Source organism: Microvirga antarctica, assembly GCF_017921815.1.
Classification (GTDB): domain Bacteria; phylum Pseudomonadota; class Alphaproteobacteria; order Rhizobiales; family Beijerinckiaceae; genus Microvirga; species Microvirga antarctica.
In genome coordinates this window covers 280423-337444 of sequence record NZ_JAGEMM010000005.1, presented here as the reverse complement: position 1 = coordinate 337444, position 57022 = coordinate 280423, and the positions used below count along the sequence as shown (strand labels likewise).

The following is a 57022-nucleotide window of genomic DNA, read 5'->3' as shown; positions in this document are numbered from 1 at the left end:
CACGCCCGCCCAGAGAAAGGCGAGCGCCAGGGCGATCGCCACCAGGGCGACGGCCGCGACGGCGACCGAGGTCTGCATCTCATAGCCGCCGAAGGTCACCAGGACGGTGCCGGGACGATCCGCGAGCCAGACGGCGCCGAAGGCGGCGACGCAGAGAAGACCGATGAAAACGAGAGCGCGCCACATGCTGGCTGTGTCCTTTTGCGTAGATCGTCCCGGACGGCCGCACGGGCCTGTCCAGATCGCTAACCCCAAGGGGCCGGATGTCGGTCCGGCCCGAAACGTCGTCCTATTGCGCCTGAGCGTTCAGCACGGCCAGCGCGTCGGTGGCAAGCGCCTGGGCACCCTGATCGGCCGTGGCCCTCGCGGTGGCGCGCGCGCCCCACTCGGCGGACAGCCTGCGGGATGGCTCGGGCAGGGCATTCCAGGCCGCAACCGCCGCCTGGACGTCCCCGCGATCGAGCGCCTGCCCGATGCGCGCCACGAGGCTCGGCACGTCGCTGGAACCCGGCTCATTGACCGGGCGAATGGTGACCACCCGGTCGGCCATGCGCAGGAGCCGGTCGGTCAGCGTGCCGGACGCCGCCCTATCATCCCGCAGAAGGGCGGCGCTCAAGGGCTCGAACGCCTGCCTGAGGGCGGCGGCGGTTGGCGCGCCCTGAGCCGCGGAGGGCTCAAGAGACTGGAGCCGTGCCGCTTCTGCGCCACTCCTGCGCAAGGCCTGCAGCGCTTCCGCATAGGGCTCGCCCGTGCGCAACGCCTCGCCGACCCGCTGGGCCAGCACGATTCGGATGGCGGCCTTGGTGCTGTCGTCCGGGCCTTGGCCGACCCGTTTTGAAAGGTCCACGACCTGTGTCTCGATGGCCTGCCGGGCGGACGCGGAGGCTTGCTGGGTGGATTGGATCTGCCCTTCAAGGCCGGTGAGGCGCTGGTTCAGCTCGCCCACAACCGCCTTGTCCTGTTCGGCCGGCACGGTGGCGGCAGCCCGGGTCAGCGCCTGCTGGGCCGAGGCCTGGGCGGCGCTCACCGCCTGCTCGGTGGCGGATTTGGCAGCCTCCAGGCTTTGAATGCGGGTGGCGAGCGCTTGAACGGCGGTCGCGGGAGCCCCGGGGGGCGGCAAAGCCCCGACCCTTTGCTCGAGGGCGCTCAGCCGCTGATCGCCGGACGTCGCCCGCATGGATTGCAGGCCGAACAGCAACGCCGCCCCGACGACGCCACCGAGGAGCGCAGCCGCCAGAAGCGGGAGGAAGGCCTTGTCGCGCGGCGCGCGCTCAGATGGGCCGGCGGAAGGACGGTCGTTCGCGAACACCCCCGCGACCGTATCCGAAGGCGGCGGAGGCGGAGGAAGATCGGGCGAGTCCGTCACGCGGTCCGGATTGGCGGGAGCTGCCATCTCGATGGCGACAGCCTCGCGAATTCGCTCGGCTTCGCCCGCGTCCGGCGGATCGACCGGACGGCTTTCATCGACCACGCGTGCCGGCAGATCGATGGTCGCGGGATCGCGACGCGGCTTCTTGCGCGGAATTTTCGGGGTTGAGGAATCGGTTGGGTCGGTCACGGGTCACTCTTGGGTATCAAAAGGGGGCAAGCTTGAGCGCAGCGTTTCGTTCCTGAATGTAGGCCGACTTTGCCAAAGAAGCGATGAACGCCTCAATCATCGAGAGAGGCCAGCAGGGAGCCCTCATCGGGCGCCGCTGCAACACGGACCTGAAAGCCGAGGCTTTTCAACGGCTCAGCCACATCGTCCGACAGGCAGAAATGGGGCAGCGCGCTGAGGCGCGACAGCACGTCCGCCCCGCCGGCAAGCTCCAGCAGGAGCCCGACGCTGCGTCGTGAATAATGGAGCGCGGCATCGATTCGTCCAGCTGCAAGCGCCTGTGTGGCCACGACGGGAAGCCTGTCGAGGGCCCGCGCCTCATAGGCCTCCCACGCCACGACCGTGAAGCCCGCGGCCGTGAGAGAGGCCGCAGGCTCGTCCTTCCGATGGCGCCCGGTCACATGGAGGAGGGCCGCGCCCGCGGGCGAATCGCGCTGCACGAGCCGTGCCAGCGCGGTGGCGTCCCCGGCAGCAACCCGGATATCGGAGAAACCGCTGGCTCGCGCTGCATCAGCTGAGCGCTCGCCGACCGCGAAAACCGGGACGGCCCGGTCCGCCAGGGTTTCCAGCGCGGGTGCCGCATGGGCGCTGGTGAGAAGAATCGCGTCCCATCCGCCCACCGGCGGTGGCAGATCCGTCAGGACGATGTCGGTCACGGAGGCGATCAGGGCCTCATGCCCGCGAGCGACGAGCCGGGAGGCCGTGCGGACCGCGTCGTCGGGCGCGCGCGTGACCAGCACCCGCATCAGACCTCCAGAAACCCGTCCGGCATCCGGGCGCGCAGATCAAGGCCTGCTTCCCGCCCCAGCGCAGCCGCGTCGTCCACATGGCCGTGGCGGACCACATCGAGGCTGTCGGCGCCGTTGGGGCGCAGGACGAGGCCGCGGATTTCGAGCGCATCGCCGACGATGCGGGCATGGCCCGCGATGGGCGTCCGGCACGAGCCGTCAAGGACCGTGAGGAACGACCGCTCGGCCGCGACCGCATGGCCGGTCTCCGGATCGAGAATGGGCTCGAGGGCCGTCCGCACGCGCTCGTCATCGGCCCGGATGGTGATGGCGATCGCGCCCTGGCCCACCGCGGGGAGAAAGTCGTTGGTATCGAGGATCGTCGTGACATGGTCGGTGAGGCCGAGGCGACGCAGGCCCGCCATCGCCAGCAGGGTGGCGTGAACCTCGCCGCGCTCGAGCTTGGCAAGCCTCGTCTGCACGTTGCCGCGCAGCAGCGTGACGGTGAGGTCGGGCCTGAGGCGACGCAGCTGCGCCTGGCGACGGAGCGACGCCGATCCCACGATCGCGCCTTCCGGAAGGTCGCCAATTCCCTTGTAATCCCGGCTGATGAAGGCATCGCGCACGTCTTCACGCGGCAGGTAGCCGGCGATCACGATGCCGTCGGGCAGGCCCGTGGGGAGGTCCTTGGCCGAATGGACGCCCAGATCGATGGCGCCCTCCAGAAGCGCGATATCGAGTTCCTTGGTGAACAACCCCTTGCCGCCGGCCTCGGAGAGCGCGCGATCCTGGATGGCGTCGCCGGTGGTCTTGATGGGTGCCAGCGGCAGGGTCTCGGCGGCCCAGCCATGGGCGATCATCAGACGGCTCTGGGTTTCGTGAGCCTGGGCCAGGGCGAGCGGGCTCGCGCGCGTGCCGATGACCAGGGGGGTAGGAACGACCATTCTGGCGGTAATCTCCGATGAAAAACAGGATCGGCGTTTGATCTCCGAGCGCGCGGCGGACTATAGGGGGAGGAGATGCGGGCCGTGAAGCCCGAAAGATCAGCCTCAAAAGGACGACCCAAGCCCCATGCGTATTCTCGGGATCGAGACCACCTGCGACGAGACGGCCGCTTCGGTGGTGAGCACCGGGTTCGACGGCCGCGGCGAGATCCTGTCCAACGAGGTGCTGAGCCAGATCGCCGAGCATGCGCGCTATGGCGGCGTCGTGCCCGAGATCGCCGCCCGCGCCCATGTGGAGGTGATCGACCGGCTCATCGCCCGGGCGCTGAAGAACGCCGACTGCACCATCAAGGATCTCGACGGCATCGCGGTCGCGGCCGGGCCCGGATTGATCGGCGGCGTGCTCGTGGGTCTGACGACCGCCAAGGCCATCTCGCTGGTGACCCGCAAGCCCCTGATGGCCGTCAACCATCTCGAAGCCCACGCGCTGACCGCGCGTCTCACCGACGGCATCGGCTTTCCCTATCTCCTGCTGCTCGCCTCCGGCGGCCACACCCAGCTCGTGGCGGTGCGCGGCGTCGGCGACTATGTGCGCATCGGCACCACCATTGACGATGCCATCGGCGAGGCCTTCGACAAGGTCGCCAAGCTGCTGGGCCTGCCCTATCCGGGCGGCCCGTACGTGGAAATCGAGGCCCGGAAGGGCAATCCGGAGCGCTTCGCCCTGCCCCGCCCGATGATGGGCCGGGCCGAGCCGAATTTCTCGCTCTCCGGCCTCAAGACCGCCTTGCGCCTGGAGGCCGAGAAGATTGCACCCCTGACGCCGAGCGACGTGGCCGACCTCTGCGCCAGCTTCCAGGCCGCCGTTGTCGACATGGTGGTGGACCGGGCGCGCGTCGGGCTGCGCGCCTTCCGCGACATTGCCGGCGACCCCAAGGCCATCGTCGTCGCAGGCGGCGTTGCGGCCAACCAGGCCCTGCGTGATGCCCTGCAGCGTTTCGCCGTCGAAACCGGCCTGCGGATGGTGGCCCCGCCGCTCGCCCTGTGCGGCGATAACGGTGCCATGATCGCCTGGGCCGGGCTGGAGCGCCTGCGGCTGGGTCTCGTGGACGACATCTCGGCGCCGGCGCGGGCCCGTTGGCCGCTCGATTCGACCCGCGACGAGGCCGGGGCCAAGGCCTGATGCCCGCTCCGATCGGCATTGCCGGCGCGGGAGAATGGGGCACTGCACTCGCCTGCGTGGCGGCTGCGGCCGGGCACGACGTGGTGCTCTGGATGCGCAGTCCCGAACAGGCTCAGGCGATCGCCAGCACCCGGACGAATGAGCGCTTTCTGCCAGGCGTCCGCCTGCCTGAGCGGGTCAGGCCAACGAGTACGCTTGCCGACCTCGCCGCTTGCACCGCGGTGCTTCTGGTGACGCCGGCCCAGACCACCCGCGCCCTGACGCAGGCCCTCGCCGGTGTACTGCCGGTCAGCACGCCGCTGGTGCTCTGCGCCAAGGGCATCGAGCGGGGCACCAACGCGTTCATGTCCGACGTCGTGACCGAGATGCGCCCCGGCGCGCCGGTCGCCGTCCTGTCGGGTCCGAGTTTTGCCACGGACGTGGCGCGCGGCTTGCCGACTGCCGTGACGCTGGCCTCGCAGGATGCGGCGCTTGCCGAGGCGCTCGCCACCGCCCTGTCGGGTCCGACGTTGCGCGTCTACCACCGCACGGACGTGCGCGGCGTCGAGATCGGCGGCGCGGCCAAGAACGTGCTGGCGATCGCCTGCGGGGCCGTGGCCGGACGGGGCCTGGGCGAGAGCGCCAAGGCGGCCCTCATCGCCCGGGGATTTGCCGAGCTCCTGCGCTTTGCGCGGGCGCACGGGGGCGAGGCCGAAACCCTGATGGGATTGTCGGGGCTGGGCGATCTGGTGCTGACTTGCTCGTCCGCCCAGTCGCGTAACTTCGCCTTCGGTCTTCGCCTCGGGCAGGGTCTTGCGGTCGCCGACGCTGCGGCCGGCAAACTCGTCGAGGGAGCGGCCAGCGCCCACGCGCTGGTGACGCTGGCGCGCGAGCGGGGCGTCGACATGCCGGTGGCCGAGGCCGTCGACCGGGTTCTGTCCGGCCTGTCGAGCGTCGACGAGGCCGTCGATCACCTCATGAACCGTCCCGTCAAATCCGAGCAGTGAGAGCGCCCATGGCCCATTGGCTGTACAAATCCGAACCGTCGACCTGGTCCTGGGACGACCAGGTGGCAGCGGGCAAGAAGGGCACGTTCTGGAGCGGGGTGCGCAATCACTCGGCCAAACTCAACCTGATGGCCATGCAGGTGGGCGACCGCGGCTTTTTCTACCATTCCAACGAGGGCAAGGCGATCGTCGGCATCGTCGAGGTGATCAAGCCGTATTACCCGGATCATACCGACCCGACGGGCCGGTTCGGAATGGTCGACATCAAGGCCGTCAAGGCGCTGAAGAAGCCCGTGACGCTCGAGGACATCAAGGCCGAACCGCACCTCAAGGCCATGATCCTCGTCAATAATTCGCGCCTGTCCGTGCAGCCGGTCACCGACGACGAATGGGACGTCGTGTGCCGGATGGGCGGCCTTTAGCGCCCGACCGACCCGCCCGCCGGCGGGCAAGCCCTCACGACGAAAGTCCGAGCCGCCGCCGTGCCGGCGGGCTCGCTCTTTCGGCAAAGCTGGAGCAAAGTTGATGAAACCGTCTGGGAGAAGCGCCATGGATGAAAAAGTATACGACGTTCCGCCGGAATGGAGCCGCAGCGCTTACCTCGATGCCGCCGGGTACAAGGCCAAATACGAGGCCTCGATCCGCGACCCGGACGCCTTCTGGGCCGAGGAAGCCAAGCGCATCCACTGGTTCAAACAGCCGACCATCATCAAGAACACGAATTTCGGTCCCGGCGAGGTCTCCATCCGCTGGTTCGAGGACGGCACCACCAACGCGGCCTATAATTGCATCGACCGGCATCTCGACACCCGGGGCGACCAGGTGGCCATCATCTGGGAAGGCGACGATCCGTCTGAGTCGAAGCACATCACCTATCGGGAACTGCATGACGAGGTCTGTCGCATGGCCAACGTCATGCGCAATCGCGGCGTCGGCAAGGGCGACCGCGTCACCATCTACATGCCGATGATTCCCGAGGCCGCTTACGCAATGCTCGCCTGCGCGCGCATCGGCGCCATTCATTCGGTGGTGTTCGGCGGCTTCTCGCCGGATTCGCTGGCGAGCCGCATCGCGGATGCCAAATCGGTGTTCATCGTCACGGCCGACGAGGGCCTGCGCGGCGGCCGGAAGGTGCCGCTCAAGGTCAATGTGGACGCGGCCATCGAACGGGTCGGCACCGTCGATCACGTGCTGGTGGTGCGCCGGACCGGCACGCCCGTCAACATGGTGCCGGGCCGCGACGTCTATTACGACGAAGCCGCCGCGATGGTGACCAGCGAATGTCCTGTCGAGGAAATGAACGCCGAGGACCCGCTGTTCCTGCTCTACACTTCCGGCTCGACCGGCCAGCCCAAGGGCGTGCTGCACACCACCGGCGGCTATCTGGTGCATACCTCGAGCACCCACCAATACGTGTTCGATTATCATGACGGCGACGTCTATTGGTGCACGGCCGATGTGGGCTGGGTCACCGGCCACTCCTACATCCTCTACGGGCCGCTCTCTAACGGCGCCACGACCCTCATGTTCGAAGGCGTGCCGACCTATCCGTCGATCTCCCGGTTCTGGGACGTCATCGACAAGCACGGCGTGAACACCTTCTACACCGCGCCGACCGCCATCCGCTCGCTCATGCAGGCCGGCGAAGAGCCGGTGAAGAAGACCTCGCGCAAGAGCCTGCGCCTGCTCGGCAGCGTCGGCGAGCCGATCAATCCGGAAGCGTGGGAATGGTATCACCGGGTGGTCGGCGACAGCCGCTGCCCCATCGTCGATACCTGGTGGCAGACGGAAACCGGCGGCATTCTCATCGCCCCATTGCCCGGCGCCACAAAGCTCAAGCCGGGTTCGGCCACGACGCCCTATTTCGGCGTCATTCCGCAGGTGGTCGATGCGGACGGCAAGGTGCTGGAGGGGGCGGCCGAGGGCAATCTCGTCATCGCCGATTCCTGGCCCGGCCAGATGCGCACGGTCTATGGCGACCACGACCGCTTCGTGCAGACCTATTTCTCCACCTATCCGGGCAAGTACTTCACCGGGGATGGCTGCCGGCGCGATGCCGATGGCTATTACTGGATCACCGGGCGCGTCGACGACGTGATCAACGTGTCGGGCCATCGCATGGGCACGGCAGAGGTCGAATCGGCACTGGTGGCCCACCCGAAGGTCTCGGAGGCTGCCGTCGTCGGCTACCCGCACGACATCAAGGGCCAGGGCATCTACGCCTATGTGACCCTGATGGCAGGCGAGGTTCCGTCCGAAGAGCTGCGCAAGGAACTGGTCGCCTGGGTGCGCAAGGAAATCGGCCCGATCGCGTCGCCCGACCTCGTGCAATTTGCCCCGGGCCTGCCCAAGACCCGGTCGGGCAAGATCATGCGGCGCATCCTGCGCAAGATTGCCGAGGACGAGTTCGGCAATCTGGGCGACACCTCGACGCTCGCCGACCCCGCGGTCGTCGACGACCTTGTGTCCAACCGCCAGAACAAGCGCGCCGGCGAGTCCTGATTCGCACAAGAGCGCCTCGCCTGGATTGCGGTCCGGCGAGGCGCTCTTCTAAAGACGTCTGACGGCCGACCGGGGCTGGACACCTGCCCCGGCCCGCTTTTCCTTGAGGCTTCGCGCCTCGGCCGGTACACTGGCGGGCAGAATGGAGGCCCCGATGTCCCTGAAAACGCTGTTCACCGAGCACCCCGACGCCGTTGGCGAATCCTATTTCGAGCATATGGGCGTGGCCCTGAGCTTCGCCGGACCGCTTCTCGCCGCGGGCCTTGCGGCGCTCGTCCACGCGTTCCTGCCCTTCCTGTGCGTGACCACCGCGAGCGTCACCGTGAAGCGGCTCTATGCCCGCATGACCAACCGGACGCCCCGGGTTGCGTCGCACGCACCGGTCGACCGGATGCTGGAATGGGACCCGGTGATCTGAGACTGACGCGTTTGCGCCCTCGGACGGAACCTTAGCGGTTCCAGTCGCGTCTCAATCCTCGGGAGGGTTGAGACCATGCAATCACGTCTGGCCTTGATGGCTGTCTGCCTCATTGGCGCGACCGGCACCGGCGCGCTTGCCCGCGACGTGGTGCCGTTCGAATCCGGCCTATCGGCCGGCACGGTGGTGATCCGCACCGCCGAGCGCCGGCTCTATTACGTGCGCGGTGACGGCACGGCGCTCCGCTACCGGATCGCGGTGGGCCGGCCCGGCAAGCAATGGTTTGGCGAAGCCCGCATCGACGGCAAATACGTCAAGCCCGCCTGGGCGCCGCCGGCCGAAGTGAAGCGCGACAACCCGCGACTTCCCGACGTCATTCCTGGCGGTGCGTCCAACAACCCGATGGGGGTCCGCGCGCTCACGCTCGACCGGGACGAATACGCCATCCACGGCACCAACCGGCCGGATTCCATCGGCACCTTCGCGTCCTATGGCTCTATCCGCATGCTGAACGCCGATATCCTCGACCTCTACGAGCAGGTCGCGGTGGGCACCCGGGTGGTGGTGGAGCGCTAGCGCCTACCCATAGAGATCCGCCCGCGATGGCGGCAGGCCTGCGGGGCCGCGTGAACGCTTGGACGCCAGGGTCTGGTTGACGCCGACCGCGCCGCGCTCGAAGGCGAGCGAGCAGCCGGCGAGATAGAGCAGCCACATGCGGGTCTTTTCCGGTCCCACCTCGGCCTCGGCCTCCTTGCGGCGGGCGTTGAGATTGTCCCACCACAGGCGCGTGGTGCGCTGGTAATGTTCGCGCCAGGCCTCGACATCGTGCACCTCGAAGCCGTAGCGCTCCAGATTGGAGACCGACATCCCCAGATGGTCGAGTTCGCCGCCGGGGAAGATGTAGCGGGTCAATGCGCGGTATTCGGGCTTCAGCTTGCGGAACGCCTTCTCGGACCGCTTGGCGCGGCGCGCGATGGTGTGATGCAGGTAGAGCCCGCGCGGCCGCAGCAGGCGATGCACGGCGCGGAAATAATCCGGGTAATTGCGGATCCCGACCTGCTCGAACATGCCGATGGACGAGATCTTGTCGAACTCGCCCTCCATCTGCGTGTAATCCTGCAGCACCACCTCCACCCGCTCCTGAAGGCCCAGCGACGCGATCTTTTCGCGCGCCAGCGCCGCCTGCTCTTCCGAGAGCGTGACGCCGGTGGCCTTGACGCCGTAATGCTGCGCCGCGTGGCAGATCAAAGCGCCCCAGCCGCAGCCGATGTCGAGAAAGCGGTCGCCGGGTTTGAGCCTGAGCTTGCGGCAGATCATGTCGAGTTTGTCGGTCTGCGCGCGGGCCAGATCGTCATGCCAGTCGGGCTGAAAATACGCGCAGGTATAGACCATCTCGGGGTCGAGGAAGAGCCGGTAGAAGGCATTCGACACGTCGTAATGGTAGGCGACGTTCTGCTTGTTGGTCTGGGGTTTCCCATCGCGGGCCGCCGCATTGTCCTTCACCCGGTCGAGGGGACGGGGCATGGTGGCGGGCGCAAGCCAGAAATGATACGCGGCCTTCAGCGCCTTGACCTTGCTGAGCGATTTCAACCGCCGTCCGATCTTGCCCTGCGGACGCTGCGACGCGAGGTCGAAGATGGTGCCGTTCTTGAGATCGAGCAGGCCCGCCACATGGGCGTTGATGAGCGTATCGAGATTGGGCCGTCGTACGAGAGCAGCGATCACGCTCTCGCGTTTGATGACGAGGCAGAGGGCGTAAGACGGCAGATCCCGCGGGACCGTTGAGCCGTCCCATAACTCGAAGCCAAAGGGCAGTTCGAGCGCGCGATGCGCCTCCTCCAGCAGATCGCGGAACAATTCCAGCCGTTTGACGCCACTCATGCCCCGCCCCCGTTTGGCCGAACACTAAGGGTGGCGGCATGCCAAAACAACATTCCGCAGGGGGTTTTCCGATGCTGATCGCGCGGGCCGATCCTAGAAGTCGGCGGCGATTCCCTTGATCTCCCAGTCCGTGTAGCGGACCGGCTCGAGACCGCCGCGGCCCTGATGCTCCGGGTTTCGGGCAAGATCGGCCGCCCGCGCATCGATCTGCCGGCGGCGCTCCACCGCTTCGGACAGAGCGCGCTGCGCCTCAGCGCTCAGGACTTTTCCCGGAGCAGCACCTTCGACCGGGAGGTCGTTTTCCGGTGCGGGGCTTGTATCGGGGGTGTCGTTCGTGCTCATGAAGCGCCTTCCGCCCATTCTGACGCTCTCCTGCGAATCCGACCGTGGCCCGGAGGCTGAAGGCAGATCTTGGGAGAGCGCGGGACCATGCCCACATAGATTGCGTGGCCCACATAGATCGCATGGCCCACATAGATCGGTTGTGGCCAAGGATTTCAAGGATCCAGAATGGATCCGCAACGAGGATGAGGTGGAGATCGCGATGAACACCGTCAAGACCGGAATGCTGCTGGCGGCGCTGACCGCCCTGTTCGGCGTTGTCGGCTACATGCTGGGCGGCGGCACCGGCATGCTGCTGGCGCTCGGGCTCGCGGTCGCCACCAACGCCTTCGCGTACTGGAACTCGGACCGGCTCGCCCTGTCGGCGCATGGCGCCACTGAGGTCGATGAACGCACCGCGCCCGATCTGGTCAGGATGGTGCATGGGCTTGCGGCCCGGGCAGGCCTTCCGCCGCCACGGGTCTATCTCATCGACAACCCGCAGCCGAACGCCTTTGCGACCGGCCGCAATCCGGAGAATGCTGCTGTGGCGGCAACGACGGGCCTGCTTTCCGTCCTGTCGCCGGACGAGGTTGCGGGCGTGATGGCCCATGAGCTCGCCCATATCAAGAATCGCGATACGCTGATCATGACCGTCAGCGCGACCGTTGCGGGCGCCATCGCGTCCCTGGCGCAGTTCGGTTTTCTGTTCGGCGGACGCGGCGGGGAACGACCCAACGCCATCGTGATGCTGCTCACAGCCATCATCGCGCCGCTCGCTGCCATGATCATTCAGATGGCGATCAGCCGCTCGCGCGAATACGACGCCGACCGCATGGGCGCCGAAATCGCCAACAACCCCATGGCGCTCGCCTCCGCGCTTGCCAAGATCGCGGGCGGCGTCTCCCACATTCCCAACGAGGACGCGGAACGGCATCCCGCCACCGCGCCCCTCTTCATCATCAACCCTCTGTCAGGGCGCGGCATGGACAATCTTTTCTCGACTCACCCGGCGACCGAAAACCGGATCGCCGCCTTGCAGGCGCTGGCCCAGCAGATGGGCGCGGCTGCGCCCGCGCCGAGCTTCACCCGGCCGCCCGCGAACGGACCCTGGAACACCCCCCGTCGTGGACCGTGGGGTTGAGCGCCGTGGAGCAGCCGGACACGCAGGCGGGTCTCGGCCCCCGCCGCCTCGCCTGGGAAGCCGTCTCGGAGACGCTGAAGCGGCGCGTGCCGCTCGACGACGTGCTCGACGAATTATCGCCGGCCGCCGGCCTTTCCGTGCGGGACGAGGCCTTGGCGCGGGCGATCGCCATCGTGACCTTCCGGCGGCTCGGCACCATCGGCAACGCCCTGCGCGAGCGGCTCGACAAGGGCCAGCGCGATGAACGCCTGCTGCATCTGTTGGCCATCGGCGCGGCCCAGATCCTGTTTCTCGATATTCCGGACCACGCCGCAGTCGATACGGCCGTGCAGCTCGCACAGGGCGACTACAAACTGAAATTCGCCGGCGGCCTCATCAACGCCGTGCTGCGCCGGGTCGCCCGCGAACGCGAGGCCATTCTCAAGTCGCCCGCAGCGTTCCTCGACACGCCGGATTGGCTCGAGGATCGCTGGGTGGCGCATTACGGCGAGGATGTCGCCCGCCAGATCGCCGAGGCCCATCGCGCTCCCGCATCCGTCGACCTGTCGGTCAAGGGTGACGCCGCCCTCTGGGCCGAACGGCTCGGCGGCGTGCTGCTGCCGACCGGCAGCGTGCGGCTGGTCGAGCGCGTGCCGATCCGCGAATTGCCCGGCTATGCCGAGGGCGAATGGTGGGTGCAGGACGCGGCAGCGGCCCTGCCGGCCCGCCTTCTCAAGCCCCAGCCCGGCCAGCGCCTGGCCGATCTGTGCGCCGCGCCCGGCGGCAAGACAGCCCAGCTCGCCGCTGCCGGAGCCGAGGTTGTGGCGGTCGACCGGTCGGCCAAACGGCTGGTGCGGCTGACCGAAAACCTCGCCCGGCTCGGCCTTTCAGTCGAGACCCGCGCCATCGCGGCCGAAAAACTCGAGGACGCGCCGTTCGATGGCATCCTGCTCGATGCGCCGTGCTCGGCCACCGGCACCATCCGGCGGCATCCGGACGTGACCTGGACGAAGGGCGAGGATGATCTGAGAAAGCTCGTCGCGCTGCAGAGCCGCCTGCTCGACAAGGCGGCGAGCCTCCTCAAGGTCGGCGGGCTTCTGGTCTATTGCACCTGCTCCCTCGAGGCGGATGAAGGCGAGCAGCAGGCCGATGCGTTTCTCGTCCGGCATCCGGATTTCACGCGGGAGCCCATCGCGGAGTCCGAGGTCCCCGGCCTGAGCGAGGCCCTGACGCCGAAGGGCGATCTGCGGACCTTGCCGTTTCATCTGGCAGCCTCGGAGCCGGTGCGCGGCGGCGTCGATGGATTCTTCGCGGCGCGGTTTGTCCGCACCGGATCGTAGCAAAAGCGGCGTTCGGTTACGCGATCTTAACCGGACCGCGAGCAGAGCTTCATAAGCTGCGACGGAATGTGGCAGAACAAAAGGAGCGCGACGCGTGAATTGGGGGCCGGACCGCTGGCGGTTGTATGGTCTCGCCCTGCGCGAGACTGGCCGCGCCATGCGCGAAAGCCTGTCCTGGGGCGCGTCCCGGGTTCTCATGGGCTCGCAGAGCCCGACCCGTCTTTTGTTCGCGCCGCAGGATCTGCGCACTGCCGATCCCACCATCGCCACCGACATCTATTCGGGCTTCTTCGCGTTTGCCGGGCGCTCGATCACCACGAGCGGTCGCTCGCCGTTCGGCTTCGTGCCGCCGAGCCGCGCCTGGGCTGAAATGCTCTATGGCTTCGGCTGGCTGCGGCACCTGCGCGCCGCCGGCACGGCACTGGCACAAGCCAATGCCCGCTCGCTCGTCGACGAATTCGTCAGCTCCCGTCTCGGGGACCGTTTCACCGCGCACGAAACGCAGATCGTCGCGCGGCGGCTGATCTCGTTCATCAGCCAGTCGCCCCTCATTCTCGAGGGCGCCGACCACGCCTTTTATCAACGGTTCCTGCGCATCATCGGCCACCTCGTGCGCGACCTCGAGCGGCACCTGCGCGCCGGCGCGCTGCCGCAGCAGCAGCTCATGGGCGCGGTGGCGCTATGCTATGCGGGTCTGTGCTGCGAAGGACTCGACAAGACCCTTCGCCGGGCCTCGCGGTTGCTGACGCGGGAACTCGACCGACAGATTCTCGCCGATGGCGGCCATGCCAGCCGTAATCCACGGGTCGTCGTCGACCTGTTATTCGACCTCCTGCCCCTGCGCCAGATGTTCGCCAGCCGCGAGGTCGACACGCCCGAAGCGCTGCTTCATGCCATCGACCGGATGCTGCCGATGGTGCGGCTGTTCCGTCATGGGGACGGCACCCTGTCCCATTTCAACGGCATGGGCGTCACCGCCGCCGATCATCTGGCGACGCTTCTCACCTACGACGACATGCGCAGCCAGCCGATCCATCACGCGCCCTATTCGGGCTACGAGCGGATCGAGGCCAGGCGATCCCTGCTGGTGGCCGATGTGGGCGCTTCCCCGCCGACAGCCTTGTCGAGCGAGGCCGGCGGCGGTTGTCTGTCATTCGAGTTCTCAAGCGGCCAGCAGCGCATCGTGGTGAATTGCGGCACGCCGCGCATCGCCAACGACGCCATCCTGCAGGCCTCGCGCTCGACGGTGGCCCATTCCACCGCGTCCATCAACGATGTGTCGTCGTGCCAGCTTGTCGCCATGAAAGGCCATTGGCTCGACCGGTCTGCCGCGCGCTGGCTGCTGGAGCGGATCGGCCCCGTCGTCGTCAGCGGACCGCAGAAAGTGGTGGCCGAGCGCGGTGAGCGCGATCATGTCCAGACCCTGAACGCCAGCCACGATGGCTATGTCCGCCGGTTTGGCCTGACCCACGAGCGGCGCTGGCAACTCACGGCGGATGGCGGGCGTCTGGAGGGCGAGGATCTGTTCTGGGGCGAGGGCTCGTCCAACCCTTCGAGCGAAGCCATCGTGCGATTCCATCTGGCGCCGGGCATCAAGGCAAGCCGGGCGCAGGGCGGCCGGGTGGTGATGCTGGTCCTTCCCAACCGCGAGGCCTGGCAGTTCACGGCAAGCCCCGGGGATGCTTTCGTCGAGGACAGCATTTTCCTCGCCACGCCGGACGGCATGCGCCGCACCGAGCAGATCGTGCTCGCCTTGCGGCCTCATGAAACCCCTTCCGTTCGCTGGCGCTTCGAACGCCTCGCGCGCAGCTTCAACCCCACCCTTCCGTCCGAGCCGGAACCGGAGCTGCTCTAGCGGCAGGTGTGCTTTGCAGCGAGGTTTCCATGCGGGGCCTGCCGTGCTATCGCGCGCGCTCCAAATCCTCCCCGAACGGAGCCGCCGCCATGCCGAGCGATCTCAAGCGCGTGACCCGCGCTCTTCTGTCCGTGTCCGACAAGACCGGCCTCGTGGACTTCGCGCGCGCGCTGACCGAACGGGGCGTCGAGCTGGTCTCGACCGGCGGGACGCAGAAGACCCTGGCAGAAGCCGGCCTGCCGGTGATGGATGTGAGCGACCTCACCGGGTTCCCCGAGATGATGGACGGGCGGGTCAAGACCCTGCACCCGGCGGTCCATGGCGGGCTCCTCGGCGTGCGGGCGAACCCCGAGCATCAGGCCGCGATGCTGGCCCACGGCATCGCGCAAATCGACCTCTTGGTCGTGAACCTCTATCCCTTCGAGGCGACGATTGCGGCCAACCGTCCGTATGACGATTGCATCGAGAACATCGATATCGGCGGTCCGGCGATGATCCGTGCGGCGGCCAAGAACCATGGCGACGTCGCGGTCGTCGTCGACGGCCAGGATTATGCGGCGGTGCTCGACGAACTCGCGACCCATGACGGCGCGCTGACCCGCACCCTGCGGCGCCGCCTTGCCCAGAAAGCCTATGCGCGCACCGCCGCCTACGATGCGGCGATCTCCAACTGGTTTGCGGCCGAACTGGCAGACCCCACGCCGCCCTTCCGGGCGCTCGGCGGCGCCATCGCCGAGGTGCTGCGCTATGGCGAGAACCCGCACCAGACGGCAGCCTTCTACCGCACGCCCGAACAGCGCCCCGGGGTGTCGACCGCCCGGCAGGTGCAGGGCAAGCAGCTCTCCTACAACAACATCAACGACACCGATGCCGCCTATGAGGCGGTGGCCGAATTCGCGCCCGAGAAGTCGGCCGCCATCGTTATCGTCAAGCACGCCAACCCGTGCGGCGTGGGTGAAGGCGCGACCTTGCGCGAGGCCTATGGCAAGGCCCTGCGTTGCGACCCGGTCTCGGCCTTTGGCGGGATCGTGGCCATGAACCGCACGCTCGATGCGGATGCCGCCAAGGCGATCGTCGAAGTGTTCACCGAGGTGATCATCGCGCCTGACGCCACCGATGAGGCCATCGCCATCGTGGCGGCCAAGAAGAACTTGCGCCTGCTGCTCGCCGGACGCCTGCCGGACCCACGCCAGGGCGGCTTGACCCTGCGCACGGTGGCGGGCGGTTTCCTCGCCCAGAGCCGCGACAATGCGGTGGTGGACGACATGGACCTGACGGTGGTGACGACGCGCGCGCCGACCGAGCGGGAACTGGCCGATCTGCGCTTCGCGTTCCGGGTCGCCAAGCATGTGAAATCGAACGCCATCGTGTACGTGAAGGACGGCGCCACCGTGGGCTTCGGCGCGGGCCAGATGAGCCGCGTCGATTCCTCCCGCATCGCCGCCTGGAAGGCAGCCGAAGCCGCCAAGGCGGCGGGTCTGCCCGAAACCCTCGCGAAGGGCTCGGTGGTCGCCTCCGATGCGTTCTTCCCCTTCGCCGACGGGTTGCTGGCGGCGGCCGACGCGGGCGCCACCGCGGTGATCCAGCCGGGCGGCTCCATGCGCGACGACGAGGTCATCAAGGCGGCCAACGAGGCGGGCCTTGCCATGGTGTTCACCGGCCATCGCCACTTCCGGCACTGAGGCGCGGGTCAGACCTTCTTGACGCCGCTAAGCAGAAGGCCACCGGCGCAGAAGAACACGATCAGCACCGCGGGCCCCGCGGCCTGGGTCTGGAACAGGCTGGTGGCAACCGCCACCGTCAGCGGCGCGAGAAACGACGTGACCTTGCCCGAAAGCGCCAGCAGGCCAAAATAGCGCCCGGCTTCCGCGGGCGGCACGAGCCGTGCAAGGAGGCTGCGGGACGAAGCCTGGAGCGGACCGGCGACCGCCCCGATGAACAGGCCGAGCGCGAGAAACAGCCGCTCGGGCGTGCTGTCATAGAGGCCGCCGGCGGGCGGCGCGGTCGGGATCACGAACAGCACGTGGTCGTTGCCGAGCGACAGGATGCCGAGGCTGACCAGCGCCAGCACGCTGATGGCGCCCAGGATGACGGGCTTCGCGCCGAAGCGGTCGTCGAGCGCGCCGCCGATGAGGGCCCCGAAGGTGCCGGTCACGGTCAGCATGATGCCGAAGATGCCCAGTTCCATGGCGCGCCAGCCGAAGACCCCTGCCCCATAGATGCCCCCGAAGGCGAACAACGCCACGAGCGCGTCCTGATAGACCATGTTGGCCAGCAGGAACCGGCCGACGCTGTGATGGCGGCGGGCATCCGCGATGGTGTTCTTGAGCTGCGACACACCGCGGCGGATGGCATCCCGCAGACTGAGCCCCGAGCGGGCGATGTCGGGCGTGAACAGGAACAGCGGCATGATGAAGACGAGGAACCACAGGGCGGAAAACGGCCCGGTGACGCGGTCGCCCTCCATGCTGGCCGGATCGAGCCCGAAGAGGGGCAGGAAGCCCACGATGGTCCGACCCGTGGTGGCGTCCGCCGCCAGAAACCCGAGCACGATCACCAGCGACACGAGACCGCCGAAATAGCCGATCGCCCAGCCGGTGCCCGAGAGCCTGCCGTAATATTGCGGCGGCACGAGCCGGGGAATCATCGCGTTGTTGAACACCGCAGCGACCTCCACCGCGATGGTGCCGACCGCAAAACCCGCCAGCGCAATGGGAATGGCGTAGGCCTGCCCCGGCGCCGCAAACCAGAGCGCGAACGAGGAGATGAACACCACGAGACCGCAGGTGGCGATCCACGGTTTCTTCGGCCCCGTTGCATCCGCCACCGCGCCCAGAACCGGCGACAGGAAGGCAAGGCACAGGCCTGCCGCAGCAGTGGCAAACCCCCACAGGCTCTGGCCGGTGACCGGATCGGGGGCGAGCGAAGCGGCAAAATAGGGGGCGAACACGAAGGTCGTCACCAGGGTGAAGAACGGCTGGCACGCCCAGTCGAACAGCAGCCAGCCGGCGATGGCCGGACGGGACGCCATGCGGGCGGGCGGATGATCCTCCACGCTCACCAGCGTCGGCGTGGTCGCGCCGATCGGCACCGCTTGCAGCATCTCTGATTCGGTCACCGGCTCTCCTTCGGGGCGCTGGGGGGCTGTCCCCGGGATCGTCCGTCACGCACGGGCGAGATCTCCGAGGAGGCTCGCCGCGACCGTGACCTTCGACAGGTTGAGGCCCGACAGCACGATGTTGTCGACCGCGCTGCGGATGCGCTCCACATCCGCCCCGCGCGCCTTGCTCCACCTTTCGACCCCGGCGACGCCGGACGAATCGGTGGCCGAGACTTCGGCGGTGAGATTGCGATGGGCGGTCGCGATGCTGTCGACGGCGCGATCTAGCGCGAGACGGTCGAAATAATCGCTGACTGGAATCTCACGCGCCGCGTTGGTGAGCGCGCCGAGACGGAAGGCCGCCTCGATGGCGAAATGGGTGCGGGCGATGTCCTCGACCGGCTTGCCGGTGCGTTGCGCGGTCAGCACGATGTCGGGCGCGGCCACCAGGTCCGGGATGGCCGCGATGCGGCGCGCGAGATCAGCCGGCACGCCCTGCTCGACCAACGCATTGGTGCGGGTATGCCACTGCCCGAGGGCATCCTCGGAGAGCGTGCGGGGCAGGCCGCGCTCCACCTCGGCGATGCCGTCCGCATAGGCGCCGATGATGTCCGCCAGCGACTGCTTGGTGAAATCGACGTTGCGGATGAACCAGACGATCCGGCTCATGAGCAGGTCCTGAAGGTCCGCATAGAGACCGAGCTGGACCCCGCCCGGCACCGTCCCGTCGAGCGCGTCGATGGCGAGATTCAGGTCGGCAAGACCGAAGGAATCGCGGGTCGCCGCATAGGCTGCCGCAATCGTGGGCCCATCGGCCCCGGTCTGGTCCACAAGGCGGGCCACCATGGTCGGGCCGCCCCGGTTGATGATGGCGTTGGCGAGCTGCGTGGCGATGATTTCGCGGCGCAGCCGGTGCCCCGCGATTGCTTCCGGGAAGCGCTCGCGCATGGCCTCGGGGAAGTAGCGCTCGAGTTCCTTGCCCAGATACGGATCATCCGGCACCGGGCTGTCGAGCAGCTCGTCGTGCAGGGACAATTTGGCGTAGGCGAGCAGCACCGCCAGTTCGGGCCTTGTCAGCGCTTCGCCACGACGGGCGCGCTCGGCGAGCGTCGCGTCGTCGGGCAGGAACTCCACATTGCGGTCGAGCCGACCCTGGGCCTCCAGCATGTGCATGAGCCGGCGGGCAAAACCCAGATCGCCGACGCCGCGACGTTCCGAGAGCGAGAGCGCGAGGGGCTGCAGGTAATTGTTGCGCAGGACCAGCTTGGCGACATCGTCCGTCATGTCGACGAGAAGGGCGTTGCGATCCTCTTCGCTGAGGCGACCGTCGCGCTCGGGCACCGCGAGCCCGATCTTGATGTTGACCTCCACGTCCGAGGTGTTGACGCCGGCCGAGTTGTCGATGGCGTCGGTGTTGAGGCGCACGCCGGCGCGGGCGGCCTCGATGCGGCCGCGCTGGGTCGCCCCGAGATTGGCGCCCTCACCCACGACCTTCGCGCGGATCTCGCCACCGGTGATGCGCACCGGGTCGTTGGCGCGGTCGCCGACCTCCTCGTCGCTCTCGGTGGAGGCCCGGATATAGGTGCCGATGCCGCCGAACCAGAGCAGGCCGACCGGCGCTCTCAGGATCGCGCCGATAACCTCCGCGGGCGTCGCCTCCGCTTTGTCGAAGCCCAGCACCGCCCGGATTTCCTCCGACAGGGGGATCGACTTGGCGCTGCGGGAGAACACGCCGCCGCCCTTCGAGATCAGGGCCTTGTCGTAATCCTGCCAGCTCGAACGCGGCAGGGCGAACAGCCGTTCGCGCTCGACGAAGGAGGCTTCCGTATCGGGCGTCGGGTCGAGGAAGATGTCGCGGTGGTCGAAGGCCGCCACGAGCTTGAGCTTGCGCGACAGCAGCATGCCGTTGCCGAACACGTCGCCCGACATGTCGCCGACGCCCGCCACCGTCACCGGATCGGACTGGATGTCGATGTCGATCTCGCGGAAATGGCGCTTCACCGCCTCCCAGGCGCCACGCGCCGTGATGCCCATCTTCTTGTGGTCGTAGCCCTGGCTGCCGCCGGACGCGAAGGCGTCGCCGAGCCAGTGGCCCTTTTCCTTCGACAGCTCGTTGGCGGTGTCGGAGAACGTCGCCGTGCCCTTGTCGGCCGCCACCACCAGATAGGGGTCGTCACCGTCATGCCGCACCGTATCGGGCGGTGGCACCACGTGATCGCCGACGATGTTGTCGGTCATCTGCAACAGGGTGCGCACGAAGATGCGGTAGCTTTCGGTGCCCTCGGCGATCCAGGCCTGCCGGTCGCCGGGCGGCGGCAGGAGCTTGGGCACGAAGCCGCCCTTGGCGCCCACCGGCACGATCACGGCGTTCTTGACCTGCTGGGCCTTGACGAGCCCCAAAACCTCGGTGCGGAAATCCTGCGGCCGGTCGGACCAGCGCAGGCCACCGCGCGCGACCTTGCCGAAGCGCATATGCACACCCTCGACACGCGGCGAGTAGACGAAGATTTCGTAGAGGGGCCGCGGCAAGGGGAGCCCGTCGACCTTCGCGCATTCGAACTTGAACGCGATGGTCTGGCGCGGCAATCCGTTGCTCTCGAGCTGGAAGTAGTTGGTGCGGATGGCGGCTTCCACGAGATTGATGAAGCGGCGCAGAATGCGGTCGTCGTCGAGACTGGTGACCTGCCGCAACAGCTCCTCGATCTCCGCCCGGACGTTAGTCTCGGCGGTGACGCGGCCTTCCTGATCCTCGATGCGCGGATCGAAACGGGCATAGAACAGCTCGACAAGCTTGACCGCGATGGCGCTGTGGCGCGCCAGGGTTTCGGCGAGATAATCCTGCGCATAGGGAATGCGGGTCTGGCGCAGGTAACGACCGAGCGCGCGGACCATCGCCACGTCGCGCCAGCCAAGGCCCGCCTCGAGCACGAGACGGTTGAACGCGTCCGATTCGGCGAGGCCCCGGAAAAGCGCCAGCAAGGCCGCCTCGATCAGCACCTGGGTGGCGTCGATGTCGATGGTGCCGCCTGAGGCGCGCTCCAGCGTCATGTCATGCAGCCACACCCGGTCCATACCCGACACGCCCGCCGAGGCGACCCGGTAGGTGCGCTCGTTGACGACCCGGAAGCCGAGATTTTCCAGCAGCGGCACGCGCTCCGACAACAGCAGCGACGAGCCGCGCGAGAACAGCTTGAGATGGACTCGCGTATCCTCATCGCCTTCGCGCCGGAACAGGTCGACGGCGCGCGGACGCGCCTCGGACAATTGCTCGAGGATGCCCACATCGACGATGGCCTCCTCGGTGCTGAACGCCTCGCGATAGGCGGCCGAGAATGCATCGGCGTAGCGCTTGGCGAGCGCGCGCGCGCGGGGTCCGCCGATCGAGACGTCCAGCGCGTCGCGCAGGGAATCGGCCCAGGTGCGCACGATGGTGGTGATGCCCTTCTCGAGCGTTTCGCGCGAGACCTCCGGCGTCTGGCCCTCGTCGCGCCCGATGATGTAGTGGGTGCGCGCCAGCGGTCCCTCGGGATAGGCCGGGTAGGCCGCCGAGACGCGACCGCCGAAAATGCCCGCCAGGAATTCACCGATCCGTCGCCGCGCATCGGTGTCGTAGCGCTCCTTCGGCACGAAGACGAGCACGGACACGAACCGGTCGAACTCGTCGGCCCGCACCAGCGCCCGCACCCGCGGCCGCTCGGACAGGTTCATGATCTCGAGGGCGAATTCGTAGAGCGTGTCATCGTCGATCTGGAACAGCTCGTCGCGCGGATAGCTCTCCAGCACGTTGCGCAAGCCGCGGCCCGCATAGCTTGACGGGTCGAAGCCGGCGCGCGCGATGATCTTCTCCACCTTGTGGCGCAGATAGGGCACTTCGCCGGTGGTGTTGGTATAGGCGCTCGCCGTGAAGAGGCCGACGATGCGCAGTTCGCCCTCGAGGTGTCCGGCGCCGTCGAACAGCTTCACGCCCACATAATCGAGATGCGCGCGGCGATGGACGCGCGACTTCACGTTGGCCTTGGTGATGATGAGGGCCTTGGGCAATTCGAGGAACGCGCGGATCTCCGGCGTCATCGCCACCAGTTCGCGGCCGCGCCGCAGCACGCTGACGGCCGGATCGCGCAGCAGGCCGAGGCCGGATCCGGCCACCGGATCGGCCGCGGTGTCGCCCGACAAGAGGCGGTATTCGCGCACGCCCAGGAACGTGAAGTTGTCGCGTTCCATCCAGTCGAGAAACGCCACCGCCTCGCTGACCTCATCGGCCGGCAAGGGCGGGGGATAGCGGCGATAGCTCTCCACGGTCTCGGCCACCCGCGCCCGCATGGCGGGGAAATCGTGAACCGCGACGGCCACGTCCTCATGGACGCGGCGCATGGCCTCGATGAGATGCTGGCGCTTCTCGCTGTCGTCGATCCGCGGCAGGTGAATATGGATGAAGCTCTCACGCTGAACGCCCGGCTCGGCGGGGCGCGAGGCTTTCAGTGCCTCGCCGAAGAAATGCACCAGCGCACCCTTCTGGTCCCGCTCGACGGCCAGGATGGGGTGCGCGACGAGCAGGGGCTCATAGCCCTCGTCGACGATCTCGGCGAGGGTGGAATCCAGCAGGAACGGCATGTTCTCGTTGACGACTTCGAGGACCGTCACGTCGCGGCTGCGGCCCTCGCGTTCCAGAGCCAGATCGAGGAGGCGGATATCCGCGCCGCCCGGCCGCGGCGATTGCAGGTGCTCGTAGGCAGCCGCCGCCAGGTCGGCCAGCGCCTGGGACGAGTACGGCGCCAGGTCCTCCGACGGCACCCGGCCAAACAGCACGGGCAGGAAACTGGAAGGGACTTTCTTGTGCCGGGTTTCCAGCACCGCAACGGCCTGCGCCGTGCGCTCGCTACCGCTGGTTGGCGTTTCCAGCTCCATGCGCGTAACCCTCGCTAAACGATCCTCGTCGAGCGTTGGCACAGGACCGGGGGGCGCGCAACTCTTGCCTGCGGCAAACACGCGAGAAGAGCGGAAATCGCTGGGCGACACGGTCGCGGCGGCAGTTCCTGTCGCGCCAGATACAAAAAAGCCGCCGAGGAGGTCTCCATCGGGCGGCTTTCATGTCAGGTCTCGAAAATGGGAATTGCCCCGACTTTGGTAACGTGGCCCGGCCCACCGAAACAACCGGGGGGGCTGGGGGGCTGACTTGTCCGGGAGGACGATGGGCCGGGCCGTCGAGGCAACGATCATTTCTCGCGCCGCAAAGGGGCTGCCGCACGGCACCATTACGGCAAGATTGCGGTGCGGTTGACGAAGCCGTGAGGAACCGGGGTTGGACGGGTTGCGTCGCGCCCGCGCCGGTCCCATCATCGGCTACGGGGTTCAGTGTTCGCAGGAGAGAGCATGAGCGAAGGTGACATCGCGGAGCCGCGACGCGGCAGCCCGCTGCAGGGGTCGGGCCCGTCGTCCGCGCCTGTGCTGCCGTTCCCCGCCACGCCCAAGCGCGTGTCGTTCGATCGCTCTGAACTCCAGACCATCCTGAACGTCTACGGGCGCAAGGTCGCCGAGGGGGAGTGGCGCGACTACGCGCTCGATTTTCTCGCCGACAAGGCGGTGTTCTCCATCTACCGGCGCACCTCGGAGGTGCCCCTGTACCGGGTCGAGAAGGACCCGCGGCTGGCGCGCAAGCAGGGCGCCTATTCGGTGGTGGTCGCGAGCGGGCTCATTCTCAAGCGGGGGAACGATCTCACGGCCGTCCTGCGGGTGATCGACAAGCCCTTGAAGGTGGTGTCGAACTAGATCCCGGCCTGTCCCCGAGGCGCCCGTCAGGCCAGGCTCCGGGTCGGCGCGACGGAGGCCCCCGGCCCCAGCGGGCGTTGCATGAGAACCGTTGAGAGCCAACGCCCGTGCTTGTAGCCGATCCCCGGCAGGGTCCCGACCATCTCGAAGCCGAGGCTGCGGTGCAGGCCGATCGAGCCATGCGATTGTGCGTCCCCGATCACCGCCACCATGAGGCGGAAATCCCGGGCTTCGCAAGCCTCGATCAGCCCGGCGAGGAGGAGCCGGCCGATTCCCGCACGCCGGGCATTCGGGCTCACATAGATCGAATCCTCCACCGTCGAACGGTAGGCGGCTCTGGGCCGATAGGGCCCCGCATAGGCATAGCCGAGAATTTCGCCTTCCCGGTCGGCCACCAGATAGGGAAAATCCCGCTCGACGAGGGCAGCCCGCCGCCGCGTCATCTCGGCGAGATCCGGCGGGTCGAGCTCGAAGGAGGCACTCCCGTGCGCGACCGCATCGGCATAGATCGCCGTGATGGCCGGCAGATCCGTCTCCAGGGAGGGGCGTAGGCTGAGGCTGAGGCTGAGGCTCATGGAAGGGCTCGTCAAATCGCGCCGCGCATGCGCGCAAGGCATCGCCAAACGAAAAGCCCCGGCCGTTGCGGGCCGGGGCTTGAGGCAGATCGACAGGTCGTTCGGCTTACTGGTTGCGGTTGCCGAACAGTGCGAGCAGGAACTGGAACATGTTGATGAAGTCCAGATACAAGGTCAGCGCACCGAAAACCGACACTTTCGCTGCGGTCTCCGTATCGTAATTGCCCGACAGGTACATCTCCTTGAGCTTCTGCGTATCGTAGGCGGTGAGGCCTGCGAAGATCAGAACGCCCAGCACCGAGATGCCGAACTGCAACATGCTCGAGGCCACGAAGATGTTGACGATCGAGGCGATGATCAGACCGACCACGCCCATGATCAGGAACGATCCCATGCCCGACAGGCTGCGGCTGGTGGTGTAGCCCCACAGCGACAGCGCGCCGAAGGACGCCGCCGTGATGAAGAAGACCTGCACGACGCTCGCGCCGGTGTAGCGGATCAGAAGCGTCGAGAGCGAGGCGCCCATCACCGCCGCAAAGGCGAAGAAGGTCATGCGCGCGGTTGCGGCCGACATCTTGTCCATGCGGAACGAGAACATGAAGATGAAGGCCAGCGGCGCGAGCGCCACCACCCACATCAACGGCGTGCCGTACAGCAAGCGACCGAATTCGGTCAGGCCGACGCCGCCGATTCGGGCCACAGCCTGTGACGGATCGTTGGTGACGGCGAGCATGTTGATGCCGAGCGCGACCATGGCCGAGATCGCAAGGCCAAGGACCATGTTGTTGTAAACGCCGAGCATGAAGGCGCGAAGCCCCTGATCGACCTGCGCCGCGGACCGGGCAAAGCCGGTTCCAGAGGCGTATTGATTCTGCTCATACGGTTGCATCGGAGCCCTTTCTCACGGTGTCCCGCTGTGTTCCCTCGAAAAGGCCGAGACATCAGCCTTCGGTTGCCACGTTTATGGCAACGCCCGGAATATGAGATGTCACGGAAGGTTCCGCAAGGGGTAAGGTCAAGCTTCAAGTCTTTGTGAGGCTTTTGTCGACTGCACTGTTCCAACCCGGCGAACAACTTGCGGTCAGCAGGTCATATCGTGGGTTGTCAAAGACTTCGAAGATATTGCGCCGGCTTTTGACTCAGGATTCGCCAGGTCCCGGCCAGTCCCAGAACAACGGTGACAATCACCGCGAGCGCCGCTGCCAACAAGGCGCCCGACAGATCCATCGCGAAGGTGAGGTTCATCACCTGGGTAATGATCAGAAAGGCCGCGAGCGTCCCCGCCAGCAGGCCGAACACGGCGCTGGCAATCCCGAGGATTCCGTATTCCAGCGCATAGGCGGATAGCAGTCTGGCCCGCGTGGCCCCCAGCGTCTTCAGCACCACCGCATCATAAAGCCGCGCCCGGTGACCGGCAGCAAGCGCGCCGGCAAGAACGAGAAGGCTCGCCACCAGCGCGATCGAGCTCGCGCCCCGGATCGCCATGACCAGTTGCGACACCACGTCGTTGACGGCCTCCAGCGCGTCCTTCACCCGCACGCTGGTGACCATCGGGAAGCTCTGCGCCGCCGCGCGCAGGATGCGTGCATCTGTCGCCGCATCCGAGCCGTCGGGAAACGCCACGGTGGCGAGATGCGTGTGGGGCGCGCCCGCGAAGGCATTGGGCGAGAACACCATGACGAAATTGATGCCGAGCGAGCGCCATTCCACCTGGCGCAGATTGGCGATGGTGGCCGTGATGTTGCGGCCCAGCACATTGACCGTGATGTCGTCGCCCACCGCCAGGCCCAGGCCCTCGGCGACCTTCGCCTCGAAGGACACCAGCGGCTTGCCGCGATAATCCGCGGGCCACCACGCGCCGGCGATGAGTTTGGAGCCTTCCGGCATGCCCGCCGCGTAGGTGATCCCACGATCGCCATCGAGCACCCAGGAGACCTCCTCATTGGCCTTGATCTCGGCCACCGGAACGCCCTTGAGGGTGACGAGCCGGCCCCGCATCATCGGGACGCGGTCCACATGGGCGTCCGGCGCGGCCTGTTTCAGGAACGCCGTGAAGTCGTCAGCCCGCGCATTGGGGATGTCGAGGAAGAAGAAACTCGGCGCCTTCTCCGGCAATGTCTGCTGGAGCTGGCGGGTGAGGTTGGAATCGATCACCGCCAGGGTGACCAGCAGGGTGATGCCGAGACCGAGCGAGAGAACCAGCGAAGGGGTCAGCGCCCCCGGCCGGTGCACGTTGGCGAGCGCCAGCCGGGGCCCGGTGCTGCGCGGGCGCGGCAACCTGCGGGCAATCGCCATGATGGCGAGCGCCACCAGCCGCAGCAGCACGAAAGAGGCAACCGCCGCGCCGACGAACATCAGGGCGATGCGGCGATCGTAGGCGGCAAACACCGCAAGGCCCACCAGGGCCCCGACCGACAGGGCGAGCGCCACCAGATAACGGGCGCGCGGCCAGGCGCGGCCAGGCTCGATCTGGTCCCGAAACAGGCCCGAGACTGGAATGTCGTGGGCGCGACCGAGCGGCGCGAGCGCGAAGGCGAGCGCTGTCAGAAGGCCGTAAAGAAGCGCGATCCCCAACTCGCTCCAGGCCAGCGTCGGCGCGATGGGAATCGGCAGGAGATGTCCGAACAGGGCCGTGACCGCAAACGGCAGGGCGGCCCCCACGGCGAGACCGATCACGATGCCCACAAAGGCAATCGCCATGACCTGCGTCAGGTAGAGGGCAACCACCTGACCGCCGGGCGCCCCGAGGCTCTTCAGGGTTGCGATCGAGGCGCGCTTGCGATCGACGAATCCGCGCACCGCATTGGCGACGCCGACGCCGCCGACGAGCAGGGCCGTGAGACCGACCAGGGTCAGGAACTGCGTGAAACGCTCGATATTCTTGGCAAATCGCGGGTCGGCATTGACCCGGGTGCGGATGTTCCAGCCGGCTTCCGGCAGGACGCGGTCGGCCTCGGCCTCGACCCGGGCGAGGCCCTCGTCGGTGGCGAGAGCCGGCGGCAGCAGGACCCGGTAGGTCCAGCGCACGAGGCTTCCCGGCTGCACGAGGCCGGTCGCCGCAAGCCCATCCTGAGACATCAGCAGGCGGGGCCCGAGGCCGATGCCGCTGGCGATCTTGTCGGGCTCGGAGGTGAGCGCCGCGCGCAATTCGACGGTCGCGTCGCCGACACTGACCCGGTCGCCGACCTTGAGGTCGAGGCGCGCCAGAAGCACCGGATCGGCCGCCGCCCCATAGGCGCCATTGCGAAAAGCCAACAGATCGGCCGGCGGCAGCTGGGGCTCAGTCTCGAGGACGCCCACCGCCGGATAGGACCCATCGACCGCCTTGACCTCGACCAAAGCGGAGCCCTTGTCGCCGGCGATCGCCATGGCGCGCAGGCCCGCGACCGTGCCGACCTGGCCCTTGCCGTCGAGAAACGCCCGCTCGGCCGGGCTCGCCTCCCGTTGCAGGAGGGAGAACGCCATGTCGCCGCCGAGGATACGACGGCCCTCGCGCCCGATCCCCTCGGTGAGAGAGCGCGACAGGGACGACACGCCCGCAATCGCTGCGACGCCCAGCGCGATGCAGGCGAGAAAAATCCCGAACCCACGCAGGCCGCCGCGCATTTCGCGCAAGGCGAGGCGCACGATCAGGGGCGTGGCGGGCACGCGCCGGGGACGGGGCGCAGGAGTGGCGATCGAGCCGTGCATGAAAACGCCTTACGCGGGAACGGAGGTCTGATCGACCTCGAGACGACCGGAGCGCAGACGAACCATGCGGTCGCAGAGCCGGGCGAGATTGAGGTCGTGGGTCACGAGCACCAGGGTGGCGCCGCGGTCGCGCTTGAGAGCGAACAGCAGGTCGATGATGGACTGGCCGGTCGCCTCGTCGAGATTGCCGGTCGGCTCATCGGCCACGAGGATCGCCGGGTTCGGCACGATGGCCCGGGCGATGGCCACACGCTGCTGCTCACCGCCCGAGAGCTGGGCGGGATAATGGTGAAGCCGGTGGCCGAGACCCACCGCGTGCAGCTCCGCCTCGGCACGCTCGAACGCATCGGCCTTGCCGGCAAGCTCGAGGGGAAGCGCGACGTTCTCGAGCGCCGTCATGGTCGGGACCAGATGGAACGACTGGAACACGATGCCAATCCGCCGGCCACGAAAGCGCGCCAGCGCATCCTCGTCGAGGGCCGCGAGATCGGTTCCCTCCACGACGATGCGGCCTTTGTCCGGACGCTCCAGGCCCGCCATGGTCATCAGCAGCGTCGATTTGCCCGATCCGGATGGTCCGACGAGGCCCACCGCCTCGCCCTTAACGATGTCGAGGGTCAAACCCTTGAGAATATGAACGCGGGCGGCCCCCCGTCCGAGGCTCAAATCGACATCGTGCAGCGCGATGGCCTTGTCCTGCATGCCCGGTCACCCGATCTTTCGTGGTCAGTTCGACAAAAGAAGTCCGGCAGAATCCCGCCGGCCCAGTCCGAAACATATGGGAAGCCATTCGATGAAGCGCCAATCGGGCCCTGTCATGACGATCATTTTTGCGTGTGCGGCGCTCCTCGCGTCCGGCACCACTGACTTGTTTCCGGCCTACGCGCAGACAAAGCCGGTGGCGCTCGTGGCCTTGGGAGACAGTCTCAGCGCGGGCTACGGACTGCCGGCGGAGGCAGCGTTCCCGGCCCAGCTTGAGAAGGCCTTGAGGGCCAAGGGGCACAATGTCACGGTCGCCAATGCCGGGGTCTCCGGCGACACCGCCTCGGCCGGGCTCGACCGTCTCGACTGGTCGGTGCCCGACGGCACCGATGGCGTCATCGTGGAGCTGGGCGCCAACGACATGCTGCGGGGGCTCGACCCGGCGGTGCCCCGCCAGGCCATCGACGCCGTGGTGCAGCGGCTGAAGGCGCGCGGCATCCCGGTCCTGCTCGCCGGCATGTATGCGTCCCGCAATCTGGGGGCTGATTACGCGAAGAAATTCGACAGCCTCTATCCGGAGATTGCGAAGAAGCACGACGTTGTGCTCTATCCGTTTTTCCTGGACGGAGTCGCGGGCGTCACCAGCCTCAACCTGCCTGACGGGATGCACCCGACGGCGAAGGGGGTCGAGGTGATCGTGGCGCGCATCCTGCCGACGGTCGAGGCCTTTCTCGCACGCCTTTCCAAACGCTGACATCCGTCGGCATCGCCGCCTCGGCTCTGCGGTCCGGAATCTGCGCGTCCGGCCGGGCTCCGGGGACTTGTTTTATCGCAGGATCACGGGCCAGACGGATCGGCCCGGTCTGATCGTGCACCAGCCGGAGCGCAGGGGCGTTGCCCTTTGCGAGGAGCCGTTTCGATGGAATATCGCCGCCTTGGCCGCACCGACCTGAACGTCAGCCTCATCTGCCTCGGCACGATGACCTGGGGCCAGCAGAACACCGAATCCGAGGGCCACGCCCAGATGGATTACGCCCTCGATCAGGGCATCAATTTCTTCGACACCTCGGAGATGTATTCGATCCCGCCGCGGCGCGAGACTCAAGGATCGACGGAGAAGATCATCGGCACCTGGTTCAAGGCCCGTGGCAACCGCGACAAGGTGATCCTGGCCTCCAAGGTCGTCGGCCGGACTCCCAATGACTGGCTGCGCGACGACGGCTCGCCCGCCGAACTCTCCCGCGCCCAGATCGAGGAAGCCATCGACAAGAGCCTCAAGCGGCTCCAGACCGACTATCTCGATCTCTACCAGATCCATTTTCCCGACCGGCCGATGCCCTGGGGTTCCAACCCCACCATCTTTCGGCACCAGGAAGCCGAGTCCCACCCCATCGAAGAGACCCTCCATGTGATGGGCGATCTCGTGAAGGCCGGCAAGATCCGCAATTTCGGCCTGTCGAATGAGAGCGCGTGGGGGACCATGACGTTCCTCAAGCACAGCGAGATCCGCAGCCTGCCGCGCGTGCAGTCGGTGCAGAACGCCTACAACCTTCTCAACCGCACCTACGAAGTGGGTCTGGCCGAGATCAGCATGCGCGAGCAGATCGGCCTGCTGGCCTATTCGCCACTGGCCCAAGGGTATCTCACCGGCAAGTATCTCAAGGGCGCCCGGCCCGCCGGCGCGCGCACCACCCTGTTCGACCGCGGCCAGCGCTACGAAAATCCCGTAGCGGAAGCTGCCGTCGAGAAGTATCTCGGGCTTGCGCGCGAATTCGGTCTCGACCCGGCCCAGATGGCGATCGCGTTCGTCAATACGCGCCCCTTCGTTGCCTCCAACATCATCGGCGCCACCTCGATGGAGCAGTTGAAGACCGATATCGCGGCGATCGATGTGACGATCTCGCCCGAGCTCGAGGCGCGGATCAACGAAATCCACCTCGCTTATTGCAACCCCTGCCCCTGACCTGACCCCGTCTCGCGGCTGCGCCCTTGCGGGCGCGGCCGTATCCCGCTCATCATCCGCCGTCCCTGCGTGCGGGAGAACCGGATGCCACGTCTGTTCACCGGGATTGAAATTCCCCCCGCCGTCGCCACCGGCCTGTCGGCCTGTCGCGGCGGTCTTCCCGGTGCGCGCTGGATCGACCCGGATTGCTACCACATCACCCTGCGGTTCATCGGCGACATCGATGACCGGGTCGCCCGGGAGGTCCACGCCGCCTTGAGCGAGGCCCGACCGCGACCGGAGATCCCCATCGCTGTCGATGGGCTCGACACCTTCGGCGGGGAGAAACCGCGCGCGGTCTTTGCGCGGATCGCCCCGACTCCGGGGCTTATCGACCTGCACGGCGAGCATGAGCGATTGATGCGCCACATCGGGCTCGCGCCCGAAGAGCGCAAATTCACTCCGCACGTGACGCTGGCGCGCCTGCGCGGCGCGTCCCCGCTCGCCGTGGCGGAGTATCTGGCGACGCGCGGGGATCTGCCTCAACATTCCTTCACGGCCACGCGGGTGGCGCTGTACTCGGCCACGGACTCGGTCGGCGGAGGCCCTTATATCGTCGAGGCCGCCTACCCGCTCGGCTGAACACCGCCCGGCCATTCGCCCCATCCGGAAAATCGCATGTCGATCATCATCTTTGTGACTCATCCCGAAGTCGTCATCGACCCCGCCAGGCCGGTTCCGGACTGGCCGCTCTCGGCAGTGGGGCAGGCCCGCATGAAGTCGTTCGCGACAGCCTTGCAGGGACACGGCGTGGAGTCCGTCTATGCGAGCAGCGAGCGCAAGGCGATGGACGGGGCCGCCATCGTGGCGGATGCCCTGGGCCTTCATTATGAGACCGATCCGCGCCTCGGCGAGAACGACCGCTCGTCGACCGGGTATATCGCGCCGCCGGAATTCTGGGAGGTCGTGGCGGCTTTCTTCGCCGAGCCCACCACGAGCGTACGCGGATGGGAGCGGGCGGCTGACGCACAGGCACGGATAGTGAAGGCGGTCGGCGACATTGCCCGCACGGCACCGGCCGGTGGGCCTGTCGTTATCGTGTCCCATGGGGGCGTGGGCTGCCTGCTCACCGCCCATCTGCAGGGCGTGCCGATCGGGCAGGAGACGCGGCCCTCGCATCCCGGCGGGGGGTGCTATCTGGTGCTCGACCGCGAACCGCTGGCGCTGAGGCGCGACTGGCGCGTGATCGAGGACGGTTTTGCCGCCTGAGGGCGGTTTTGCCGCCGTCGAGGCTTGCCTCGCCCCTGCCCCGGTGAGATGAGCAGGGGTGCCGATGGCCTGACAGGCCACGGCAGCACAGGGCGGGATCGATGAACACCACGCGGATCGCAGAGCTTGCTCCCGGGGTGGCCCTGTGCGGCGCCATCGCGGCCGCAGCCGTCGGCCTTCAGCATCTGGAAGAGCACTGGACCGGACGGCCCTATCTCGAGGCGCTCGTTCTCGCCATTCTGCTGGGGACCGTCGTGCGGACCGCCTGGACACCCGGCCGGCGCTGGGCGAGCGGCATCGGCTTTTCGGCCAAGATGCTGCTCGAGGTCGCCGTCATGCTGCTGGGCGCGTCGATCAGCTTCCAGGCGGTGATGCAGGCGGGCCCTGCCCTGATCCTCGGCATCGCGGCCGTGGTGGCGATTGCCATCGGGGCAAGCTACGGGCTCTGCCGCGTCCTCGGCCTGCCCAAGCGCATGGCGGTGCTCGTCGCCTGCGGCAATTCCATTTGCGGCAACTCGGCCATCGCGGCGGTCGCGCCGGTGATCGGCGCGAAAAGCGACGATGTCGCCTCCTCCATCGCCTTCACGGCGGTCCTTGGCGTCGCGGTCGTGCTCGGTCTCCCGCTGCTTGTCCCGCTGCTCGGGCTCTCCGACATCCAATACGGCGTGCTGGCGGGGTTGACCGTCTACGCGGTTCCCCAGGTGCTGGCCGCGACCCTGCCGGTCGGCCTCGTGAGCACGCAGATCGGCACGCTCGTCAAACTCGTCCGCGTGCTGATGCTGGGCCCAGTGGTTCTCGGCCTCTCGCTCGTGATGGGACGTTCCGCCCGCGATATGTCCTTCGGCCGCCTCGTGCCGTGGTTCATCGTCGGTTTCCTGATCCTGTCCGCGCTTCGGTCCCTCGGGGTCATTCCGGATGTGATCCTCGGGGCCATCCTGCCGGTTGCCACGATCCTGACCATCGTTGCCATGGCGGCGCTCGGGCTCGGCGTCGACCTCAAGGTCCTGGCCCGGGTCGGCGGGCGCGTCACCCTCGCGGTCACGTTGTCGCTGCTGGTGTTGTTGACCATCAGCCTGATGCTGATCAGGCTTCTCGGGATCGTGTGATCGGCCGTCACGACAGCCGCTGACGATCGGCCGAGCCTCTTCCAGAGGCCAGATCATATATGATTCATCCATGATCCCATATTTTTATTGATCTCTCCCCTGCGACCGGTATCCTTTCCGCAAGGATATCGCCGAGACATCGCGCCCGTCGGAGGGCGACGGGGTTGTCCGGGCTTCAGGATCGGAAATGGAGACCACGTGAGCGTGCTGGACCACCGCAAGAGCAAACCTGCCCGGACCGCGCTCGGCGCGCCCGTGCGGTTTGCCGGAATTTCGAAATCCTACGGCGGCGCGCTCGCGGTGAGCGGTGTCGATCTCGACATCGCGGCTGGTGAATTTCTGACGCTGCTGGGACCCTCCGGATCCGGCAAGACGACGACGCTGATGATGCTGGCGGGCTTCGAGACCCCCACCACCGGCAGCATCTTCGTCGGCGAGCGTCCGGTCACGTCGATCCCGCCGGCCCAGCGCAACATCGGCATGGTCTTCCAGAGCTACGCCCTGTTTCCGCACATGACCGTGTTCGAGAATGTCGCCTTCCCGTTGCGCATGCGCAAGAAGAGCGCCGCCGAGCAGGCGGCCCAGGTCAAGCGCGTCCTCGACATCGTCGATCTCGGCCCGCTCGGCGACCGCTATCCACGCCAGTTGTCGGGCGGCCAGCAGCAGCGCGTGGCGCTGGCCCGCGCCATCGTCTTCGAGCCCCCGGTCCTGTTGATGGACGAGCCGCTCAGCGCGCTCGACAAATATCTGCGCAGCCATCTCCAGACCGAGATCAAGCGCATCCAGCGCGATCTCGGCGTGACGGTCGTGTACGTCACGCACGACCAGGACGAGGCCATGACCATGTCCGACCGGATCTGCGTCATGCATCAGGGCAAGATCCGGCAGGTCGGCTCGCCTGAGGACCTGTACGAGCGCCCACTCGATGCATTCGTGGCGGGTTTCCTTGGGGAATCGAACATGTTGGACGCCACCATCGCGTCCACCGGCGACGGGGTGGCGATCCTGTCGCTCGGCGGCGACGGCGTCCCCGTTCCGGCGCGCAACGGCGTCGCGGGGGCAACCGTGAAGGTCTCGGTGCGGCCCGAGCACATCCATGTGGCGGCAGCACCGGATGGCGCTGGCGCCTGGTCGGCCGCGCAGGTGGTCGACACCACCTATGTGGGGGACCACCGCCGCTATACCCTGCGCCTGCCCGACGGGGCGACGCTGTCGGTCAAGCAGCAGATCGCCGCAACACCGCACCGCCACGCCACCGGCGAGACCGTGCATCTGCGCTGGCCCGGTGAGGCGATGCGCGTCTTCGCGCACGGCGTGTCGATCTCATGAGCGCGGCGCACTTCCTGCGTCGGCCGGAATGGCTGGTGGTGCCGCTCATCGCGTTCCTGGCGGTGTTCTATCTCATCCCCGTCATCCTGATGCTCGCCCGTTCGGCCGGAACGCAGACGGATTTCGCGCCGCTTCTGGAGGCTGTCTCGTCGGACATCGCCCGGACGATCTTCTGGAATACGTTGAAGATTGCCGTCGGCACGACGCTCGCCACCCTGGTGCTGGCCTACCCGCTGGCCTTCTTCATCGCCACGGCCAAGCCCTTCACCGCCAGCGTGTTTCTGGCGATCGTCATGGTGCCGTTCTGGACGAGCATCCTCATCCGCTCCTATGCGTGGATGGTGCTGCTGGGGCGGCAGGGCCTCATCAACGGCGTGCTGATCTGGCTCGGCGTGATCGATCAGCCGATCCGCCTGCTGAACACCAATTTCGCCGTCTATATCGGCATGATCCACGTGCTGCTGCCCTTCATGGTGCTGCCGATCTTCAGCTCGCTGAAGGCCATCGACGGGCGTCTCGTGGCGGCGGCTGAAAATCTCGGCGCCAATGCGTTCGCGACGTTCCGGCATGTGATCTTGCCGCTGTCGATGCCGGGAATCGTCGCCGGCTGCGTGCTCGTCTTCGTGCTGGCGCTGGGCTTCTACGTGACGCCGGCGCTCCTCGGCGGACCGTCGGACATGACGATCTCGATGCTGATCGCCCAGGAGGTCGACCTCTACCGCTGGGATTATGCGGCGGCGCTCGCGGGCATTCTGCTTGTGGCGACGCTCGTCGCCCTGTTCGCCGTCAGCCGCGTGGTCAGCGTCGACAAGCTGCTGGGAGGCGTCCGATGAGCGCGCGCCCCATCGTCCTGTCGGGACGCGCCAGCCGCTGGGGCCTGGGCCTGGTCGCGCTGTTCGTCTCGGCCTTCCTGATCTTTCCCGTTCTCATCATCGTGCCGGTGTCGTTCTCGGCCGGCAGCTTCCTGAGCTTTCCGCCTCCCGGCTGGAGCCTGCAATGGTATGAGCGGCTGTTCTCCCGCGCCGACTGGCTGAACTCGGCCTGGCTCAGCATCTGGATCGCGTGCCTGGCGACGGTGTTTTCCACGCTGCTGGGCACCGCCGGGGCCTACGGTCTCGTGCGCGGCAAGTTTCCCGGGCAGAAAATCCTGATCGGGTTCATCCTCTCGCCGCTGATCATCCCCGGCATCATCGTGGCCATCGCGGTGTATTTCTTCTATGCGCGCCTGCAGCTGGTCGGCTCGACATTAGCCATCGCAGTGGCCCACACGGCGCTAGCGGTGCCCTTCGTCGTGGTCAACGTGTCGGCCTCGCTCTATGGCTTCGACCGCAGGCTCGAACAGGCGGCGGCCAATCTTGGCGCCGATGCGTTCACGGCTTTTCGGCTGATCACCCTGCCGATCATCAAGCCGGGTATCGCGGCCGGCGCGCTGTTCGCCTTCATCAGCTCGTTCGACGAGCTCATCGTCGCGCTGTTCATCGCAGGACCCACGCAGGTCACCCTGCCGCTGCGGATGTGGGAGAGCATGCGCAACTCCATCGAGCCCACCATCGCGGCCGTGTCCGTGCTGGCCGTGGGAATCTCGGTGTCGCTGTTTCTCACCGCGTCGTGGTTGCAGATCCGGGCGAAATCCACCCTGCCGGTCAGCGAATAGGAGAGCGCCATGGCCCACCGCACCCTCATCCGCGCCGGCATGATCATCGCCTTCCAGGATGGCGAGCATCGCCTCCTGCGCAACGGCGTCGTGGTCGTGGAGGACGACCGCGTCGTGCATGTGGGACCGTCTTTCGAGGGCACCGCCGACGAGGTCGTCGACCTGCCCGATCACCTGCTGACGCCGGGCCTGATCGACGCTCACGCCCATCTTACCAGCGCGCCGCTGGACCGCTCCTTCATCGAGGATGTGGGACGGCCAAATTTCTCCTTCTCCGGCCTGCCCGAAATGCTGCCGGCGCTGGCCACCGCCATCGACGAGCCCGCCCAGCGCGCGATTGTCGATTTCTCGATGGCCGAACTCATCCGCAGCGGCACGACCACCGTCATGGAGATCGGCTGGCTTGGCGATTACACGGCCGCCGCCGCCGAGAAAGCGGGTCTTCGCGCCTACATCGCCGAGGGCTACGGATCGGCCCGCTGGAAGACCACCGACGGCAAGCGCATGACCTATGCGTGGAAAGAGGACGGCGGCATTCCGGGCTTTCGCTACGCCATCGACCTGATCGAGCGCATCGACGGCCGGGGCAATGGCCGGATCAAGGGCTACCTCTCCCCCATGCAGGTCGCCATGGCGACGCCCGAATTGCTGCGGCTGAGCCGCGAGGCCTCCGACCGCATGGGCGTGCCGCTCGCCCTTCACACGGCCGAGGCGGTGTTCGAATTCGACGAGATGGTGCAGCGCGAGGGCATGACGCCGATCGAATGGCTGGCCAAAATGGACTTCCTGTCCGACCGCTGCATCCTCGGCCATGTGGTGTTTACCAGCGGCAATTCGTGGATCCAGTATCCGGGCGACGATCTGGCCATTCTGGCCGATCACGGCGCAAGCGTCGCCCATTGCCCATGGGTGTTTGCCCGTCGCGGCATCGCGATGGAATCCTTCCCGTCCTATCTCGCGGCCGGGGTGAACATGTGCCTTGGCAGCGATACCGCGCCGCAATCGATTCTGCAGGCCATGCGGACGGCCTGCGTCGTCGGCAAGCTCATGAGCCGGGATTGCCGCAAGGCGACCGCCCGGGAGGCATTCGACGCCGCCACCCTGAACGCCGCGCGGATGCTGCACCGGGACGACATCGGCCGCATCGCCAAGGGCGCGAAGGCCGATCTGCTGCTCTGGAACCTGCGCGGCTTTTCGATGAACCCCTGCCGTGATCCGCTCAAAAACCTCGTCTATTCGGCGGAGGCCGCAGACCTGCGTCATGTGATGGTCGACGGGCGCTGGCTCATGCGCGACCATGCCCTGCTGACGGTGGACGAGGCGGGCGTCACGCGCGGCCTCGCCGAGACCGCCGAGCGGGTCTGGTCGGCCATCGGCCCGGGCGACTGGGCCGGACGCGACATCGATACCCTGTCGCCGCCATCGCTCGGTGATTTCCGATGAGTGTCCAGACGCTGCGGCGGGACGACGACGGAGTCGATTCCGAGACCGACAGCCTTGCCGAGATCGCCTATACGCGCATCGAGGACCTGATCGTCACGATGGAGCTCAAGCCCGGCAGCCGGGTGTCCGAGCCTTTTCTCGTCACCCGTCTCGGACTCGGCCGCACGCCGATTCGCGAGGCGCTCCTCCGGTTGGCCATGGATCAGTTGCTGGTCTGGATGCCGCGCCGGGGCATGCTGGTGCGCGACATCAATCTGCAGACGCAGCTGAAAGTCCTGGAAACCCGTCGTGCGCTCGAGATGCTGATGGTGCCCAGCGCTGCGCGACGGCGCACGCCCGAGGAGGCCGAGATCCTTCGCGAGATCGTCGGCCGATTCCGTGCCCTTCGTGGCGGGCCGGATCACGTGCCCCTGCTGCGCCTCGACCGTGAGTTCATCGGTCGACTCGTGCAGATTTCACGCAACCCGTTCCTGCGCTCGATCATGCCGCTCTATGCGCTGTCGCGCCGCTTCTGGCTTGCCTGTGAAGGCTACCAGACCCGCTTCAAGCCAGACGAGATCACCGATTTTCACATTCGAATCGGCGAGGCGGTCGCTGCCGGCGACGAACCGGCCGCCACCGCACTGACGGCGGAGTTCCTGGATCTCGTCGAGGCCTTCACGCGCTATGCCGGCACCGAATTTTTTTAAATTGATCCAGGCGCTCAGGACCCCCCATGACCACCCCCGCCGACGTGACGAAGACGACCGTAATCAAGGCGGCCTCCTGGGTCGTCGCCTACGACGAGGCCACCGACCGGCACGTCTATCGCACCGATTGCGACGTGGCGTTTCGGGGCGACCGTTTCGTGCTCGCCGATGCGGCGATTGCGGCGTCCGCCGATGAGGTGATCGACGGACGCAACCTGATGGTCATGCCGGGTTTCGTCGATATCCATTCGCATCCGTCCTTCGAGACCATGCTGAAGGGACTGACCGAGGAGGTCGGCTCGGCGAAGCTCTATATGAGCTCGCTCTACGAATACCTGTTTCTGTTCGAGACCGAGGCCGCCGGCATGGTGGCGTCCTCCCAGGTGGCCTTGAGCGAGCTCCTGCAGAGCGGAGTCACGACCGTTTGCGACCTCTCGGTGCCGCATGAGGGATGGCTCGACACGCTGGCGGCAAGCGGTCTTCGCGCCTATGCGGCGCCGATGTTTCGCGCCGCCCGCTGGTACACCAGGAACGGCCACGAAGTGCTCTACGAATGGGATATCCCGCTTGGGCGAAAGCGCATGGACGAGGCGCTCGCCGTGGTCGACGCGGCGGTCGCCCACCCGTCCGGCCGGCTGTCCGGCATGATCTGCCCGGCCCAGATCGACACCTGCGACGAGGCCCTGTTCCGCGATGCGTTTGCGGCCGCACAGGACCGTGGATTGCCGTTCCAGACCCATGCGAGCCAGAGCGTCGTCGAGTTTCAGGAGATGATGCGCCGGCATGGCCGCACGCCCGTCGGCTGGCTGAAGGAGATCGGCGTTCTCGGGCCGCTCACCACCATCGGCCACGGCATTTTCTTCGATCACAATGACTGGCTCGGCTGGCCGACCCGCGACGACGTGCGGATACTCGTCGAGAGCGGCGCGAGCGTCGCCCATTGCCCCACGGTCTTCATCCGCCGGGGCATCACCCTGCAGCATCTGGGCGGCTATCTGAAGGCCGGACTCAATGTCGGCATTGGCACCGATACGTTTCCGCACAATTACGTCGAGGAAGTCCGCAACGCCATCTACGCGGCGCGCATCACCGCGCGCGACGCCCATGCGGTCAATGCCTCGGACGCCCTGCATGCGGCAACGCTCGGCGGCGCAAAGGCGCTGGGGCGCACCGATATCGGACGCGTGGCGCCCGGCGCAAAGGCCGATTTCTTCACCGTCGACCTGACCCATCCGGCCATGCGGCCGCTCTACGATCCGGTGCGGAGCCTGTTCTACACCGCCGGCGAGCGGCCGATCCGGGACGTCTACGTGGATGGCCGGAAGGTGGTCGAGAGCGGCCGTGCGCTGGCCTTCGACCTCGACGACGCCCTGAACCGGCTGGAAGAGGCGCAGCGCCTCTCCGTGTCGAAGGTCGGCCAATACGACTGGGCGAATCGCCCCGCTTCCGAACTGATGCCGCTGACGCTGTAGCGCGCGTCAGCGCCGGTCGAACACGATCGCGCCGTCGACCATGGTGGAAAGAACCGTGACGTTGGCGAGATCCAAAGGCGGGATTGCGAAGGGATCGCGGTCGAGAATGCACAGATCGGCCAGCTTGCCGAGGCCGAGATCGCCCTTGGCTTGTTCCTCGCGCCCGCACCAGGCCCCCAGCCGCGTGTAAGCCTCCAGCGCCTCGTGCACGGTCACGGCCTCCGACTGATCGATGGAGCGCCCGCCCTGGGTCTGACGGTTGACCATCGCCGAGATGCCGAAGAACGGGTTGGCGCTGCAGACCGGGGCGTCGGAGTGGCCCGGCGCCGGCACGCCTGCATCGATCATGCTGCGGTGAGGCCACATCACCTTCATGGCATCCGCTCCCCGGTTTTGCAGATAGGCGTCGCCCAGATCATAGGCAAAGCCCGTGGCCGAGGAACACACGACGCCGCTGCGTTTGAGCCGGGCGAGAATCGCCGGCGTCACGTTGCAGCAATGCTCGATGCGCATGCGGTGGTCGGGACGCGGATCGGCCGCGAGCACGTCGTCATAGACGTCCAGGAAAAAGTCGATAGCGCGGTCGCCGATGGCGTCGGTGCAGACCATCAGGCCGGCCGCATGAGCTTCCGCCACGCGCCTTGTGTACTCCTCCCGGTCGAGCAGGATGGAGCCGCGGTTGTCGGGCGGTTCGCCGAGAACGGGTTCGCCCAGATAGGGATCGTAATAGGCGGCCGTGCGCCCCGACGTGCTGCCGTCTCCAACCCATTCGAGGCCGATCAGGCGAATCCAGTCGTCGCCGAAGCCCGATCGCATGCCGGAGCGGACGATGGCCCGCACGAGATCGTCGTCGCGCCCGCTTGCCAGGATGCCGATCCGCGTCTTGAGCTCGCCGTTCTGGCGCATGGTCTGATAGGCCGAAATGGCCTGCGAGGTGGTGAGGCTGTTGTGCACCGAGGTGATGCCGAATGACAGGTACTCGTCCAGCACCTTGACGAGGCCGCTGCGGAAATCCTCCGCCGTGTAGGCGGCCTGGATATGCTCGATGACGATGTGGGCCGCGCGCGCGCGCAACAGCCCGGTGGGCCGGCCCGTGGCAGGATCCCGCTCGATGCGCCCGAAGGCCGGATCGGACGCGGTGTCATGAAAGCCCACGGCCTTGAGCGCGGCACTGCTTGCCACGCCCATATGGGCATCGCGGCGATAGATGAAGACCGGGCGTCCGCCGGACGCTGCATCCAGCTCGTCGAGGGTCGGATAGCCGCCCGAGTGCATCTCGTCGAACCGGTAGGCGGTGAACCAGGAATCGTGCGGCTTGTCCTTGGTCTCGGCCCGCACGAGCGCCAACAGCTTGTCGCGGGTGTCGATGCGGCCGTCGAAGAAATCGTACCAGCGCCCGATGCGCGCGCCATGCATGTCCGGATGGCAATGGCTGTCGACGATGCCCGGCAGCACGGTGCGCCCCTCGCAATCGATGACCGCCGCGTGCGGCGCCAGCGCGCGAATCTCGTCCGTCGAGCCGCGTGCCACGATGCGCCCCTGGGCGATGGCGAGTGCCTCCACCCGATGGCCGGGCTTGTCCATGGTGACGATCTGCCCGTTGAGGACGACCGTCTCGATATTCAAGCGTTCCAGCGCCATGCCGCGATCCCGTCGATAAAAGCCATGAAAAAAGGGCTGCCGCGCACCGCGCCGCAGCCCTTGGATGTTGGTTTTGTTAGGAGAGCATCATCTTGTTGAACTTGGCGATGACCTCGGGCCGGTTCGCCGCCCACCATTCATGCTGGTAGGGAACCATCAGCTTGGCGTTCTCCGGCGAGGTCGGCAGGTTCTTCAAGACGGCCGGCGAGAGGTACTGGGCGGAATCGACGTTCGTGAAGCCGTAGGGCAGCAGGGTCGAGTAGCGCGCCTGCGCAATGGCCGACGAGCTGAAGGCGATGAACTTCTGCGCGTTCGAGAGGTTTGGCGCGCCCTTGGGAACGAGCCATGCATTCGACAGCAGCGTGCCACCGTTCCAGACCAGATCGAGGGGCTTGCCCTCCTGCTGGGCCGAATAAACGCGGCCGTTCCAGGCAGTGGCCAGGGGCGCCTCGTTGTCGATGAGCATCTGCATCGGCTGCGCGCCGGTTTCCCACCACTTGACGACCTTCGGCTTGATTTTGGTCAACACGCGGATCGCCCGGTCGATATCGAGCGGATAGACCTTGTCGGGCGCCACGCCGTCGGCGATGAGCGCGCCGACCAGCTCCGGGATATTGCCCTTGGTGGCGATCGGCATGGTGCGGGCGCCGGGGTATTTTTCGGCGTTGAAGAAATCCGCCCAGCCCTTCGGTCCGTCCGGATAGACATCCTTCCGATAGGCGATCATCTGCGCGTAGGGCACGATGTCGAGGCCGAATTTCGAGCGGAAATTATCGGTGACACCCTTCTCGACGATGCCGTAATCGATCGGCTCCCAGTAATCGCCCTGCGCCGCCAGTTCGATCATCGTGCCGCGGCCGATCTGGCATACGTCCCATGAGGTCGTCTTGGTGTCGACCATCGCCTTGACCTTTGCGGGATCGGGCCCGACGGCCTCGACGACCTTGATGCCGCAGAGCTTCTCGAAGGGCTCGAACCACGCCTTGCGCTGCATGTCGGTGCCAATGCCGCCCCAGGTGACGACGACCACTTGGCCGGAGCCCTTCCAGGCCTGCGGGATGTCCTTGAACTCGGGCATCGCCTCGGTCTGGCCGAACGCCCCGGTGGACAGCATCGGCATGGCCATCGCGGCCGCCAGGCCGCCGCCGTAGCGCAGGAGAAAATCGCGCCGCGAGGTCGGCGGCACCATCACGGAATCGTGCAGGCGCTGAAGCATGGCTTTGTGGCTGGTCTCATCACTCATCGGTCTCTCCTCTGGTTTCTTTTTTGGGGACATGCGCTTGGCATCAGGTCGCGTGAGCGTGAGACGCCGTGTCGAGCCGTCCCGCCTGCATTCCGTATCGTAAGTTTAAGGCCGCCAAGCTGACAAGAGAAAATATGTGAAGCACCACGGATCATATATTATTCGTCAACAGATCGCCGTGCGGACAGGCGGATGACCCCGAAAATCACGAATGCAAGCGACAGGAGGACGATGAAGGCGGGCAGGCCGAGGGTGCCGATCCGCTCGATCATGGAGGTTGCCAGGAGGGGTCCGAGGATCGAGCCCACGGCCCAGTGAAACAACAAGCTGCTCGACAGGCCCACCGCCTGCGACTTGTCGGCCCGGTCGAAGGCGTGGGAAACCGACAGCATGTAGACCGGCAGGGTCGAGCCGCCGATGAGCGCAAAGATCGCGAACACGCCAAGTCCCGCAGGCACGAGGCCCGCCACCAGAATGATCGACATGACCAACGTGACGGCCGTGCCGCCCATCATCACCCGGCGTCGGTCAGTCCGGTCCGACAGGTAGCCCATCGGCCATTGGGTAATCAGCGAGCCGACCTGCACGGCGGTCGACAGGAGGCTTGCCGCCAGCGGCGACAGGCCGGCCAGCACGCCCCAGGCCGGCAGGATCCCCATCAGCGCACTGCCGACCGATCCCACATAGATGCACCCCATGGCGCTCATGGGGGCCGTCCGCCAGAGCTGGCGGAGCGCGATGGTGGCCACAGCCGGACTCTGGGGCACATTGGCGACCGTGAGGCAGACCGGGATCACCGACAGGGAGTAGCAGACACTGACGATGAGAAAGGCGGACGAGGCCCCGAAGAGGAGGTGGCTCGCGGCCAGCTGGCCGCCGATCATCGCGATTCGGGTGAGCACCTGGTAGATGCCGAACAGGCGGCCGCGCTGGCTGGGACTGGCCTGCGCGCTGATCCAGCTCTCGAGCACGATCGCCGCCCCCGCGCCCGCAAAGCCGGTGCCGAACCGAACAAGCGTCCAGTAGCCGAAATCGCCTGACGTGAACCCGAGAGCAAGCACCGCCTGCAGGGCGCCGAACACCGAGAAGGCGCGGATATGGCCGATATGCCGAATCACCGGCGGGCACATGAAGCACCCGATCAGGAAGCCGCCCGCATAGGACGACGCCACCAGGCCGATCAGCGTGGGCGCCTGCTCGGCCAGGGCCATCCGCACCGGCACGATGATGTTGAGAATGCCTGCCGCCACCTGCAGGATGAGCGCGCCCACCATCAGCAGGCCCATCGCGCGCAATTGCTGCAGAGTGCCCTGCATTCCCCTGTTCGGGGGCTGCATGTCCATTCACGCCGCTCCCGGACCGGGCCTTGCCCCGTTGCCCGTCACGACCGACGAACCGGATCGGCGCAGGTTTGAGCCCGATGACGGGATCTGGAATTGACGGCGCCTGTCATGGAATGCGAATCCCTCTCCCGGGGCAGACTTCTTGGCAAGCAAAGTCGCCCAGAATATTGAGCGACGCAATCGTCGTCGCTCAGGAAGCCGGAAAAAGTCTCGCCGCCGCACCGGTTGCGGCCGATAGCAAACAGTATAGTATTTTGACCAACCCACCCGCTGCCCCAGGACACCGAGCGACCATGAACGAGTATCGTGACTTCTATATCGACGGCCGCTGGACGCCCTCGAAAGGCACCCGCACCCTGCCCGTCATCAACCCGGCCACCGAAGAGGCCTACGCGGCGATTGCCCTGGGCACGGCCGAGGACGTGGATCTGGCAGTGGCGGCGGCAAGGCGGGCCTTCGAGTCCTTCTCCCGCACCAGCCGGCAGGAGCGGATCGAGCTTCTCGAGGCGGTGATCGCCGAATACGGCAAGCGCAGCAGCGACATGGCGGACGCGATCAGCGCCGAGATGGGCGCCCCGATGACGCTGGCCATCAACGCCCAGGCGGCGGCCGGGCTGGGGCATCTCAAGACGGCCCTCAAGGTCCTGCGGAGCTTCGAATTCGACGAGGTCATCAACGACACGCGGGTCACCCGCGAACCGATTGGCGTCTGCGGCCTCATCACGCCGTGGAACTGGCCCATGAACCAGATCGGCTGCAAGGTCGGGCCGGCGCTTGCGGTCGGCTGCACAGTCGTGCTGAAACCCAGCGAAGTCGCACCCATGTCGGCCCTGCTGTTCTCCGAGATCGTCCACGCGGCCGGCGTCCCGGCGGGCGTCTACAACATGGTCAACGGCGAGGGCGCGGTGGTCGGCGAGGCGTTGTCCCACCATCCCGATGTGGACATGGTGTCGTTTACCGGCTCGACCCGCGCAGGCGTGCTCGTGGCGAAAGCCGCAGCCGAGACGGTCAAGCGCGTGGCGCAGGAACTGGGCGGCAAGTCCCCCAACATCATCCTCGACGACGCCGATCTGGAAAAGGCCATCACCACCAGCGTCCAGCGCTGCTTTAGCAACAGCGGCCAGTCGTGCAACGCCCCCTCGCGCCTGCTGGTGCCGGCAGCCCTGCACGACGAGGCCGTCGCCATCGCCCGCAAGGCTGCCCAGACCCTCAAGGTCGGCGACCCCAAGGCCCCCGATACGAATCTCGGGCCGGTCGTCAGCGACGTGCAGTTCAAGAAAATCCAGGCGTTGATCGAGGCGGGAATCGCCGAGGGCGCACAGCTCGTCACCGGCGGTCCGGGATTGCCGGACGGCCTGACGCGCGGCTATTTCGTGAAACCGACGATCTTCGCCAATGTCACCAACACCATGACGATCGCCCGCGAGGAAATCTTCGGACCGGTGCTGGCGATCCTGCCCTACGGGTCGGACGAGGAGGCGATCGCCATCGCCAACGACACGGTCTATGGCCTGTCGAGTTCGGTGACGTCCGGCGATATCGACCGCGCCCGCGCGGTTGCTCGCCGGATCCGCGCCGGCATGGTGCATATCAACGGGGCGCCGGGCGATTCGGACGCGCCGTTCGGCGGCTACAAGCAATCGGGCAACGGGCGCGAATGGGGCCGCTATGGTTTCGAGGATTTCCTCGAGGTGAAGTCCATGTTCGGCTACGGCCGCGACGAGCGCAGCGCCGCCTGAGCAACCGACTGTCCATGCCGGGCGGCACCGTCGCCCGGCATCAGGCGGGATCCGGGAGGACGCGGCCCCGGTTGAGAATGGCGTGGGGATCGAGCGTGTGCTTGATCGCCTGCATCACGGCGATTTCCGTCTCCGACCGGCTCAGGGGCAGATAGGGGCGCTTGAGCGTGCCGATGCCGTGCTCGGCCGAGACCGATCCGTGGGTGTCGGCCACGATGGCGTAGACCGATTTGTTGATGGCGCGCCCCATCGCGGCGTCGAAATCCGGCGTGTAGATTCCGATGTGAAGGTTGCTGTCGGCGAGATGCCCGAACACGATGGGGATCGCCGACGGCCAGCGGGCGGCGACTTCAGCCCGCAGACGCGCGACCGCCTCGCCCATCCGCGCCAGCGGAATGCTGACGTCGAAATGAGCGCCCTTCGGAAGCAACCGACCGAACGCGTAATTAGCCTCGCGATAGGCCCAGAATCGCTGCCGGTCCGCCTGCGATTGCGCCACCACCGCATCGGTGACGAGCCCCTCGTCGAGAAGGAGGCCCAGGGTTTCGGCGAAGGCGTCGGCGCCGGATGACCCGTCCTCCCCCATGGCGGCCTCGATCAGGATCGTGAGATCCGGATCGCCCGGGAAAGGGCGCGTCAGCCCGGCCCTCTCGACCGTCACCGTCATGTATTCGCGCCACATCGCCTCGAAGACCAGGAGCCTGCCGGGCAAGAGCGCATCGAACCGGCGCAGGAGCGACACCGCGTCCGCCACGGACCCGACGGCAAGAAGCGCCGACTGGATTCCCGTGGGGCGCGGATGCAGGCTGACGACCACCCGCGTGATGACGCCGAGCGTGCCCTCGCTGCCGATAATCGCTTGCGGCCAGTCATAGCCCGCATTGTTCTTGAGCATCTTGTTGAGCGAGCGCAGCACCCGACCGTCGGCGAGAACCACCTCGAGCCCGAGGACGTTGCGCCGGGTCATGCCGTAGCGCAGCACCTGATTGCCGCCCGCATTGGTGGCCACGTTGCCGCCGATGGTGCACGTACCGCGGGCGCCGAGATCGACCCCATAGAGAAACCCCGCCTCCGCCGCGGCGTCCTGGATGGCCGCAAGCGTCGTGCCGGCCAAGGCCGTGAGCGTGCCGCTTTGCGTGTCGATCTCCTCGATCCCCACCATGCGTTCGAGCGACAGGGCAATCTCGCCCGGCTGCGGATGGGCCCCGCCGGCAAGGCCCGTCATGCCACCCTGAATCACCACCGGCTGATGCAGCGTGTTGCAGATCCGCAGACACGTCGCGACCTCAGCGGTCGATTCGGGGCGCACCAAGGCGGCGGGCCGAAGCGGCGGCAAGCTGGCCGCATCGGCGGTGTTGCGCACGGAAACGAGCGCGTCGGTGAGAACCCGCTCCGGCCCGAGGGCATCGATCAGGGCGCGGATGACATCACTCATGCGATCGGTTCCAACAGGACGTGCGCTCCGGCACAGGGACGTCGGTCTCGTATGGCACGGCAGCGCGTCGCGGCCACGCGCTGCCGTCCCTTTCAGTTTCGCGTATAGGCCTTGATCGCCCAACCGGCCGCTTCGAGCCGCGTGCGCACCGTGCGAGCGAGCACCAACGCCTCGGGATTGTCCCCATGCACGCAGACCGAATCGATCCGGACTTCGCGGCGCTTGCCGTTGACCGACGTGATCGCGCCCTCCTCGACCATCCGCAGCACGTGGGCGGCGGCAACCTCGGGATCGTGAATGACCGCGCCGGGCTTGCTGCGATCAGTGAGGTTGAAGGTGTCGTCGTAGGTGCGGTCGGCATAGATCTCGCGGAAGAAGCCGAGGCCGAGGCGCTCGGCCGCCCGCTCGGTCGCCATGCCGGGCATGACGAGAAAAAGAAGGTCGGGATCAGCCGCCTTGATGCCGCGCGCGACCGCCAGCGCCAGCGCCTCGTCCTCGGCGCAGATATTGCCGAGCGCGCCGTGCACCTTCACGTGCATGGTCGCATGGCCGGCAAGGCGCGCTACAGCCTGGAAGGCGCCGACCTGATAGGCGACGATGTTTTCGATCTCGGCCTCGGTGAGACCCGACAGCCGTCGCCGACCGAAACCGAGGAGATCCGCGAAGCCCGGATGCGCGCCGACCGCCACGCCTTTGTCGCGCGCGATGGTGGCTGTCCGGCGCATGATCGCCGGATCGCCCGCATGGAAGCCGCACGCGACGTTGGCGCTCGTGACGATGTCCATGAGGGCCGCGTCGTCTCCCATGGTCCAGGGGCCGTAGCCCTCACCCAGATCGGCATTGAGATCGATCGTCATCCTGGTCTCCGACTGGCATGGTGGTCGTCGCCCGACAGGGTGCCGATGCGACGAGCCCGGGAAGCCGACATGCTATTTGGGCTGCATCCGGAGCGCGCCATCGAGGCGGATGGCCTCGCCGTTGAGCATGTCGTTCTCGATGATGCTGCGCACCAGCGTGGCGTATTCCTCGGGCCGTCCGAGGCGCGAGGGGAACGGGACGTTGGCCTCGAGCGACTTGCGGTAATCCTCCGCGATATTGTCGAAGAGCGGCGTGTGGAACAGACCCGGCATGATCGCCATGACGCGGATGCCGAAGCCCGACAGATCGCGCGCGACCGGCAGCGTCAGCGCAAGAATGCCGCCCTTGGAGGCCGAATAGCCCGCCTGCCCGATCTGCCCGTCCTGCGCCGCCACCGACGACGTGTTGATGATGATGCCGCGGCCGCCATCCGGCGTCACCGGATCGAGGGTCGCCATCGCGGCGGCGCTCTTGGCGATCATGCCGAAGGAGCCGATCAGGTTGATCTCGATGGTGCGGCGAAAGCTTGCCAGATCGTGGGCGATCATCTCGCCGGTCTCGCGCTTGCGGGAAACCGTGCGTTTGCCCGGCGCGATGCCGGCGCAATTGACGAGGATCCGCTCGATCCCGTGCGCGGCGCGGGCTTTTGCGAGCGCGGCATCGACGGAGGCCTCGTCGGTGACGTCGGCCTGGCAGAAGATGCCGCCGATCTCGCGCGCGACCGATTCGCCGCTCTGCGCGTTCATATCGAAGATCGCGACCCGGACACCGTCGGCCGCGAGCATCCTGGCCGTTGCGGCGCCGAGGCCGGATGCGCCGCCGGTCACGATGGCTGCCATAGATTTGTCGAGCTTCATGGGTTCTCTCCTGGAATCGGGTTGAGTCTGTAAGCCATCCCCGCGCGCGTGCCCAGCCGGCGCGAGTCGCGTCCCTGCAGGAGTTTAAGAGTTTGAGCGAGACCTTCACGAAGCCCTTCACGAAAGCCGAAATGGACGCCATGCGGGGCGCGACCCGCGAGGAGCGGGCCGTGAGGCGGAATTTCTGGGCGAAGCTCAGGCGGCTCGGCGGCCGTATCCCCTTCGCCGAGGATCTTGTCGCGGCCTATTATTGCGCGACCGATCCGGCGACGCCGAACCGGGTGCGTTTCATCCTCATGGGCGCGCTCGCCTATTTCATCCTGCCCACCGATGCGATCGCGGATTTCCTGCCGCTGGTGGGGTTTGCCGACGATGCCGCGGTGCTGGCAGCGGCTCTCGCGCAGGTCGCCGGTTCGATCACACCGGACCACCGGGCCCACGCCAAGGCCACGTTGAGTGATGAGGCGCCCGCGGCGCCGTCGGAATGACCGAGCCGTCTTTTCCCCTGCGTCGCAATCAGCTGGTCTCGGTCCTGCCGCAATTGCATGGCGTTTGCCGAACATGACTCCACGGAATGCCGCTGAGAAACCGCGTCTTCCGTGGCCTTTATAGGATTAAGATCTGTAATTCTTCTCTAAAATCTTATTGCATTGCGTAACTATACGATATAATGTTTCTTATTACTTGCTCTTCGTTTCAGCACGTAATGATTTCCTCCCAGCCTGAGGGACCGTTTCGACGGTCCCTCTTTTTTTGCGCGACAGGAATCGGTCCGCAGGTCGGCGCACCCCGCCATTTCGCCACACTTATTCGAACAGGCTTGGTGAAGAGTTCTTAACCAACCGGTGTATACGCTGTTCCCCATGATTCTCGCATCTCTTCAGCGCGGCCTGGCCGCAGGCGCTCTCGCCACCTTGTTCGCCCTTGCTGTCGCGCCGGAGGCCGTTGCCCAGCCCCAGCGCGCCACGCCGTCCAAACCTGCCGCCAAGACACCGGCGAAACCCGCTCCCGCTAAGCCCGCGGCCGCAAAGCCGGCACCCGCCAAGGCGCAGGCCGCGACGGGTCCCGGCGGCGCATCGCTCATCGCATCCATGGGCGACTGGGGCGTCTACACGGCGCAATCCGGCCGCTCGAAGATCTGCTACGCCCTGACGCAGCCGAAGGACCGGCTGCCGAAGAACCTGAACCGCGATCCGGCCTATCTGTTCGTGTCGTTCCGGCCCGCCGAGAACGTCAAGAACGAGCTGGCCCTCGTCCTCGGTTTCGCCGCCAAGGACAATGGCCCGGCGAGTGCTGCCATCGGCACGGCCTCGTATGTGCTGATCACCAAAGACGCCAATGCCTGGCTGAAGAACCCGGCAGAAGAAACCCAGGCGATCGCCGCCATGGGCAAGGCCTCGGCCGTCACGGTCAAGACCCAGTCGGCCCGCGGCAACACCCTGACGGACCGCTATTCGCTGAGCGGCTTCGGCGCAGCGCTCGACCGCGCCAGAAAGGAATGTTCCTGAACCGCCACCGCGGCCAAAGGGGGCTTTCACGTTTCCGACGCATTCATGCTATAGAGCGCGCCGTCTCCCCTTAACGAAGGCATGATCTCCCATGGCGACGGCGCTCGACATCGCCAAGCGTAATCCCCACGCGGCTCCGCTGGCCGTGACCGATGCCGCGCGCGCGGCCGGCCTCGAGACCCTCGCCATCGAGAAGAAGGCCGAGTTGACGGTGGTGGCCGGAACGGCGCTCGGCGGCGGCGCTTCGCTCGTCGGGCTGACGCGGGATCAGTTGAAGGACAAGCTCGGACAGATCGGCGTGCCGGAGCGCGAGCAGAAGATGCGCGCGGCCCAGATCTGGCACTGGATCTATCTGCGGGGCGCCCGCGATTTCTCCCAGATGACCAATGTGGGCAAGAGCCTGCGCGCAGCCCTGAGCGGGACCTACACCCTCGACCGGCCAGAGGTCATGTCCGAGCAGGTCTCCAAGGACGGCACCCGCAAGTGGCTGATCCGGATGGCGCCGACCTCTGCCCATGACAAGGGCGCGGAGATCGAGTGCGTCTACATTCCCGAGAGTGATCGCGGCACCCTGTGCGTGTCGAGCCAGGTCGGCTGCACGCTTACCTGTTCGTTCTGCCACACCGGCACCCAGCGCCTCGTGCGCAACCTGACGGCGGCCGAGATCGTCGCCCAGCTCGTCGTCGCCCGCGACCGGATCGGCGACTGGCCGGATGCCTGCCCGCCGGATGACGGTTTCCTGCCCCGCGAAGCGCCGCGCTTCGTGACCAACATCGTGTTCATGGGCATGGGCGAGCCGCTCTACAACACCTCCGAGGTCATCGACGCCATCGGCGTGCTGGCCGACAACGAGGGCCTCGGCCTGTCGCGCCGCCGCATCACGGTCTCGACCTCCGGCGTCGTGCCGCAGATCGAGCGGCTGGGCCAGGACGCCAACACGATGCTGGCGATCTCGCTCCACGCGGTGCGGGACGAGTTGCGCAACGAGCTGGTGCCGATCAACCGCAAATATTCAATCGCGACACTGCTCGATGCCTGCCGGGCCTATCCGGGCCTGTCGAATGCCCGCCGCATCACCTTCGAATACGTGATGCTGAAGGGCGTCAACGATTCGGACGCGGATGCGCGCGAGCTGGTCCGGTTGCTGAAGGGCATTCCGGCCAAGATCAACCTGATCCCCTTCAATCCCTGGCCGGGGTCGAAATTCGAATGCTCCGACTGGGATCGCATCGAGCGCTTCTCGGACATCGTCTACCGGGCCGGCTACGCCTCCCCCGTGCGCACCCCCCGCGGCCGCGATATCCTGGCGGCCTGCGGCCAGTTGAAGAGCGAGACCGAAAAGCTGCGCGCCCGCGCCCGGCTGATGCTCGAACAGGGCATCGGGGCTGAGGACGTGCCCGCGCTGGGCGACAGCGCGTAGACGAAAGCCGACACCAGTTTCATAATAGTGTATCGTCACAGTCTCCCTGCGTTTGGAGACGATGATGGCCCGCACGATTGCTGCCCTCACGGTCGCAAGTTTCTGGCTCCTTATCTGGTTCTGATCGAGAGGTTGCTCGAGGTCTCAGGGACGCATCGTTCGACGCCCGGGCCGGCAGCGTCCGACACGGCCGTGAACGTGACATTCATCGTCCTGAAAATCGTGGTTGCGGTGGCCACCATCGTCGGGATCGTCAATCTTGTGGCCACCACCGCGATCATCCTCGCCCTCAAGGCCTTGCGGCTCCACACATGGCGGAGCGTGTTGATCGCCGGGGCGCTCGCCGGAGCGGGCCTTCTGAGCCTGTTTTCCGCACGGAGCAGCAGCGTGCCGCAAGACCTTGGCGGCCATGCGCTCGACGTGATCAACGGGGGCATCGCCGGCATCCTCTGCGCAGCCCTCTACTGGACCATCGCCACCGGCGGACGGCGCGATTCGACGTCCCCTTAAGTCATCGGGCCGTCCCGGCCGAAAGACGGCGTGAGAATTCTGCGATATAGCAGGAGAATGGTCCGCTATCTCCTCCTCCTCCCCTTCGCGCTGCTCATCGCCATCGGCGCGAGCTCCCTGTTTCTGATGATCGCCTCGGTGGTCGATCCGGTCATGGCGGTGCTGACCGGCGACACGCTGCTGGTTGGCTTCCAGGCCTTTGTGGACGAGGTGTTCTCCGCCGAGGATCCCGGGCCGATCGTGCGGTCGGCCTTCGAGACCGTGGGGCGGATCGTCTTCACCCTGCTGGTCTTCCCGCCCCTGCTGGTCACCCTGATCAGCGAGGTCATCCGGGCCCGCAGCGCCTTGTGGTACGCGGGCGCCACGGGGGCGCTGACGGCAGCCATTCCGTGGATCCTGCGGGGCTCCGCGCGCGGCGGCTCCCCGGCGGAGCTTCACGTCAGCCTGGTCCTGTTCCTCACCGGCGCGGTCGCGGGCCTGATCGTCTGGGCCATTGCGGGCCGCGATTCGCGGCGCAGTCCGGCTTCTACTTTGCCGACGTCGCCAGGATCCTGAGGGCAAAGGCCGAAAACAGCCCGGCGAACACATAATCGATGGTGCGCATCACGCGCGGACGCCGGCGCAGCAGGGCGATGACCTTGTCGGCGAACACGATCATGAGCGCCGCCATGGGCCCCGTCAGCGCCACGAAATAGAGGCCGAGGAAGAGCAGCTTCGCCGACGCGTCGGGATCGCCCGCCTGCACGAATTGCGGCAGGAACGTCACGAAGAACAGCACGATCTTGGGGTTCGTCAGGTTGATGCCGACCCCGACCATGAAGGTCTTCCAGAACGGCAGCTCCGCCCGCGTCTGATCCTTGACGCTGAGCGCCGATCCGTTGCGCACCGCGTCAAATGCAAGCCACAGCAGATACAGCGCGCCAACCACCTTCAGGACGGTGAAGGCCGTCACGGAGGCTGCCAGAAGCGCCGACACGCCCAGGGCCGCCAGCATGGTGTGGACGCAGCACCCGGCCATGGCGCCGAGCATCGCGGCGATGCCGGCCCGTCGCCCGCCCGCCATGGTCTTGGCCAGAAACAGGCTCATGTCGGGCCCGGGGGTGATGAACAGGATCGTGCAAGCGAGCGAATAGGTCAGCAACGTGCTGGCATCGGGAAGAAACGTCATGGGCAACCTCTGTGACGATGTTGCCGGATGATGCCCGAATCACCAGGCCCGCGCCAGCGAGAAGCGACTTGTTGAACGGCTCCGATTGGCCCATTTGTGAAGCCTGTCGCGGTAACACCGATTCGAAAGTCAAAAACACATGATGGCGATGGCACTGTCCAACCGGGTTCGCGTGGCGCTCACGGGGCTGATCCTGGCCTTCGGCCTGTCGGCCTGCGGTATCAACAATGTTCCGACCCTGGAGGAGCAGGCCAAATCGTCCTGGAGCGAGGTCCAGAACCAGTATCAGCGGCGCGCCGACCTCATTCCCAACCTGGTCGAGACCGTCAAGGGCTTCGCCCAGCAGGAGCGCGAGGTTTTGATCCAGGTGACCGAGGCCAGGGCCAAGGCGAGCGCCGTCAAGGTCGACGCCTCGACGATCACCGATCCGGAAAAATTCCGTCAGTTTCAGGAGGCCCAGAACCAGCTCTCCGGCGCGCTGGGCCGCCTGCTCGTCACCGTCGAGCGCTATCCCGAGCTGAAGTCGAACGCGAATTTCCTCGCCCTGCAATCCCAGCTTGAGGGCACCGAGAACCGCATCGCGGTCGCCCGCCGCGACTACATCGAGACGGTCCGCGCCTACAACACGGAGTTGCGCACCATTCCCGGGCGCTGGATCGCGGCCATTCTGTATCCGCAGGCCAAGCCCATGGAGACCTTTGCGGCGGTGGCCGGATCGGATCGACCGCCGGCCGTGAAGTTCTAGCATGCGGGCGATGACGGCCGCGGGCTTCTTCGGCCATCGCGGGGCGCTTCGCGCCCTGCTGCTTGTGGCCGCCCTCGCCCTCCTGCCAACGGCAGCTTTTGCCCAGACGTTCCCGGCGCTGAGCGGGCGCGTCGTCGATGCCGCCAACATCCTCAAGCCCGACGACAGGGCGGCGCTCGAGGCAAAGCTCAAGGCTTTCGAGGACAAGACCACCGACCAGGTGGTGGTGGCCACGATCCAGTCGCTCGAGGGCTATGCCATCGAGGATTATGCCAACCGGCTCTTCCGCCAATGGCAGATCGGCCAGAAGCAGAAGAACAACGGCGCGCTCCTGCTGGTGGCCCCCAATGATCGCAAGGTCAGGATCGAGGTCGGCTACGGCCTCGAAGGAGCGCTGACGGATGCGCTCTCGCGCGTCATCATCGCCACCGCCATCACGCCGCAATTCCAGAAGGGCGATTTTGCCGCCGGCATCGGGGCAGGCGTTGACGGGATGCTCTCAATCCTCACCGGCGACGCCGAGGAATGGCAGCGCCGCGCCGACATCCGCAGCGACGACAAATCCATGCCGATCTCGCTGATGCATCTGCTCGTGCTCGGCATCGTGATCTTCATCATCATCCGGTCGATGCGGAGCGGGCTCGGCGCCCAGCGCCACCGCACCCGGGACGGCCGCTGGATCACCACCGGCTCCGTGCTCGGCGGAGGCGGCTGGGGCGGCGGATTTGGTGGGGGAGGCGGGGGAGGCGGCGGCGGATTTTCAGGCGGCGGCGGCTCCTCCGGTGGCGGCGGCGCATCGGGGAGTTGGTAGGCATGATCTCGGCCGAAGAGCAGGACAGGATCGCGCTCGCCATTCGCGAGGTCGAAGCCGAGACCGACGGCGAGATCGTCCTCGTGGTGGCGAGCCGGGCGGACACCTACCATCTCTTTCCGATCCTGTGGGCGCTCCTTGCAGCCCTCGTCCTGCCCTGGCCCCTGATCTGGCTGACGCAACTGGGCACCGCCACCATCGTGCTCATCCAGGGCTTTGGCGCCCTGGCCCTGACCCTGCTGCTCTCCGCCCCGTTCTTGCGCGGAAAACTGGTGCCCGCTGCGGTGATGCGCGCACGCGCCCATGAGGCGGCCGCGCATGAATTCGTCGACCACGGCCTGACGCGAACCCGCCATCGCTCGGGCGTCCTGATCTATGTGGCGCGCGCCGAGCGCTATGCGGAAATTCTTGTCGATACGGGCATTGCCGAGCGGGTCGGACAGGAGGCCTGGAGCGGCATCGTCGCGAGCCTCGTCGACACCATCAAGGCGGGCGATCCAGCCGCGGGCCTGATGACGGCGGTGCGGGACGTGGGGGCGATTCTGGCCATCCACGCGCCCGCCCGGTTCGACGACACGGACGAACTGCCCAACAAGGTCATCATTCTCTAGGGCGTCAGAGGCCCTTGCTCTTGGCTGCCCCGAGGATCGCGCCGGGAGTTGCTTCATCGACCGTCTGGAGCAGCACCACGTAACCGTCGCCCTTGCCGCGGGCAGCGTCGAGAGACACCTGGTAGCGCGACGCGCCGCCCCGCCATTCGCCCACCCGTGTCATGCCCCGCACCACATTGGCATAGGAAACCGTGCGGCCGCGATTTTCGCCCCGGCCGATCTGCACCGTCTGGGAGCGCGACACCGGCAGCACCCAGAGTTCCGCCACCCGGGTGATCGTCTGAGGGGTATCCTTGACCGAAATGGTCAACGTCCCGTTCGCCTCGGAGATCTCCATGTCGACCGGCAGCGGCCCGCCGCCGGTGCTCGTCGCCTTGATGGAGGCCTCGACCCGCGCCCGGTCGGAGCCGATGCACGGCTTGGTGCCGTTGACGATCATCTGTGGCGTGTAAACCTGCCGGTCGCTGCGCGACTGGGCGTAGGCCTTCTGCCGGGCCGTGAAGGCCGCATGCGCCAGCGTGTCCTTCCAGCCGAGATAGTCCCAGTAATCCACCGAGAACGAGAGGGCGATGATGTCCGGCTGGCGGGCGAGATCCGCCAGCACCGCGTCGGCGGGCGGACAGGACGAGCAGCCCTGGCTGGTAAACAGCTCCACGACGGCCCGGGGAGGCTCCGCCGAGGCGGGCCGAATGAGACAGACGAGGCCGATGGCGACCGCGGACAGGGTTAGACGTGAGACCATGATGGCGGCATGGAACACGAAATCACCCCGGAGGGGAACTCACGTTAGCTTGAGGGCATCCCGCCAGCGCTCGGCGTCGCCCTCGGCACCCGCCAGCGCCGGTGCATCCAGAGCCATTGCGACGGGTTCTCGCGGACCCAGCTCTCGACGACACTCGTCATCGCCTGCATGGCCCCCTGCACGTTGACTTGGCCGTCCGGGTCGCGGGGCAGATCGAGGGCCGGAGTGAGTTGCAGGCGGAAGCGGTGGTTGGGCAGGCGGATCACCCGCACGCCGTGGACCGGACAATCGAATCGCCTGGCGAATTTCCCCAGGATCGGATTGACCAAAGCCGGCCGACCCATGAAATCGACGATGACCCCGCGGGTAAAATGCTGATCGATCAGCATGCCGAGATGGCCGCCCCGTTCCAGCGCACCCTGCATGGCGAAGGCCGCGCCCTGGCGGGCTGCCTCCAGCCCTCCCATCGTGCCGGAGCGGATCTCGTGGAGCACACGGGCGATGGCAGGATCGTTGGGCGCGCGGAACACCGCCGTGGCGTCGAGCCCGAAACGGGCGGCGCAGATCGCCGGAAGCTCCCAGTTGCCGAGATGGGCCGAGAAGATGATGCCGGGCTTGCCGTCGTCGCGAAGCGACAGGAAATGCTCGATGCCGTCCACCTCGGTCCGCCCCGGCACGACCCCGTCCGGGTCGAAATCGAACAGGGTTCCAAGATGCGGGTACTCGCCGCCGACGCGACCGAGATTGTCCCAGGCTCCCCGGGCAATGGCTTTGAT

At 66.8% G+C, this 57022-nt stretch carries 52 protein-coding genes (2 of these 52 running past the window's edge); 31 read left to right on the top strand and 21 right to left on the bottom strand.

Annotation, left to right across the window (positions count from 1 at the left end; all coding sequences use genetic code 11):
* The 4 genes from J4G32_RS16500 to hemC form a co-directional block, all read right to left on the bottom strand.
* On the bottom strand, positions 1 to 186 hold the start of the coding sequence (locus J4G32_RS16500) for a heme biosynthesis protein HemY (RefSeq protein WP_210496597.1). The gene continues 1374 nt to the left of window position 1, outside the view; only the first 186 of its 1560 coding nucleotides appear in the window; it begins with the start codon at positions 184 to 186; its stop codon lies off the left edge, out of view.
* A 103-nt stretch (positions 187 to 289) separates the two neighbouring features.
* Positions 290 to 1558, bottom strand: coding sequence for a COG4223 family protein (locus J4G32_RS16495; protein WP_210496596.1), 1269 nt, complete (start codon positions 1556 to 1558; stop codon positions 290 to 292).
* 92 nt (positions 1559 to 1650) lie between these two features.
* On the bottom strand, positions 1651 to 2343 hold the full coding sequence (locus J4G32_RS16490) for a uroporphyrinogen-III synthase (protein WP_210496595.1): 693 nt from the start codon (positions 2341 to 2343) through the stop codon (positions 1651 to 1653).
* Entirely contained in the window at positions 2343 to 3269 is a 927-nt protein-coding gene (hemC, locus tag J4G32_RS16485; RefSeq protein WP_210496594.1) for a hydroxymethylbilane synthase, read from the bottom strand. Before hemC ends, J4G32_RS16490 begins: the two co-directional genes overlap by 1 nt.
* A 127-nt stretch (positions 3270 to 3396) precedes the next feature.
* Here hemC and tsaD point away from each other — a divergent pair, with 127 nt between their 5' ends.
* The 6 genes from tsaD (at position 3397) to J4G32_RS16455 (ending at position 8934) form a co-directional block, all read left to right on the top strand.
* Positions 3397 to 4452 carry a tRNA (adenosine(37)-N6)-threonylcarbamoyltransferase complex transferase subunit TsaD gene (gene tsaD / locus J4G32_RS16480; RefSeq protein WP_210496593.1) on the top strand — a complete coding sequence of 352 codons (1056 nt, stop codon included), beginning with the start codon at positions 3397 to 3399 and terminating at the stop codon, positions 4450 to 4452.
* Complete coding sequence (locus J4G32_RS16475; protein WP_210496592.1) at positions 4452 to 5438, top strand: NAD(P)H-dependent glycerol-3-phosphate dehydrogenase; 987 nt, start codon at positions 4452 to 4454, stop codon at positions 5436 to 5438. The genes tsaD and J4G32_RS16475 overlap by 1 nt, the downstream gene beginning before the upstream one ends.
* Positions 5439 to 5446: 8 nt before the next feature.
* Positions 5447 to 5860 (top strand): EVE domain-containing protein, encoded by a 414-nt coding sequence (locus tag J4G32_RS16470; protein ID WP_210496591.1) that lies wholly within the window; start codon positions 5447 to 5449, stop codon positions 5858 to 5860.
* A gap of 127 nt (positions 5861 to 5987) precedes the next feature.
* The gene (gene acs / locus J4G32_RS16465) at positions 5988 to 7940 is read left to right on the top strand and encodes an acetate--CoA ligase (RefSeq protein ID WP_210496590.1); all 1953 of its coding nucleotides are present in this window, start codon (positions 5988 to 5990) and stop codon (positions 7938 to 7940) included.
* 154 nt (positions 7941 to 8094) lie between these two features.
* On the top strand, positions 8095 to 8358 hold the full coding sequence (locus tag J4G32_RS16460) for a DUF6356 family protein (RefSeq protein ID WP_246505123.1): 264 nt from the start codon (positions 8095 to 8097) through the stop codon (positions 8356 to 8358).
* A 75-nt stretch (positions 8359 to 8433) separates the two neighbouring features.
* Positions 8434 to 8934 carry a L,D-transpeptidase gene (locus tag J4G32_RS16455; RefSeq protein WP_210496589.1) on the top strand — a complete coding sequence of 167 codons (501 nt, stop codon included), beginning with the start codon at positions 8434 to 8436 and terminating at the stop codon, positions 8932 to 8934.
* A 3-nt stretch (positions 8935 to 8937) separates the two neighbouring features.
* Here J4G32_RS16455 and J4G32_RS16450 read toward each other — a convergent pair whose 3' ends face one another.
* Both J4G32_RS16450 and J4G32_RS16445 read right to left on the bottom strand, forming a co-directional pair.
* A complete protein-coding gene (locus J4G32_RS16450) occupies positions 8938 to 10239 on the bottom strand; it encodes a class I SAM-dependent methyltransferase (protein WP_210496588.1) in 1302 nt (433 codons plus the stop codon).
* 93 nt (positions 10240 to 10332) lie between these two features.
* Positions 10333 to 10581 (bottom strand): DUF1674 domain-containing protein, encoded by a 249-nt coding sequence (locus J4G32_RS16445; protein ID WP_210496587.1) that lies wholly within the window; start codon positions 10579 to 10581, stop codon positions 10333 to 10335.
* 202 nt (positions 10582 to 10783) lie between these two features.
* Between J4G32_RS16445 and htpX the strand changes: the two genes are divergently transcribed.
* From htpX to purH, 4 genes are all read left to right on the top strand, one after another.
* On the top strand, positions 10784 to 11704 hold the full coding sequence (gene htpX / locus J4G32_RS16440) for a zinc metalloprotease HtpX (RefSeq protein WP_210496628.1): 921 nt from the start codon (positions 10784 to 10786) through the stop codon (positions 11702 to 11704).
* Complete coding sequence (locus J4G32_RS16435; RefSeq protein ID WP_246505122.1) at positions 11701 to 13023, top strand: RsmB/NOP family class I SAM-dependent RNA methyltransferase; 1323 nt, start codon at positions 11701 to 11703, stop codon at positions 13021 to 13023. The genes htpX and J4G32_RS16435 overlap by 4 nt, the downstream gene beginning before the upstream one ends.
* 94 nt (positions 13024 to 13117) lie before the next feature.
* A complete protein-coding gene (locus tag J4G32_RS16430) occupies positions 13118 to 14878 on the top strand; it encodes a heparinase II/III family protein (protein ID WP_210496586.1) in 1761 nt (586 codons plus the stop codon).
* 89 nt (positions 14879 to 14967) lie between these two features.
* The gene (purH, locus tag J4G32_RS16425; protein WP_210496585.1) at positions 14968 to 16560 is read left to right on the top strand and encodes a bifunctional phosphoribosylaminoimidazolecarboxamide formyltransferase/IMP cyclohydrolase; all 1593 of its coding nucleotides are present in this window, start codon (positions 14968 to 14970) and stop codon (positions 16558 to 16560) included.
* A gap of 8 nt (positions 16561 to 16568) precedes the next feature.
* On the opposite strand, the gene J4G32_RS16420 is transcribed toward purH, so the two are convergent.
* Both J4G32_RS16420 and J4G32_RS16415 read right to left on the bottom strand, forming a co-directional pair.
* Positions 16569 to 17909 (bottom strand): MFS transporter, encoded by a 1341-nt coding sequence (locus tag J4G32_RS16420; RefSeq protein ID WP_246505173.1) that lies wholly within the window; start codon positions 17907 to 17909, stop codon positions 16569 to 16571.
* A 132-nt stretch (positions 17910 to 18041) separates the two neighbouring features.
* Complete coding sequence (locus J4G32_RS16415; RefSeq protein WP_210496584.1) at positions 18042 to 22883, bottom strand: NAD-glutamate dehydrogenase; 4842 nt, start codon at positions 22881 to 22883, stop codon at positions 18042 to 18044.
* A 465-nt stretch (positions 22884 to 23348) separates the two neighbouring features.
* On the opposite strand from J4G32_RS16415, the gene J4G32_RS16410 reads away from it, so the two are divergent.
* On the top strand, positions 23349 to 23744 hold the full coding sequence (locus tag J4G32_RS16410; protein ID WP_210496583.1) for a DUF2794 domain-containing protein: 396 nt from the start codon (positions 23349 to 23351) through the stop codon (positions 23742 to 23744).
* Between the two features lie 26 nt (positions 23745 to 23770).
* Here J4G32_RS16410 and J4G32_RS16405 read toward each other — a convergent pair whose 3' ends face one another.
* From J4G32_RS16405 to J4G32_RS16390, 4 genes are all read right to left on the bottom strand, one after another.
* Positions 23771 to 24319 carry a GNAT family N-acetyltransferase gene (locus J4G32_RS16405; RefSeq protein ID WP_210496582.1) on the bottom strand — a complete coding sequence of 183 codons (549 nt, stop codon included), beginning with the start codon at positions 24317 to 24319 and terminating at the stop codon, positions 23771 to 23773.
* A 106-nt stretch (positions 24320 to 24425) separates the two neighbouring features.
* Complete coding sequence (locus J4G32_RS16400) at positions 24426 to 25208, bottom strand: Bax inhibitor-1/YccA family protein (RefSeq protein WP_210496581.1); 783 nt, start codon at positions 25206 to 25208, stop codon at positions 24426 to 24428.
* A gap of 215 nt (positions 25209 to 25423) precedes the next feature.
* Entirely contained in the window at positions 25424 to 28009 is a 2586-nt protein-coding gene (locus J4G32_RS16395; protein WP_210496580.1) for an ABC transporter permease, read from the bottom strand.
* Positions 28010 to 28018: 9 nt separating this feature from the next.
* The gene (locus tag J4G32_RS16390; protein ID WP_210496579.1) at positions 28019 to 28711 is read right to left on the bottom strand and encodes an ABC transporter ATP-binding protein; all 693 of its coding nucleotides are present in this window, start codon (positions 28709 to 28711) and stop codon (positions 28019 to 28021) included.
* 91 nt (positions 28712 to 28802) lie between these two features.
* On the opposite strand from J4G32_RS16390, the gene J4G32_RS16385 reads away from it, so the two are divergent.
* The 11 genes from J4G32_RS16385 (at position 28803) to J4G32_RS16335 (ending at position 39615) form a co-directional block, all read left to right on the top strand.
* Positions 28803 to 29465: an arylesterase gene (locus J4G32_RS16385; RefSeq protein WP_210496577.1), complete on the top strand. Its 663-nt coding sequence runs from the start codon at positions 28803 to 28805 to the stop codon at positions 29463 to 29465.
* A 165-nt stretch (positions 29466 to 29630) separates the two neighbouring features.
* Positions 29631 to 30674 (top strand): aldo/keto reductase, encoded by a 1044-nt coding sequence (locus J4G32_RS16380; protein ID WP_210496568.1) that lies wholly within the window; start codon positions 29631 to 29633, stop codon positions 30672 to 30674.
* Between the two features lie 84 nt (positions 30675 to 30758).
* A complete protein-coding gene (gene thpR, locus J4G32_RS16375; protein WP_210496566.1) occupies positions 30759 to 31295 on the top strand; it encodes an RNA 2',3'-cyclic phosphodiesterase in 537 nt (178 codons plus the stop codon).
* Between the two features lie 36 nt (positions 31296 to 31331).
* The gene (locus J4G32_RS16370; protein ID WP_210496563.1) at positions 31332 to 31922 is read left to right on the top strand and encodes a histidine phosphatase family protein; all 591 of its coding nucleotides are present in this window, start codon (positions 31332 to 31334) and stop codon (positions 31920 to 31922) included.
* A 101-nt stretch (positions 31923 to 32023) separates the two neighbouring features.
* Positions 32024 to 33028 carry a YeiH family protein gene (locus J4G32_RS16365; RefSeq protein ID WP_210496562.1) on the top strand — a complete coding sequence of 335 codons (1005 nt, stop codon included), beginning with the start codon at positions 32024 to 32026 and terminating at the stop codon, positions 33026 to 33028.
* Positions 33029 to 33226: 198 nt separating this feature from the next.
* A complete protein-coding gene (locus J4G32_RS16360; RefSeq protein WP_210496560.1) occupies positions 33227 to 34357 on the top strand; it encodes an ABC transporter ATP-binding protein in 1131 nt (376 codons plus the stop codon).
* On the top strand, positions 34354 to 35190 hold the full coding sequence (locus tag J4G32_RS16355; protein WP_210496558.1) for an ABC transporter permease: 837 nt from the start codon (positions 34354 to 34356) through the stop codon (positions 35188 to 35190). Before J4G32_RS16360 ends, J4G32_RS16355 begins: the two co-directional genes overlap by 4 nt.
* Positions 35187 to 36011, top strand: a complete 825-nt coding sequence (locus J4G32_RS16350; RefSeq protein ID WP_210496556.1) for an ABC transporter permease — start codon at positions 35187 to 35189, stop codon at positions 36009 to 36011. Before J4G32_RS16355 ends, J4G32_RS16350 begins: the two co-directional genes overlap by 4 nt.
* 9 nt (positions 36012 to 36020) lie before the next feature.
* Positions 36021 to 37454, top strand: a complete 1434-nt coding sequence (locus J4G32_RS16345) for an amidohydrolase family protein (RefSeq protein ID WP_210496555.1) — start codon at positions 36021 to 36023, stop codon at positions 37452 to 37454.
* Positions 37451 to 38143 (top strand): GntR family transcriptional regulator, encoded by a 693-nt coding sequence (locus J4G32_RS16340; RefSeq protein ID WP_210496554.1) that lies wholly within the window; start codon positions 37451 to 37453, stop codon positions 38141 to 38143. The genes J4G32_RS16345 and J4G32_RS16340 overlap by 4 nt, the downstream gene beginning before the upstream one ends.
* 26 nt (positions 38144 to 38169) lie before the next feature.
* Positions 38170 to 39615, top strand: coding sequence for an amidohydrolase family protein (locus tag J4G32_RS16335; RefSeq protein WP_210496553.1), 1446 nt, complete (start codon positions 38170 to 38172; stop codon positions 39613 to 39615).
* Positions 39616 to 39621: 6 nt separating this feature from the next.
* Here the strand turns inward: J4G32_RS16335 and J4G32_RS16330 are convergent, their stop codons facing one another.
* The 3 genes from J4G32_RS16330 to J4G32_RS16320 form a co-directional block, all read right to left on the bottom strand.
* Entirely contained in the window at positions 39622 to 41256 is a 1635-nt protein-coding gene (locus tag J4G32_RS16330) for an amidohydrolase (protein ID WP_210496550.1), read from the bottom strand.
* A 76-nt stretch (positions 41257 to 41332) separates the two neighbouring features.
* A complete protein-coding gene (locus tag J4G32_RS16325; protein ID WP_210496548.1) occupies positions 41333 to 42499 on the bottom strand; it encodes an ABC transporter substrate-binding protein in 1167 nt (388 codons plus the stop codon).
* Positions 42500 to 42657: 158 nt separating this feature from the next.
* Complete coding sequence (locus J4G32_RS16320) at positions 42658 to 43842, bottom strand: MFS transporter (RefSeq protein ID WP_210496546.1); 1185 nt, start codon at positions 43840 to 43842, stop codon at positions 42658 to 42660.
* A 293-nt stretch (positions 43843 to 44135) separates the two neighbouring features.
* Here J4G32_RS16320 and J4G32_RS16315 point away from each other — a divergent pair, with 293 nt between their 5' ends.
* The gene (locus tag J4G32_RS16315; protein WP_210496543.1) at positions 44136 to 45581 is read left to right on the top strand and encodes an aldehyde dehydrogenase family protein; all 1446 of its coding nucleotides are present in this window, start codon (positions 44136 to 44138) and stop codon (positions 45579 to 45581) included.
* A 40-nt stretch (positions 45582 to 45621) separates the two neighbouring features.
* Here the strand turns inward: J4G32_RS16315 and J4G32_RS16310 are convergent, their stop codons facing one another.
* The 3 genes from J4G32_RS16310 to J4G32_RS16300 form a co-directional block, all read right to left on the bottom strand.
* Positions 45622 to 47016, bottom strand: coding sequence for an FAD-binding oxidoreductase (locus tag J4G32_RS16310; protein ID WP_210496541.1), 1395 nt, complete (start codon positions 47014 to 47016; stop codon positions 45622 to 45624).
* A 92-nt stretch (positions 47017 to 47108) separates the two neighbouring features.
* On the bottom strand, positions 47109 to 47873 hold the full coding sequence (locus J4G32_RS16305; RefSeq protein WP_210496538.1) for a LamB/YcsF family protein: 765 nt from the start codon (positions 47871 to 47873) through the stop codon (positions 47109 to 47111).
* A gap of 72 nt (positions 47874 to 47945) precedes the next feature.
* Positions 47946 to 48731, bottom strand: a complete 786-nt coding sequence (locus J4G32_RS16300) for an SDR family NAD(P)-dependent oxidoreductase (protein ID WP_210496537.1) — start codon at positions 48729 to 48731, stop codon at positions 47946 to 47948.
* Between the two features lie 92 nt (positions 48732 to 48823).
* On the opposite strand from J4G32_RS16300, the gene J4G32_RS16295 reads away from it, so the two are divergent.
* From J4G32_RS16295 to J4G32_RS16275, 5 genes are all read left to right on the top strand, one after another.
* The gene (locus tag J4G32_RS16295; protein WP_425515526.1) at positions 48824 to 49219 is read left to right on the top strand and encodes a YkvA family protein; all 396 of its coding nucleotides are present in this window, start codon (positions 48824 to 48826) and stop codon (positions 49217 to 49219) included.
* 375 nt (positions 49220 to 49594) lie between these two features.
* The gene (locus tag J4G32_RS16290) at positions 49595 to 50239 is read left to right on the top strand and encodes an invasion associated locus B family protein (protein WP_210496536.1); all 645 of its coding nucleotides are present in this window, start codon (positions 49595 to 49597) and stop codon (positions 50237 to 50239) included.
* A gap of 91 nt (positions 50240 to 50330) precedes the next feature.
* The gene (gene rlmN, locus J4G32_RS16285; protein ID WP_210496535.1) at positions 50331 to 51659 is read left to right on the top strand and encodes a dual-specificity RNA methyltransferase RlmN; all 1329 of its coding nucleotides are present in this window, start codon (positions 50331 to 50333) and stop codon (positions 51657 to 51659) included.
* 192 nt (positions 51660 to 51851) lie between these two features.
* Complete coding sequence (locus J4G32_RS16280) at positions 51852 to 52169, top strand: hypothetical protein (protein WP_210496531.1); 318 nt, start codon at positions 51852 to 51854, stop codon at positions 52167 to 52169.
* 57 nt (positions 52170 to 52226) lie between these two features.
* A complete protein-coding gene (locus tag J4G32_RS16275; RefSeq protein ID WP_210496530.1) occupies positions 52227 to 52724 on the top strand; it encodes a hypothetical protein in 498 nt (165 codons plus the stop codon).
* Here the strand turns inward: J4G32_RS16275 and J4G32_RS16270 are convergent.
* Positions 52696 to 53337, bottom strand: coding sequence for a LysE family translocator (locus tag J4G32_RS16270; protein WP_210496528.1), 642 nt, complete (start codon positions 53335 to 53337; stop codon positions 52696 to 52698). The two genes, J4G32_RS16275 and J4G32_RS16270, sit on opposite strands and share 29 nt — an antisense overlap.
* A 139-nt stretch (positions 53338 to 53476) precedes the next feature.
* Between J4G32_RS16270 and J4G32_RS16265 the strand changes: the two genes are divergently transcribed.
* Genes J4G32_RS16265 through J4G32_RS16255 form a run of 3 tightly spaced genes read left to right on the top strand, consistent with a single transcriptional unit; the run spans position 53477 to position 55504 of the window.
* Complete coding sequence (locus tag J4G32_RS16265) at positions 53477 to 54082, top strand: LemA family protein (protein WP_210496518.1); 606 nt, start codon at positions 53477 to 53479, stop codon at positions 54080 to 54082.
* Position 54083: 1 nt separating this feature from the next.
* Positions 54084 to 54893: a TPM domain-containing protein gene (locus J4G32_RS16260; RefSeq protein ID WP_210496516.1), complete on the top strand. Its 810-nt coding sequence runs from the start codon at positions 54084 to 54086 to the stop codon at positions 54891 to 54893.
* A gap of 2 nt (positions 54894 to 54895) precedes the next feature.
* Positions 54896 to 55504 (top strand): TPM domain-containing protein, encoded by a 609-nt coding sequence (locus J4G32_RS16255; protein WP_210496515.1) that lies wholly within the window; start codon positions 54896 to 54898, stop codon positions 55502 to 55504.
* 4 nt (positions 55505 to 55508) lie between these two features.
* Here the strand turns inward: J4G32_RS16255 and J4G32_RS16250 are convergent, their stop codons facing one another.
* The gene (locus J4G32_RS16250; RefSeq protein WP_210496514.1) at positions 55509 to 56246 is read right to left on the bottom strand and encodes a DUF1223 domain-containing protein; all 738 of its coding nucleotides are present in this window, start codon (positions 56244 to 56246) and stop codon (positions 55509 to 55511) included.
* A 44-nt stretch (positions 56247 to 56290) separates the two neighbouring features.
* Positions 56291 to 57022: the 3' portion of a lipid A biosynthesis lauroyl acyltransferase gene (locus J4G32_RS16245; RefSeq protein WP_343232667.1), read on the bottom strand. 222 nt of this gene lie beyond the right edge of the window; 732 of the gene's 954 nt are visible here — the last part of the coding sequence; the start codon falls outside the window, past its right edge — the gene reads right to left on this strand; the stop codon is at positions 56291 to 56293.

Coding starts and splice junctions, on each gene's coding strand:
- J4G32_RS16350 (WP_210496556.1), top strand. CDS start 35,187: ATGAGCGCGCGCCCCATCGTCCTGTCGGGACGCGCCAGCCGCTGGGGC.
- J4G32_RS16490 (WP_210496595.1), bottom strand. CDS start 2,343: ATGCGGGTGCTGGTCACGCGCGCGCCCGACGACGCGGTCCGCACGGCC.
- J4G32_RS16445 (WP_210496587.1), bottom strand. CDS start 10,581: ATGAGCACGAACGACACCCCCGATACAAGCCCCGCACCGGAAAACGAC.
- J4G32_RS16390 (WP_210496579.1), bottom strand. CDS start 28,711: ATGCAGGACAAGGCCATCGCGCTGCACGATGTCGATTTGAGCCTCGGA.
- J4G32_RS16460 (WP_246505123.1), top strand. CDS start 8,095: ATGTCCCTGAAAACGCTGTTCACCGAGCACCCCGACGCCGTTGGCGAA.
- J4G32_RS16450 (WP_210496588.1), bottom strand. CDS start 10,239: ATGAGTGGCGTCAAACGGCTGGAATTGTTCCGCGATCTGCTGGAGGAG.
- J4G32_RS16455 (WP_210496589.1), top strand. CDS start 8,434: ATGCAATCACGTCTGGCCTTGATGGCTGTCTGCCTCATTGGCGCGACC.
- J4G32_RS16410 (WP_210496583.1), top strand. CDS start 23,349: ATGAGCGAAGGTGACATCGCGGAGCCGCGACGCGGCAGCCCGCTGCAG.
- J4G32_RS16250 (WP_210496514.1), bottom strand. CDS start 56,246: ATGGTCTCACGTCTAACCCTGTCCGCGGTCGCCATCGGCCTCGTCTGT.
- J4G32_RS16315 (WP_210496543.1), top strand. CDS start 44,136: ATGAACGAGTATCGTGACTTCTATATCGACGGCCGCTGGACGCCCTCG.
- J4G32_RS16265 (WP_210496518.1), top strand. CDS start 53,477: ATGATGGCGATGGCACTGTCCAACCGGGTTCGCGTGGCGCTCACGGGG.
- J4G32_RS16400 (WP_210496581.1), bottom strand. CDS start 25,208: ATGCAACCGTATGAGCAGAATCAATACGCCTCTGGAACCGGCTTTGCC.
- J4G32_RS16415 (WP_210496584.1), bottom strand. CDS start 22,883: ATGGAGCTGGAAACGCCAACCAGCGGTAGCGAGCGCACGGCGCAGGCC.
- J4G32_RS16275 (WP_210496530.1), top strand. CDS start 52,227: ATGGTCCGCTATCTCCTCCTCCTCCCCTTCGCGCTGCTCATCGCCATC.
- J4G32_RS16385 (WP_210496577.1), top strand. CDS start 28,803: ATGAAGCGCCAATCGGGCCCTGTCATGACGATCATTTTTGCGTGTGCG.
- J4G32_RS16310 (WP_210496541.1), bottom strand. CDS start 47,016: ATGAGTGATGTCATCCGCGCCCTGATCGATGCCCTCGGGCCGGAGCGG.
- hemC (WP_210496594.1), bottom strand. CDS start 3,269: ATGGTCGTTCCTACCCCCCTGGTCATCGGCACGCGCGCGAGCCCGCTC.
- J4G32_RS16320 (WP_210496546.1), bottom strand. CDS start 43,842: ATGGACATGCAGCCCCCGAACAGGGGAATGCAGGGCACTCTGCAGCAA.
- J4G32_RS16290 (WP_210496536.1), top strand. CDS start 49,595: ATGATTCTCGCATCTCTTCAGCGCGGCCTGGCCGCAGGCGCTCTCGCC.
- J4G32_RS16355 (WP_210496558.1), top strand. CDS start 34,354: ATGAGCGCGGCGCACTTCCTGCGTCGGCCGGAATGGCTGGTGGTGCCG.
- J4G32_RS16305 (WP_210496538.1), bottom strand. CDS start 47,873: ATGACGATCGATCTCAATGCCGATCTGGGTGAGGGCTACGGCCCCTGG.
- J4G32_RS16365 (WP_210496562.1), top strand. CDS start 32,024: ATGAACACCACGCGGATCGCAGAGCTTGCTCCCGGGGTGGCCCTGTGC.
- J4G32_RS16470 (WP_210496591.1), top strand. CDS start 5,447: ATGGCCCATTGGCTGTACAAATCCGAACCGTCGACCTGGTCCTGGGAC.
- rlmN (WP_210496535.1), top strand. CDS start 50,331: ATGGCGACGGCGCTCGACATCGCCAAGCGTAATCCCCACGCGGCTCCG.
- J4G32_RS16330 (WP_210496550.1), bottom strand. CDS start 41,256: ATGGCGCTGGAACGCTTGAATATCGAGACGGTCGTCCTCAACGGGCAG.
- J4G32_RS16255 (WP_210496515.1), top strand. CDS start 54,896: ATGATCTCGGCCGAAGAGCAGGACAGGATCGCGCTCGCCATTCGCGAG.
- J4G32_RS16340 (WP_210496554.1), top strand. CDS start 37,451: ATGAGTGTCCAGACGCTGCGGCGGGACGACGACGGAGTCGATTCCGAG.
- thpR (WP_210496566.1), top strand. CDS start 30,759: ATGCCACGTCTGTTCACCGGGATTGAAATTCCCCCCGCCGTCGCCACC.
- J4G32_RS16260 (WP_210496516.1), top strand. CDS start 54,084: ATGCGGGCGATGACGGCCGCGGGCTTCTTCGGCCATCGCGGGGCGCTT.
- J4G32_RS16325 (WP_210496548.1), bottom strand. CDS start 42,499: ATGAGTGATGAGACCAGCCACAAAGCCATGCTTCAGCGCCTGCACGAT.
- J4G32_RS16395 (WP_210496580.1), bottom strand. CDS start 28,009: ATGCACGGCTCGATCGCCACTCCTGCGCCCCGTCCCCGGCGCGTGCCC.
- purH (WP_210496585.1), top strand. CDS start 14,968: ATGCCGAGCGATCTCAAGCGCGTGACCCGCGCTCTTCTGTCCGTGTCC.
- J4G32_RS16370 (WP_210496563.1), top strand. CDS start 31,332: ATGTCGATCATCATCTTTGTGACTCATCCCGAAGTCGTCATCGACCCC.
- tsaD (WP_210496593.1), top strand. CDS start 3,397: ATGCGTATTCTCGGGATCGAGACCACCTGCGACGAGACGGCCGCTTCG.
- J4G32_RS16420 (WP_246505173.1), bottom strand. CDS start 17,909: ATGGCGTCCCGTCCGGCCATCGCCGGCTGGCTGCTGTTCGACTGGGCG.
- J4G32_RS16335 (WP_210496553.1), top strand. CDS start 38,170: ATGACCACCCCCGCCGACGTGACGAAGACGACCGTAATCAAGGCGGCC.
- J4G32_RS16345 (WP_210496555.1), top strand. CDS start 36,021: ATGGCCCACCGCACCCTCATCCGCGCCGGCATGATCATCGCCTTCCAG.
- J4G32_RS16380 (WP_210496568.1), top strand. CDS start 29,631: ATGGAATATCGCCGCCTTGGCCGCACCGACCTGAACGTCAGCCTCATC.
- J4G32_RS16270 (WP_210496528.1), bottom strand. CDS start 53,337: ATGACGTTTCTTCCCGATGCCAGCACGTTGCTGACCTATTCGCTCGCT.
- J4G32_RS16405 (WP_210496582.1), bottom strand. CDS start 24,319: ATGAGCCTCAGCCTCAGCCTCAGCCTACGCCCCTCCCTGGAGACGGAT.
- acs (WP_210496590.1), top strand. CDS start 5,988: ATGGATGAAAAAGTATACGACGTTCCGCCGGAATGGAGCCGCAGCGCT.
- htpX (WP_210496628.1), top strand. CDS start 10,784: ATGAACACCGTCAAGACCGGAATGCTGCTGGCGGCGCTGACCGCCCTG.
- J4G32_RS16300 (WP_210496537.1), bottom strand. CDS start 48,731: ATGAAGCTCGACAAATCTATGGCAGCCATCGTGACCGGCGGCGCATCC.
- J4G32_RS16475 (WP_210496592.1), top strand. CDS start 4,452: ATGCCCGCTCCGATCGGCATTGCCGGCGCGGGAGAATGGGGCACTGCA.